This window comes from Nonomuraea sediminis (genome assembly GCF_018531495.1).
In the GTDB taxonomy this organism is placed as follows: Bacteria; Actinomycetota; Actinomycetes; order Streptosporangiales; family Streptosporangiaceae; genus Nonomuraea; species Nonomuraea sediminis.
In genome coordinates this window covers 400,507-456,358 of sequence record NZ_JAHDTI010000003.1, presented here as the reverse complement: position 1 = coordinate 456,358, position 55,852 = coordinate 400,507, and the positions used below count along the sequence as shown (strand labels likewise).

Below are 55,852 nucleotides of genomic sequence, written 5' to 3'. Positions count from 1 at the left end.
TCCGTTTCGCCTACTCGCCGCTGCGCGAGGCCGTCTACAGCTTCCGCGCGCTGCTGCGCCCGGCGGGGCGGGCGCTGCACCTGCCGTGGATGAGGACGGTGCGCGTGGCGGGCCTCGACCTGGGGCCGCTGGTGGACCTGCAGGCCGACCCGACCGGCTACATCCCCGACTTCCTGACGCCCTCACCGTCCACCCCGCTGCCGGACCTGGAGGTCGAGCTGGCCACCCTCAGGGCCACGCCGCCGGAGGTGGTGCGGGCCAACCTGGACGCCATGGCGGGCCCCCGGACCCCGGCGGTGCGGGAGCTGTATGCGGAGCCGGTCGAAGGGATGGCGCGGCTGACAGCGGGGATCGAGGCCTACTGGGACACGGCCATGGCCGAGCACTGGCCGCGGATGCGGGCCCTGCTCGAGGGCGACCTGGTCCACCGGAGCAGGCAACTGGCCGCGCGCGGCCCGCAGGGGCTGTTCGCCGGGATGCACGCGGCCGTGCGCTGGCAGGACATGCGGCTGCGCCTGGAGGAGCGGCCCGCCGCCTACTCCCGGGTGCTCGGCGGCGAGGGCCTGCTGCTGGTGCCGTCGATCTTCGTCTGGCCCAGGATCTCCTACCGCACGGAGGCCCCGGGCCAGCCGGTGATCGCCTACCCGGCCAGGGGAGTGGCCACGCTCTGGGAGCGCGGCACCGCCCCCGCGCCGGACGCGCTGTCCGCCGTGATCGGCAGGAGCCGCGCCCAGCTGCTGGCCGAGCTGGAGTCCCCGGCCTCCACCACGGAGCTGGCCCGCCGTACCGGCCTGTCACCGGGCAGCGTCTCCGAGCAGCTGGCGCTGCTCAAGGAGGCCGGGTTCGTCACCCCGCACCGGGTCGGGCGCTCGGTCCTTTACGCCCGCACCACCCGCGCGGACGCCCTGCTCAGGTGACGGGCGGCTTGAGCAGGGTGAGCGTGCCCGCCTCGGTGTCCAGGCGGGCGGGGACGCCGATCGGGAAGGTCTGGGTGGGGATGTTGTGCCCGATGTCGGCGCCTGCCAGCACGGGCACGCCCAGGTCGTGGAACCGGTCGGCCAGCAGCCGCTCGACGTCGCGCGGGTCGCCGCACTCGGTGAACGTGCCGAGCACGATCCCCGCCACCCCCTCGACGTAGACCGAGCGGCGCAGCTGGGTGAGGATGCGGTCCAGGCGGAACAGGAACTCGTCCACGTCCTCGAGGAACAGGATCGCGCCCCTGGCCGGGAGGCTGGTGTCGGTGCCCAGGCTCGCCGCGAGCAGCGAGGCGGTGCCGCCGAGCGTCACCCCTTCCGCGACGCCGGGCGTGATCGTGCGGGCGTCGGGGAAGGTCAGTTCGCTGATCGAACCCCTGAGCATGGCCATCAGCGTGTCGAAGGCGTAGTCGCCGCGCCCCAGGTGGAAGGAGTCGGTGGCCACCAGCGGTCCGAAGAACGACCCCCAGCCCAGCTTGACCGCGATCGCCTCGAGCAGCGCGGTCACGTCGGAGTAGCCGATCACCGCCTTCGGCCTGGCCGGGTCGACGCGCGACCAGTCGACCAGCTCCAGGGTGCGCTGCGCGCCGTAACCGCCGCACGCCATGAAGATCGCCGCGTAGGCGGGGTCGGCCAGCGCCGCGGTGAGGTCCCGCGCGCGCAGCACGTCGTCACCGGCCAGGTAGTCGTACTCGGTCCCGGTGGCCCGGGCCGAGTCGAACACGTCCACGGTGAAGCCTTCGGCCTCCAGCGCGCGGACGCCGCCGTCCAGCTTGGTCTGCCCCGGCGGGCTCGAGGCCGCGATCACCGCGACGCGGTCGCCGGGTCGCAGGGCACGAGGTTGCACAAAATCGGTCACGAAGTCTCCTCAGTCAGCAGATGGCAGGCAGCGCCAGAAATGTCGGCGGCGAGCGGCGGCAGGTCGCGGACGGCGCACGGCTCGAAGGCCTTCGCGCACCGGGGATGGAAGCGGCACCCTGCGGGGATCCGGGTGGGATCCGGCGGCTCCCCGGTCAGCAGCGTGGGCTGCCAGTCCTCGCCGGGCGCCACCGACAGCAGCGCCCGCGTGTAGGGGTGGCGGGGGTGCAGCAGCACCTCCTCGACCGTGCCGGACTCCACGATCCGCCCCAGATACATCACCGCCACCCGGTCGGCGATGTTCCAGGCCAGGCCCAGGTCGTGGCTGACGACCAGCGCCGACAGCCCGAGCTCGTCGCGCAGGTTCAGCAGCAGCTTGAGGATCTCGCCGCGCACCGAGGCGTCCAGCGAGGCGACCGGCTCGTCGGCCACGATCACCGACGGGTCGAGCGCCAGGGCTCCCGCGATGACGACCCGCTGCAACTGCCCGCCTGACAGCTGATGCGGAAACCTGCGGAAGAACTCGGACGGCGGCCGCAGCCCGGCACGCGCCAGCGCCGAGGTCACCCGCTCGGTGAGCCCGTCGGTCAGGCCGTGCAGCCGCGGCCCCTCGGCCACCGCGTCGAACACCGACTGGCGCGGGTTCAGCGCGCCGAACGGGTCCTGCAGCACCAGCTGCACCTGCCGCCGGTAGGCCTTCAACGCCTTGTAGTCCAGCGGCCTGCCCTGGTGGAGCACCTGCCCGCCGGTCGGTTCGACCAGCCCGACCAGCGCCCGCGCCAGCGTGCTCTTGCCGCAGCCCGACTCGCCGATCAGCGCCACGATCTCGCCCGGCTCGACGCGCAGGTTCACCCCGTCCACCGCCCGCGCCCGCCCGTAGGCGACCCGCAGGTCACGCGTCTCCAGCATCGACAGCCCCTTCCAGCACTCGCAGGCACGCCGCCTCGCGTCCCGCTCCCGCGGGCCACAGCTCCACGCTCTCCGTACGGCAGGCCGCCCCCACCTCCGGGCACCGGGGCGCGAACGAGCACCCCGCGGGCAGCGACCCCAGCGACGGCGGGTCCCCGGCCAGCCCGGACGGGTTGCGCCGGGAAGCGGGATCGCCGATCGTCGGGAACGCCCCGGCCAGCGCCCTGGTGTAGGGGTGGCGCGGCTCGGAGATCAGCTGCCTGGCGGGGCCCAACTCGACGATCCGCCCGCCGTACATGACCGCGAGCCGTTCGCACAGGTGGGCCAGCACCGACAGGTCGTGGCTGATCATGATGACCGCGATGCCCTGGTCACGGATCAGGCCCGACAGCAGCTCCAGGATCTGCGCCTGCACCATCACGTCCAGCGCGGTGGTCGGCTCGTCGGCGATGATCAGGTCGGGCCGGCAGGCGAGCGCCATCGCGATCATGATGCGCTGCCGCTGCCCGCCGGAGAACTCGTGCGGGTAGGAGCCCATCCGCCGCGCGGGGACGCCCACGCTGTCGAGCAGCTCCGCGGCCCGGGCCCTGGCGACCTTCGCCGAGACCTTGTCGTGGCGCAGGATCGGCTCCATCAGCTGGTCGGCGATCGTCCGGACCGGGTTGAGCGCGCTCATCGCGCCCTGGAAGACCACCGACGCGCCGGACCAGCGCACCGCCCGCAACCGCTCCCACCGGGCGGTCAGCAGGTCCTCGCCGTTGAACAGCACCTGGCCGCTCACCTTGGCGGTGGCAGGCAGCAGGCGCAGCAGGCTCAGCGCCATCGTGGACTTGCCGCAGCCGGACTCGCCCGCCACGCCCAGCGTCTGCCCGGGCTCCAGCGTGAAGCTGACGCCGCGGACGGCCGGCGCCGCGCCGTAGCTGACGCGCAGGTCGCGCACGTCAAGCATGGTTCACCATCCGGGGGTTGAGAATGTGCTCGACGGCGCGCCCAGTCAGTGTGAAACCGAGCACGACCAGCAGGATCGCCACGCCGGGCGGCATCAGGTACCACCAGGCGCCCGCGGTGACCGCGCCGCCGAAGAAGGCCGTCTGCAGCATCGAGCCCCAGGTGACGCTGGTCGGGTCGCCCAGGCCGAGGAAGGTCAGCGTGGCCTCCGACAGGATCGCCGAGGCGACGGTCAGCGTGCTGGAGACCAGGATGAGCGGCATCACGTTGGGCAGCACGTGCCGGATCATGATCTGCCGGTTGCCCGCGCCCAGCGCCCTGGCCCGTTCGATGAACGGCCGGGCCTCGACGGCCAGCGTCTGGGCGCGCACCAGGCGGGCGGTGGCCGTCCACGAGGTGATCGCGATGGCGATCGTGATGGATGCCGCGCCCTGGCCGAGCACGGCCGACAGCGAGATGGCCAGCGGCAGGCTGGGCAGCGCGATGAACCAGTCGGTGACGTGCATCAGCGCCCGGCCGATCCGGCCCTGGTAGTGCCCCGCGACCAGGCCGACCGCGGTGCCGAGCAGCACGGTCAGCAGCGTCGAGATCAGGCCGATGGCCAGCGACTCGCGCGCGCCCCAGATCGCCAGCAGCAGGATCGAACGGCCGGCCAGGTCGGTGCCCAGCGGGTAGCCGGCGCTCGGCGGCGCCAGCCGCGGCCCGTCCACCTTGACCACGTCGAGCTGGTCCGGCCCGATGAACAGCGGCGCGGCCAGCGCCAGCACGGCGAAGGCGAGCAGGACGCCCAGCCCGGCGAGCCCGGCGGGCCGTTTGGTGAAGGCACGGATCACTGGGCACGCACCCTCGGGTCGAGGAAGCGGTAGGCGATGTCCGCCAGCAGGTTCATGACGATCACGCTCGCGCTGAAGATGATGAAGGTGCCCTGCAGCAGCGGCAGGTCGGGGATCTTGAGTGCCTCGTAGGTGAGGTAGCCCAGGCCGGGCCAGGAGTAGACCGACTCGACGGTGATCGCGCCGGTCACCAGCGTGCCCAGGTGCATGAAGATCACCGTCACCGACGGCAGCAGCGCGTTGGGCACGGCGTGCCTGCGCCGGACCTCGGCGTCGGTCAGCCCCTTGGCCCTGGCGGTGAGCAGGTAGGGGCTGCCCAGCTCGTCGATGATGGACGACCGCATGATCGTCACGTACTGGGCGAAGACCACCAGCACCATCGTCAGGCAGGGCAGCACCAGGTGCCTGGCCACGTCCAGCGCGTGCTCCAGCCCGGTCGCGTTGAGCGCCGGGTCGGTCATGCCGCCCGCGGGGAACAGCCCCGGGATGGGGCCGACGCCGACGCTCAGCGTGATCAGCAGGATCATGCCCAGCCAGAACGTCGGCACCGACCACAGCGTCAGCGACACCCCGGACGACACCCGGTCGAACAGGCTGCCGTGCCGCCACCCGCTGCGCACGCCGAGCCACAGCCCGAGCGCCACCGAGATGACCGCCGAGGTGCCCATCAGCAGCAGCGTCGGCCACAGCCGCTCGCCCACCAGCGACGACACCGACTCCTGGAACTGCCAGGAGTAGCCGAGCCTGAAGTGCAGCGTGTCGTTGACGAACGACAGGAACCGCATCCAGACCGGCTCGTCCAGGCCGAGCTGCACCCGGATCTGGGCCAGCTGCGCCTCGCTGGTCGGGCGGCCGCGGGTCAGCGTCCGCACCGGGTCCGACGGCATCAGGTTGAAGATGACGAACCCGATGACCAGCGTGATGAAGAAGCTCACCAGCGCCGCCACCAGCTTGGAACCCAGATATCGCGCGAACCTACTCACGGTCGGCCTTGGCGGAGCGGCGGCGCAGCACCACGATCGCGGCGCCCAGCACGATCACCACGAGCGCGACACCACCCCACAGCAGCCCGCCACCGCCGCCGGACGTGCCGCCGGAGGCCGCGGCGGCGGTGGGCGGGGTGGCCTTGAGGTAGCTCCAGAACGCCGACTGCGCCGGGTAGAGGCCCTGCGCGTTCGGCTCGCCGAGCGTCAGGCCCGAGACAGTGTCGGTGCGGGCCACGTCCAGGCCGTTGGCGTAGTAGTAGATCTGGTTGACGTTGGCCTTGTAGAGGATGTCCTGCATCTGCCCGATGACCTTGGCCCGCTCGGCCTGGTCGAACGTGCCGAGCTGCTGCGTGAACAGCTTGTCGTAGTCGGCGTCGCAGAAGAAGGAGTCGGTGTTGCCGCCGGTGCCGTCGTCCTTGGGCAGCGTCGAGCAGCTCTGGATGCCCAGCAGGTAGGTCGGGTCGGGGCCGGTCGTCCAGGCGTCCATGAGCAGGTCCCAGTCGCCCTTGGCCAGGTCGCTGTTGAGCGCGCTCATCGACAGCGGCTCGATGGTGAGCTTGATGCCGATGGCCTTCATCCAGCCGAGCAGGTAGGTGGAGATCGCCGCGTCCGCGGAGTCGTCGGAGTGGATGCCCAGGCGGAAGCTCAGCGGCTTGCCGTCCTTGACGCGGATGCCGTCGGAGCCCTTGGCGTAACCGGCGTCGTCGAGGAGCTTGTTGGCCTGCGCCGGGTCGTAGGGGGTCACCTCGGCGGGCTGCCACGCCCACTGCGGCCAGGCGGGCGGCAGGTAGCCGGCGCCGATCTGGCCGACGCCGTCGATCACCTTGGTGACCAGCGTCTGCTTGTCGGTGGCCATGGCGATCGCCTTGCGCAGCACGGGGTCGCCGAGCCGGGGGTCGCCGGTGCCGATCTTCTTGCCCGAGCGGGTGCGGGCGTTGTGGTTGATCTCCAGGCCCATCCAGCCGTTGCCGACCGTCTGGATCGCCTTGATGTCCTTCTCGTTCTGCAGCGCCTTGAACTGGGTGGCGTTGACGCCCGACTTGTAGTCGATCTGCCCGCTGCGCAGCGCGGCCACGGCGGCGTCGGTCGACTTGAAGCTCTGCTCGACCAGGTGGTCGAACTTGGGCGCCCCGAGCAGGAAGCTCTTGTTGGCGTCGTACTTGGCGTACTGCTCCTGCTTGTAGTCCGTCATCACCCACGGCCCGTAGCCGACCACGGGCAGCGCGTCGTTCTTGTAGTCCTTGAGGTCCTTGGCGTGCGGCTCCCACACGTGCCGCGGCACGATCGGGATGCCGCGCATCGGGATGCTCACGTACGGCACGCTCGCCTGCGGCGCCTTGGTCTTGATGACCAGCGTGGTCGCGTCGGGCGCGGTCACCGAGTCGAAGTTGCTGACCAGCGAGCCGTTGGCGGTGCCCGCCACCGCGTCCGACATGATCAGGTTGAGAGTCCAGGCGGCGTCGTCGGAGGTCAGCGGCTTGCCGTCGCTCCACTTCAGCCCGTCGCGCAGCTTGAAGGTCCAGGTCAGCTTGTCGGCAGAGGGCGTCCACGACGTCGCCATGTACGGCCCGGGTGTCCCGTCGGGCTGCAGCGAGTTGAGCGCCGGGTAGACGTTGCCGAAGATCTCCAGCGCTCCGTCGAAGAACGCCAGGAACGGGTTGAGCGTGTCAACCCCCGAGCCGTCCATCGCGGCCCGCAGCGTGGTGCTGGGCGCGGCGGTCGCGGGCGGGGCGGCGCCGAGCGCCAGGGTCAGCGCGCAGGCGGCGACCGCGCCGGTCCATCTGGGCATGGGGGGCTCCTTCCGGTCAGGTGTGAACGAATGCTGACGAGAAGCCGCCACGACCCCAACAATCGTGCAGGCTTGTGATTCTGAGCATCGAAAATTTCCGCGCTCTCCCGACCGGCGGCGGGCGGGCCACCTGCGGCCATGAACTAGGGTCGGAGGCTGTGCCCAGCATTCCCCAGCCTCTCCTCCCGGACGACGACGGTTCGGCCGCGCCGGCCGTCGCCGCCGCGCTGCAGGCCTTCCACGCGGGTACGGCGGGCCCGGCCGACGTGCTCAACGTCCTGACCGGCGCCCGGCTGCTGGTGCCCGTGGTCGCCCTGCTGACCGAGTCCGAGGTCGGGGAGCACGGGCTGCGGCAGGAGAAGGAGAGCGAGATGGCGCTGCCCAAGCTCGTCGGCAAGGACGGGCGGGAGGCGGTGCTCGCGTTCACCGGCGCCGAGTCGCTGGCCAGGTGGCGGCCCGACGCCCGCCCCATCCAGGCCTCCGCCCTGCAGGTCTGCCAGGCCGCCGTGGGGGAGCGAGCGGCCGCCGTCGTGATCGACGTGGCGGGCCCGCACTCGTTCGTCATCGAGGGCGCCGCGCTGGAGGCCATGGCCGCCGTCGCCTCGGGCGGCGTCCCTGACTCCGGAGACGCCATCACGGTCACCCGCCTGGCGGAACCCGCCCCCAGGCGCCGCCGCTTCCCGTGGTCACGCCGCCGCTAACTCATCTGCGGCGGGCGACGCCGCCCCAGACCCAGGGATGGTTGTCGGGGATGCGGGGGATCTCGCCGTCGGGACGCCAGCGGGAGACCTGGACCACGCCGGGATCCAGCAGCTCCATCCCCTCGAAGAAGCGCGTCACCGCCGCGTGCGAGCGCAGCACCAGCGGCGCCGTCGCCCTGTCGTAGGCGTCCGCGCCGTGCGCCGCCACCTCGGGATCGAAGTCCTGCGTGACGTGCGAGATCACCAGGTGACTGCCCGGCGCGGTAGCCGCCATCAGCCTGGACACCACCCCGTAGGGATCCTCCGAGTCCTGCACGAACTGCAGCACCGCCACCAGCAGCACCCCGATGGGCCGGGCGAAGTCGAGGGTCTGGCGGGTGCGCGGGTCGTCCAGGATGGCGCCGGGGTCGCGCAGGTCCGCCTGGATGACCGTGGTCTTGCCCACCATCAGCGCGCGGGCGTGCTGCAGCACGATCGGGTCGTTGTCCACGTAGGCCACCCGCGCCCCCGGGGCGGCCTCGTGCGTGTTGGGCGAGGTCGGGATCCCGGTGCCGATGTCCAGGAACTGCGTGATCCCCGCCTCCGCCAGCGCCCGCACGGCTCTGACCAGGAACGCCCGGTTCTCCCTCGCGCCCAGACGCACCCCGCCGCGGGTCACCTGGATCATCTTCTCGGCCGCGACCCTGTCGGCCTCGAAGTTGTCCTTGCCGCCCAGGTAGTAGTCGTACATCCGCGCCGGATGCGCCACCGACGTGTTGATCTTCGGAGGTTCGCCCATAGTGGGGTTGATCTTAGGCATGGCGCCTTTTCCGGCGGGAGCCCCAAAAATGAGGGTCTTCCGCATTATGGTCACGGGGTGGTCATCATCGCCGCCGTCCTCGGGCTCGTCCTCGGCCGCTACCTCCGGACGTTCGTGCAGGAGTTCCAGGGGACGGATCCGGTCGACGGGGAGTTCCGCCGCGCCGTCCACGCCACCGTCCACCTCAGGCCCACCGTGATCCTGCCGCCCACCATGGAGGTGGCCACCGGGCTGGTGCTCGCGCTGGTCGCCTGGCGGGCGGGCCTGCCGTACCTGCTGTTCGCGGTGATCGGCCTCGTGCTGGCCGTCATCGACTGGCGCACCACGCGGCTGCCCGACGCCATCACGCTGCCCGCCTACCCGCTGGTCGCGCTCACCCTGCTGCCGACCGGCGAACTGGGCAGGGGGCTGCTCGGCGGCGCGGCGCTGGCCGCCGTCTACGGCTGCCTGTGGGTGCTGCGACCGCAGGCCATGGGGCTGGGCGACGCCAAGCTGGCCGGGCTCATCGGGCTGGCCTGCGCCACGCTGAGCTGGCAGGCGTGGCTGGCGGCCGCCTTCTGGGGTCAGCTGCTCGGCGCCCTGTACGCCGTCGGGCTGCTCGTCAGCAAGCGCGGCGACCGCAAGACCCAGTTCCCCTTCGGCCCGTTCATGCTGCTGGGGGCGCTGGCCGGGCTGTGTCTCGGTTGACGGACACCGGACATCTCACTGGGCCGCGCATGGAAGACTTGTACGCATGTTGCGCTGGTTGACCGCCGGAGAGTCCCACGGGCCCGAGCTCGTAGCCATCATGGAGGGCCTGCCGGCCGGGGTCGAGGTGACCACGGCCGACATCGACGAGGCGCTGCGCCGCCGCCGCCTCGGCTACGGCCGCGGCGCCCGGATGAAGTTCGAGCAGGACGAGGTCACCATCGTCGGCGGCGTACGGCACGGCCGCACGATGGGCAGCCCCGTGGCGATCCGCGTCGGCAACACCGAGTGGCCCAAGTGGGAAAAGGTCATGGCGGCCGACCCGGTCGACCCGGCCGAGCTGGAAGGCCTGGCGCGCAACGCCCCGCGCTCCCGACCCCGCCCGGGACACGCCGACCTGGCGGGCATGCAGAAGTACGGGCTCGACGACGCCCGCAACGTGCTCGACCGGGCCAGCGCCCGCGAGACGGCCGCCAGGGTGGCGCTCGGCGAGGTCGCCAGGCGCTTCCTGAAGCAGGCGCTCGGCGTCGACATCGTCAGCCACGTCACCGAGATCGGCGGCGCCCGCACCCCGGCCGACGCACTGCCCGGCGCCGGCGACCTGGCCCGCATCGACGAGGACCCGGTGCGCTGCTGGGACCCGCAGGGCAGCGCCGCGATGGTCGAGGTGATCGACCAGGCGCACAAGGACGGCGACACGCTCGGCGGCGTCGTCGAGGTCCTGGCCTACGGCCTGCCGCCCGGCCTGGGCAGCTACACCCACTGGGACCGCCGCCTCGACTCCCGCCTGGCCGGGGCGCTCATGGGCATCCAGGCCATCAAGGGCGTCGCCGTCGGCGACGGCTTCGAGACCGCGCGCAGGCCCGGCTCGCGCGCCCACGACGAGATCGAGTACACCTCCGCCGACGGCGTGCGCCGCATCACCAACCGGGCCGGCGGCGTCGAGGGCGGCATGACCAACGGCGAGATCCTGCGCGTCAGCGCCGCGATGAAGCCGATCTCCACCGTCCCGAGGGCGCTGGCCACGATCGACGTCAAGACCGGCGAGGCGGCCAAGGCCCACCACGAGCGCTCCGACGTCTGCGCCGTGCCGGCCGCGGGCATCGTCGCCGAGGCGATGGTGGCGCTGGTGCTGGCCGACGCCGCGCTCGAGAAGTTCGGCGGCGACTCCGTGGAGGAGGTCGCCCGCAACCTGTCCGGCTACCTTTCATCGATGGTGATCAAGTGACGACCGCAGTGCTGATCGGCCCGCCCGGCTCCGGCAAGACGACGCTCGGCAAGCTCCTGGCCGAGCGGCTGGGCGTCGGCTTCCGCGACACCGACACCGACGTGGAGGCCGTGGCGGGCAAGCCCGTCAGCGACATCTTCGTCGAGGACGGTGAGGAGCGCTTCCGCGAGCTCGAACACCAGGCGGTACGGCGGGCCCTGGCCGAACACGACGGGGTGCTGTCCCTCGGCGGCGGCGCCGTGCTCAACCCCGAGACCCAGGCGCTGCTCGACGGCCACACCGTGGTCTACCTGGAGGTCGGCCTGGCCGACGCCGTGCAGCGGGTCGGACTTGCCTCGGCGCGGCCGCTGCTCGTGCTCAACCCGCGCAGCCAGCTGAAGAAGCTCATGGAGGAGCGGCGCCCGATCTACGAGCGGCTGGCCGTACTGACCGTGAAGACCGACAAGCGCGAGCCGGAGGAACTGGCCGAGGAGATCCTCAAGGAGCTCGCCAAGTGAGCAGGATCACGGTCAGCGGCGACAGCCCCTACGACGTGGTGGTGGGCCAGGGCGTGCTGGGCGAGCTGCCCGGCCTCATCGGCTCCGGCGCCGCGACCGTCGCGGTGATCCGCCCCGAGGGCCTGACGGAGATCTCCGGAAACGTCCGGCAGGCGCTGTCCGGATACCAGGTCCTCGACCTCCCGGTGCCTGACGGGGAGGCGGCCAAGACCGTCGAGGTCGCCGCCGGGCTCTGGTCGGAGCTCGGCCGCAACGGCGTGACCAGGTCCGACGCCGTGGTCGGCGTCGGCGGGGGAGCCACCACCGACCTGGCAGGGTTCGTGGCCGGCACCTGGCTGCGCGGCGTCAAGGTCGTGCTGGTGCCCACCACGCTGCTGGCCATGGTCGACGCCGCGGTCGGCGGCAAGAACGGCATCGACACGCCCGAGGGCAAGAACCTGGTCGGCACGTTCCTGCCGCCCGCCGGCGTGCTGTGCGAGGTGGAGACGCTCAGGAGCGTGCCGCGCGCCGACTACGTGGCCGGGCTCGCTGAGATCATCAAGGGCGGCTTCATCGCCGACCCGCGGATCCTGGAGCTGATCGAGGAGGACCCGCAGGCCGCCACCACGCCCGACGGCAAGCACACCCTCGAGCTCATCGAGCGCAAGATCCGGGTCAAGGCCGACGTCGTCGGCGCCGACCTGCGCGAGTCCGGGCTGCGCGAGATCCTCAACTACGGCCACACCCTGGCCCACGCCGTCGAGCGGCACGAGAACTACCGCATGCGCCACGGCGAGGCCGTCGCCATCGGCATGGTGTACGCGGCCGTGCTGTCGCGCCTGTCCGGCCGGGCCGACCTGGTCGACAGGACCAGGGCCATCCTGACCTCGGTGGGCCTGCCGGTCTCCTACCGGGCCGACGCCTGGCCCGCCCTGCGCGAGCACATGCGCCTGGACAAGAAGAACCGCGGCGCCAAGCAGCGCTTCGTCGTCCTGGACGAGCTGGCCAGGCCCGCCCGCCTCGAAGGCCCCACCGAGGAGCTGCTCGAGGCCGCCTACGAGGAGGTCGCGCGATGATCCTGGTGCTGAACGGCCCCAACCTCAAGCGGCTCGGCACCCGCGAGCCCGACGTCTACGGCGCCGAGACGTTCGAGGACCTGGCCGAGCTGTGCGTGGCCACCGGCCGCGAGCTGGGCGAGCACGTCGAGGTGCGGCAGACCGACGACGAGGCCGAGCTGGTGAGCTGGCTGCACGAGGCCGCCGACGGCCGCATCCCCGTCGTGCTCAACCCGGCCGCCTTCACCCACTACTCCTACGCGCTGCGCGACGCCATCGCCCAGCGCACCGCGCCGCTGGTCGAGGTGCACATCTCCAACCCGGCCGCGCGCGAGGAGTTCCGCCACAACTCCGTCGTGGCCGGGGTGGCCACCGGCACGATCGCCGGTTTCGGCCTGCGCTCCTACGTGCTGGCCCTGCACGCCATCACGCAGCTGTCATGACGCGATACCGCTCCTTCGTCGCCCTCGGCGACAGCTTCACCGAAGGACTGAACGACCCGGGCGACGACGGCGCCTTCCGGGGGTGGGCCGACCGGGTCGCCGAACGGCTGGCCGCCGACGACCCCGACTTCCGCTACGCCAACCTGGCCGTGCGCGGCAAGCTCATCGACCAGATCGTCGCCGAGCAGGTCCCCCTCGCCGTCGAGCTGGCGCCCGACCTGGTCAGCCTCTGCGCCGGCGGCAACGACCTGCTCCGCCCCGGCGCCGATCCCGACCGGATGGCCAAGAAACTGGCGGGAGCCGTACGCGACCTGCGGGCCACCGGCGCCGAGGTGCTGCTGTTCACCGGCGTCGACCCGCGCGACACCCCGCTCATGCGCCGCCTGCGCGGCCGCTTCGCCGTCTTCTACCTGCACCTGCGCAGCATCGCCGACCTGTACGGCTGCCGCGTGGTCGATCAGTGGTCCATGCAGGGGCTGCGCGACTGGCAGGCCTGGAGCGAGGACCGCCTGCACATGAACGCCGACGGGCACCGCCTGGTGGCCGCCCGTGTGCTCGACGTGCTCGGCGTGCCGCACGAGGAGTCCTGGCACAAGGTGTGGCCGGCGCGAGTCGTCGACCCGCGCGTCAAGCGGCGCGAGGACAGCCAGTGGATCCGCGAGCACCTGGTGCCTTGGGTGACCAGGCGGCTGCGCGGCAGGTCCTCGGGCGACGGGCTGCCGCCCAAGCGACCCGAGCTCACACCGTGGAAGCGAGCCTAGCCCCCGGGACCGGTGCCCGGGGTATGTGGCGCCGTGGCGGCGGGCAACCCTCACCGACTCGCCGGAAGCGCCGGGCGCGGGTCGTCAGCGCGTGACGGCGGGCGGCCGGTAGGGCGGCTCGCCGTACAGGAGAGGGCTGGATCAGCCCGCGAGGCGGCGGAGGGCGGCGCGGGGGACCTCGGGGTCGGTGGTGCGCCAGAACGGGGGCAGGGAGCCGAGCAGGAAGCCGCTGTAGCGGGCCGTGGCCAGCCGCGGGTCGAGGACGGCGATGACGCCGCGGTCGTCCTGGGACCTGAGCAGGCGTCCGGTGCCCTGGGCGAGCAGCAGGGCGGCGTGGGTGGCGGCGACCGTCATGAAGCCGTTGCCGCCCTTGGCCGCGACGTGGCGCTGCCTGGCCGAGGTGAGCGGGTCGTCAGGGCGCGGGAACGGCACCCGGTCGATGATGACCAGCCGCAGCGAGGGCCCGGGCACGTCGACGCCCTGCCACAGCGACAGCGTGCCGAACAGGCAGGTGGGCTCGTCCTCGGAGAACTGCTTGACCAGCAGCATCGTCGAGTCGTCGCCCTGGCAGAGCAGCGGCACGTCGAGCCGGTCGCGCAGCGCCTCCGTGGCGGCCTTGGCGGCGCGCATCGAGGAGAACAGCCCGAGCGTGCGCCCGCCCGCCGCCTCGATCAGTTCGGTGATCTCGTCGAGGTAGGCCTGGGGGAGCCCGTCGCGGCCGGGCTGGGGCAGGTGCTTGGCCACGTAGAGGATGCCGGAGCGCGGGTGGTCGAAGGGCGAGCCGACGTCGATGCCCTGCCAGCCCTTGTCACCGAGCCCCCACTGCCGAGCCATGCCATCAAAGGTGCCGCCGAGCGCGAGCGTGGCCGAGGTGAGAACCACCGTGCGCTCGCCGAAGAGCCTGTCGCGCAGCATGCCGCCCACGTTCAGCGGCGCGACCCGCAGCACGGGCGGCCGCCGGTCGTTGCCCTCGTCGAGCCAGACCACCTCGGCGCGGTCGGCCTCGGTGGCGTGGCCGTAGGCCTCGAGCATCCGGACCGCGGTGTCGTGCACCTCGTCGAGGGCGGTGAAGGCGGCCTTGCGCTGCCCCGCCTTGTCCGGATCGTCCTTGTCGCCGCCGCGCGGCCCCATCGCCGTGACGCACCGCTGCGCGCTGTCACGCACGAGCGCCAGCGTCAGCCCCAGCACCTCGGGCAGCTCGTCGATGCGCCCTGCGGGGGCCGCCGCCAGCAGCGCCTTGAGGTCCTCGCCCGCCTCCATGAGCTGGTCGGCGGTCGGCTGGTCGATCAGCCGCCCCACCCTGCGTACGGCCAGCGACACCGAAGCCTCGGACAGCTCGGAGGTCACCACCGAGGTGACCCGGTCGACCAGCTCGTGCGCCTCGTCCACGACGACCACGTCGTGCTCGGGCAGCACCGGGATCTCGCCCATCGCGTCGATGGCCAGCAGCGCGTGGTTGGTCACCACCACGTCGGCCTCGCCGGCGCGGGCCCTGGCCAGCTCGGCGAAGCACTCGGCCCCGCTGGGGCAGCGCTGCGCGCCCAGGCACTCCTGCGCGCTCACCGAGAACTGCCGCCAGGCCTGCTCGTTGACGCCGGGGACGAGCTCGTCGCGGTCGCCCGTCTCGGTCTCTTCCGCCCAGTCCTGGATGCGCTGCACCATCCGCCCGGTCGCGCTCACCTCGCGCGGGTCGAACAGCTGGTCCTGCTCGTCCTCCTCGGGCCAGCCCGCGGTCGCCTTGTAGCGGCACAGGTAGTTGCGCCGGCCCTTGAGGATGGCGAACGTCGGCTCGTGCGGCAGCTCCTTGACCAGCGACTCGGCCAGCCGCGGCAGGTCGCGGTCGACGAGCTGGCGCTGCAGCGCGATCGTGGCCGTGGACACCACGACGGGCGAGTCGGACTCCATCGCGTGCCTGATCGAGGGCACCAGGTAGGCCAGCGACTTGCCGGTGCCGGTGCCGGCCTGGACCGCGAGGTGCTCCTCGTCGTCGATGGCCTGCTGCACGGCCTTGACCATGGTGATCTGGCCCTGCCGCTCGCTGCCTCCCAGGGCCTTCACGGCGGTGCTGAGCAGTTCGTCGACTGGGGGGAGGTGGGAGTCCGGCACGGCAGTAAACGCTACCCGCATTCTCGCGTGGGCGCGCCGAACGCGCAGTGATCGTACGGACGCATCCCGGCGTTCGAGGAACCGGGGCGCGAGGCCCATGGCACACTGGCCGTCGGAACTCCAACCCGGTCAAAGAAGATCTTCCTGCTGAGATCGGTGGGGTTCCAGATGGGCGTGGGAAGGCCGGTTAGGTAGGGTTTTCCGGGGTTGAGTGGACGGATAAAGGCTGGTTAAAGCAATATGTCTGCCATGTCGGAAGTTGTCCCGTTGCCGTCGTTCGGTGAAGTGTTCTTCGACGCCAGAGGTCAGGAACGGTGCCTACGGGTCACCTGGCACGAGGGCACCCTGGTGCTCAGCCTGTGGCGTGGGGAGATGTGCACCGCCAGCTTCCGCATGCCGATGGACGACGTGGGGCGCCTGCTCGACACGCTCGACGACGGCTTCGCGGAGGCCACGGGCGAGCAGCCGGCGATCCCCGCCGAGGTCGATCCGGGCACCGAGGTGATCCCCGGCACCGGGCAGTACCACCGCCCGGCCCAGCCGGTTCCACAGCCCGCCGCGCCGCCGCTCGACGAGCGGCCCACCGCCGCGCTCCCGCCCAACGACGTGCTGGTCGCCAGGGGCACGCCCGGCCACCAGGACAAGCTGGTCGCCTCCTACGCCGAGACCACCGTCCCCCGCGAGACCGCCATCCCGCAGTACGGCGAGCCGCAGCGGCAGCCGTATCCCGCCGAGCCGCAGCGCCAGCCCTTCACCGGCCCGCAGTACGTCGACCAGAACGACCCGCTCGCCCAGCCCCACGAGCCGTTCGCCGGCCCCCACTACACCGAGCAGCGCCCCCACTACCAGGACAACCCCGCCTTCACGGGCCCGCAGTACACCGACCAGGGCACCTCGTACTACACCGAACAGCCCCAGCCCGCGGAGCCCTTCTACCAGATGCCGGGCGAGCGTCCCCGGCAGCCCATGACCGACCCGCTCGGCTTCCCCTCGCAGGCGGCCCCCGCCCCGCAGCAGCAGGGCTACTACGACCAGCAGCCGCAGCAACCCCAGCGAAGCACGGGCGCCGCGGGCCTCGGCACGCCGATGCACGGCATCCCCGGCGCCGGCCGGCGCACCGACCCGCCGCAGCACGAGCCCAACCCTGTCGACCCGCTGCTGGCCCTCGGCACGCAGCAGCCGCAACATCCGCAGGAGCCCCTGTCGCGGCCGTACGTGGGCGACCCGATGTTCTCCACCGGGGAGCGGCTGCGCCCCGAGCAGCAGTACGACGAGCGGGGCGACCGCAGGGAGTGGTGATCGCCGAGGGGCGCGCGCTCGGCTAGTCTGCGGGCGTGCGCGCCGATCTTGTGCGATTAGCCCTTCTCGCCGCCGTCCTCGCTCCCGCGTGCCTCCCGCCGCCCACAGCCACCTCCATGCCGTCCCGGTCCCCGCTCGCCGCCCGCCTCGCTACGGTGCGCTTCTCGCCTGGTATCCCGGATATCTCGTGGTACGGCCGAGCCGCGCCGCACGCCGTGGCCACGCCGTACGCGGGCAAGAGCCATGAGGCGCGGAGCTTCACCGTGGCCGCGACGGGGGACGTGCTGCTGCACGGGCCGCTGATCGCCCAGGCACGGCGCGACGGCCACGGCAAGGGCCTGGACTTCTACCCGCTGCTGAAGGGCGTGCGGGACGTGATCGGCGCGGCCGACCTGGCCATCTGCCACCTGGAGACGCCGCTGGCCCCGCCCGGCGGGCCCTTCCACGGGTATCCGGTGTTCAGCGTGCCGCCGCAGGTGGTGCGGGCGATCAAGCGCGTCGGCTACGACACCTGCTCCACGGCCTCCAACCACACCATCGACCAGGGCGCGGCCGGCGTGCGCAGGACGCTGCGGGCGCTGGAGGCCGCCGGGCTGCGGCACGCGGGCTCGGCCAGGAGCGCCGCGGAGGCCGCCAGGGTGACGCTGCTCGAGGTGCGGGGGGTCCGCGTCGCCCACCTCTCCTACACCTACGGCACGAACGGCATGATGGAACCGCGCAACAAGCCCTGGCTGGTCAACGACGGTCTCGACCCTCGTGTGATCATCAAGGCGGCCCGCAGGGCCAGGGCCGAGGGAGCGGAGGTGGTGATCGTCAGCCTGCACTGGGGCACCGAGTACCAGCATGCGCCCGACGCCCGGCAGCGGCGGGTGGCCGGGCGACTGCTCGCCTCCCCGGCCATCGACCTGATCGTCGGGCACCACGCGCACGTGGTGCAGCCGTGGGACCGCATCCACGGCAAGTGGGTGGTCTACGGGCTGGGCAACCAGGTGGCCAACCCGTCGGCCGGGCCCGAGGGTACCCACCAGGGCGTCATCGCCTGGTTCCGCTTCCGGCGAACCAGGGAAGGCTGGAGCGTGCGTCCCGCGTTGCTGCCGACCAGGATCGGGGCGGGGCCGCCGATCCGGCTCGGGAAAGCGTCGGGGCTCCATGATGTCATCAGGATCGTCCGCGCTCTCGGCGAGCGCGTGCCCGTATTGAGATGAGGGAGCGCCGGTGGATCGGACGTTGATCCTTGATGTGCTGCTGATCGCGGCAGGCGCGATCGCGGTGGCCGCGGTGGCCCGCCGCATGGGCTGGCCGGCGCCGCTGCTGCTGGTGCTGGCCGGGCTGGCGGTGTCGCCGTTCGTGCCGAACGTGCCGCTCAATCCTGACCTGGTGCTGTTCGTGTTCCTGCCGCCGCTGCTGTACTCGGCGGCGCTCGACAGCTCCTACCTGAAGCTGCGCGACGTCAAGCAGGCCGTCGGCATGCTGTCGATCGGCCTGGTGATCTTCACGACCGTGGTGGTCGGGCTGGTCGTGCACCTGCTGCTGCCCGACCTGTCGCTGGCCGCGGCCTTCGCGCTCGGCGCCATCATCGCCCCGCCCGACGCGGTGGCCGCCGTGGCCGTGGGGCGCAGGCTCGGCCTGCCGCGCCGGTCGCTGACGATCCTGATCGGCGAGAGCCTGTTCAACGACGCGACCGCGCTGACGCTCTACCGGGTCGCGATCGGCGCCGCCATCGGCGGCACGGTCAGCCTGTTCCAGGGCGTGGGTCAGTTCCTGTACTCGGCCGCCGTGGGCGTGGTGATCGGACTGGCGCTGGCGTTCGTGTTCGGCTGGATCCTGCAGCGCGTCCGCGACTCGCTGGTCGAGAACACCGTGATGCTGCTGATCCCGTTCGGGGTCTACCTCGCGGCCGAGTCGGTGCACGCCTCCGGCGTCATCGCCGTGGTGATCGTCGGGCTGTACCTGGGCAACCGGATGTACCACACCGGGTTCGGCACCCGGCTGGTGTCCGACGCGGTGTGGAGGGTGACCGCCTTCTTTCTGGAGACCATCGTCTTCGCGCTGATCGGGCTGCAGCTGGTGCCGGTCATCAAGGGGATCGCGGGGCGCAGCGCGTGGCAGGTCGTGGGCGTGGCCGCGGCCGTGTTCCTGGTGACCGTGCTGGCCAGGTTCGTGTGGGTGTTCGTCGTCACCTACCTGCTGCGGATGCTCAGGCGCGACTTCAAGCCCGATCCCAAGGTCACGGTGATCCTCGGCTGGGCGGGCATGCGCGGCGTGGTCTCGCTGGCCGCCGCGTTCGCCATACCCGTGACCATGGCGGAACGCGACCGGGCGATGCTGCTGTTCCTGACCTTCACCACGGTCATCGGCACCCTGCTCGTGCAGGGCATGTCCTTCCCGTGGCTGATCAGGAGACTGCGCGTCTCCAGCGAGCAGGAGATCTACGAGGACCGCCTGGCCGAGGCCTCCGCCCAGCAGGCGGCGCTCACGGCCGGCCTGGAGAAGCTCGACGAGATGGTCGAGCGCGAGGGCGGCAAGCCCGACGAGATCCAGAAGCAGGTCATCGACCAGCTCAAGGAGAAGACCTGGCGGCGCTCGCTGACGGCCTGGGAGCGCCTGGGCGGCGGCACCGGGCAGGGCGGCTCGGAGACGCCCAGCGCCCTCTACCGCCGCCTGCGCAGAGAGATGATGCAGACCGAACGGGAGGTCTTCATCCGCCTGCGCGACGAGCGCAGGCTGGACGACGAGGTGTTGCGCGAGGTCATGGCCTCGCTCGACTTCGAAGAGGCGATTCTGGAGCGCTAGCCCATCACGTTGTCCGCGAAGCACCACCGCCAGCTCTCGCCGGGCTCGTAGGACTGCATGACCGGATGACCGACCTCGTGGAAGTGCCGGGACGCGTGCTTGCTGGGGGAGGAGTCGCAGCACCCGATATGACCGCATTCCAGACAGCGGCGGAGGTGGACCCAGCGGCCGCCGCTGGCCAGGCACTCCTCGCAACCCTCAGGAGTGCGCGCCGGCGGGTCCCCCGCCTTGGAAAGATGCTCGCAAGTTGCCATGGAAGAAATCCTAGAACGACAGCAGCAGGCGAATTTTCCCGGGAGCGCCCCGCGGGCGCCGGTTGGGTAGGGTCGCAGGCATGCGATTCAGGTATGCGCCCCTCATCCTTCTCGTCTCAGGCGTGTTCCTGGCCGGCTGCGGTCAGGTCAACGACACGATCGACAAGGCTCAGGCCTGCCTGGAGGCGCCGAAGATCCTCACCGACCTCGGCGCGAAGATCAGCAAGCTCAAGGACGATCCCAAGGCCATGGACAAGGCGCTCGACGACGCCGCCAACAAGCTGAACGACGTCGCCGACAAGGCCGCCAACACCACGCTCAAGCAGGCCACCGACGACCTGGCCAACACGCTCAGCAAGATCGACGTGAACAGCGTCAACGACGCCGTGGACGCGGTGCAGAAGGTCGGCAACGAGACGGCCGACTACCTGCAGAAGGTGGCCAAGTCCTGCGCCTCCTAATCCCGCTTCGTCTAGGGGAAATGGGCATAAATTAGCGTTTTCTGCATGGAACCGGACCCCCGTTTCACGCTCGCCAATGAGCGGACCTTCCTCACGTGGCTGAGCACCGCGCTCGCCCTCAGCGCGGGTGGGGTCGCCATGGCGGCCGTGCCCGAGGGCGTCTTCGTCCACTGGGTGCGCACCGCGCTGGCGATCGTGCTCGTGACGCTGGCCGCGCTCGCGGCCGGCATGGCCTACCCGCGCTGGCGCAACATCCAGCGCGCCCTGCGCGACCAGGCCCCGCTCCCGCCGCCCAAGCTCGCCGCGGTCTTCGGGTACGGCGTGGCCGCCGTGGCCGTCATCGCGCTCGTGCTGATCATCCTGTCCATCTGAGATGTCCGCCGAGATCTGGGACCCGGGCCTGCAGAGCGAGCGGACCCGGCTGGCCTGGGTGCGATCCGCCGTGGCGCTGTCCACGGCCGGCCTGGGTGGCGCGGGGCTGTCGATGCGCCACGGCCTGCCGCTGGCCCCCGTGCTGGTCTTCGCGCTGGCTGCGCTGTGCGGCGGGGTGCTCCTGGTACGAACCGGAGTCCGTTTCCACCGGGTCCAGGAGGCGCTGCACGGCGGAAAGCCCCTGGACAGCGGGGCGGACGCGCTGGTGGCATGGCTCGGCACGCTCTGCGTGGTGGCGGGGGCTGCCACCTTCGTCCTCTGCGTTGCGTGAGAGGCACCCCGAGACGCACACTCGGAGTAAGGGGGTGACCTCATGGAGGAAGAACGCAGGAACCTGCCTTTCGAGTGCCGCGGCTGCTGGCACGTCTGGGAAGAGGATTACCTGGTCAGGCACGTCGACGACGGCCACGGCAACGAGAGTCACATCTGGACGCGCGGGGGCGTGCAGGTCCCGCCGCCGTCAACGGGGGCCTTCTGCCCCAAGTGCGGCTCGCACCAGGTGACCACGTTCCCCGAGGGGTACCTCGGCCGCCATCCCGAGGCCAAGAAGGCAGGAGAGCCCGCGGAGCCCGACCCGACGCCGCTGGTCAGTCCGGCCAAGCGCCAGCACACCAGCATGGTCCATCGTTCCTGGATCGTTAACCCTGACAGTCGGTGAGCGTTTCCTAGCCAAGAGTGTCATGAGCCCTCCTTGCCGCGCCTCTGACGCGCGAGTGACACTCTCAGTGGATGTCGTACGGTCTGTGAGCCGGAGGTGGTCTCCGTGCGCGACGGGTTCGAGACCCGAGAGACGTGGCCCTTCGAGTGCCTGCGGTGCTGGCACGTGTGGGAGGAGGACTACATCGTCCGCCGTCTCACCGACAACTACGGCAACGAAGTCGTCGTCTGGTTACGCGGTACGGTCACCGTCCAGCCGCCCTGGTCGGGCACGTCCTGTCCCGGCTGCGGCGCCTACCACGTGACCATGTTCCCGCACGGGTACCTGCGCCGCCATCCCGAGCTGGTGCCCGTGCCGGAGCCGGAACCCGTGGGCGTGCCGCCCGCCGTACCCGTCGTGACCAGGCGGATTCCCGCCAGGACACCGCTGCCGGGACGGCTGCTCGCCGCGATCGGCGTGCCGGTCGCGCTGTTCGTGGCCTACGAGCTGTACGAGAACCTCGTGCGGGTCACGCACCCGCACATCCACAGCTGAGGGGACCCGGAGCCCGGCTGAGGCTTTCAGCCGGGCTCGGACAGCTAGCTGAGGCTTTCGAGCCAGGCCCGGTGCAGGCCCGCGAAGCGGCCCGAGGCGGCGATGAGGCGGTCGGGCGGCCCGTCCTCGACGATCTCGCCCTGGTCCATCACCAGCACCCGGTCGGCGATCTCCACGGTCGACAACCGGTGCGCGATGATCAGCGCCGTCCGCTCGGCCAGGATCGTGCGCAGCGCCCGCTGCACCAGCCGCTCGCTCGGCACGTCCAGCGACGAGGTGGCCTCGTCCAGGATCAGCACCGCGGGGTCGGCCAGGAACGCCCTGGCGAAGGCGACCAGCTGCCGCTGGCCCGCCGACATGCGCCCGCCTCGCTTGCCCACCTCGGTGTCGTAGCCGTCGGGCAGCGAGGAGATGAACTCGTGCGCGCCGATGGCCTTGGCCGCCTCCCTGATCTGCCGGTCCGTGGCCTCAGGGCGGCCGAACCTGATGTTGTCAGTGACAGTACCGCTGAACAGGAAGTTCTCCTGCGTCACCATGACCACGGCGCGGCGCAGCGTCGGCTCGTCCAGCGTGCGCAGGTCGACCCCGTCGAGCAGCACCCGGCCCGCGGTCGGGTCGTAGAAGCGGGAGATCAGCTTGGCCAGCGTCGTCTTGCCCGCCCCGGTGGCCCCGACGAGCGCGACGCTCTGCCCGGCCGGGATCGTCAGGTCGAGCTCGGGCAGGATCGGCCGGTCCTCGACGTAGGCGAAGCGGACGTTCTCGAAGCGCACCTTGCCGCGGGCGTTCTCCAGCGCCGCGGGCTCGCGCGGCTCCGGCACCGACGGCTCCTCCTCCAGCACGCCCGACAGCTTCTCCAGCGCCGCCGAGGCCGACTGCAGCGTGTTGTAGAACTGGCTGATCTCCTGCATCGGCTCGTAGAACTGGCGCAGGTAGAGCAGGAACGCGGCCAGCACGCCGATCGTGACCTCGTGGTGCAGCGCCAGCCAGCCGCCGTAGAGCAGCACGCCGGCCACGGTCATGTTGCCGATCAGCTTGATGCCCGGCATGAAGATCGCAATGAGCTGCATGCTCCTGGCGTTGGCCTCGCGGTAGTCGTCGTTGAGCTGGGTGAAGATCTCCTGGTTGCGCGGCTCGCGGCGGAAGGCCTGCACCGCGCGGATACCGGTCATCGACTCCACGAAGTGGACGATGACCAGCGCGACGGTCTCCCTGGTGCGCCGGTAGACGATCGCCGACTGCTTGCGGAACCACTTGGTGAACAGCAGCAGCACCGGCAGCGGGATCAGCGCGACCAGCCCCAGGTGGACGTCGAGCACGAGCAGCAGCGCCGCCGTGCCGAACATCGTCAGCACCGCGGTGACCAGCCCGTCGAACCCGGAGGCCAGCAACTCGGCGATGGCCTCGATGTCGGAGGTCAGCCGGGAGATGACCCGGCCCGAGGTGTACTTCTCGTGGAAGGACAGCGACAGCCGCTGGAAATGCTCGAACACGCGGCGCCGCAGCTCCAGCAGGATGTCCTGCCCGATCCGGCCCGACAGCTGCAGGAACGCCTGCCGGGTGAAGGCCTGCGTGGCGGCCGCCGCCAGGATCACCCCCACCACGGTCAGCAGCGTGCCAGGGCCCGTGCCCTTCAGCATCGGCGGGATGCCCGCGTCGATACCCACCTTGACCAGGTAGGGGATGGCCAGTCCCGCCAGGTTGGACACGATGATGATCGCGGTCAGCGCCGCGATCGCCTTGCGGTGCGGGCTCAGCAGGTCGCCGAGCAGCCTGCGGGAGCGCTCCCGCAGGAGCACCGAGACCTTGTCGGACAGCTCGTCCTGGTCCTCGGAGGCCACGCCCCGCCAGGTCGTGGCCGCGGGGGCCGTCATCGCAGCGCTCCTTCCGACGGGTCGAGGTCGGCGTCCTGCGCCAGCAGCTCGCGGTATTCAGGCACCTCGGCGAGCAACTGCTCGTGCCGGCCCACGTGCGTGATCGTGCCGCCGCGCAGCAGCGCCACCTTGTCGGCCAGCAGCACCGTCGAGGCGCGGTGCGCGACCACGATCCCGGTGGCCTCGCGCAGCACGTGCCTGAGCGCCTCCTCCACCAGCGCCTCGGTCTCCACGTCCAGCGCGGACAGGGTGTCGTCGAGGACGAGGATCTTGGGCTTGCTCAGTACAGCTCGCGCCAGCGCCAGCCGCTGCCGCTGCCCGCCCGACAGGGACATACCCTGCTCGCCGATGCGGGTCTCGAGCCCCCACGGCAGGTCGTAGACGAACATGGCCTGGGCGGTCCTGATCGCCTCGTCCAGCTCCTCCTCGGCGGCGTCGTGCCGGCCGAGCGTGAGGTTCTCCCTGACGCTCATGGAGAACAGCGTCGGCTCCTCGAAGGCGGTGGCCACCACCTTGCGCAGCATGGGCAGCGACAGGTCGCGCACGTCGTGGCCGTCGATCGTGACCCGGCCCTGCGTGGGGTCGAGCAGGCGCGGCACCATGGCGGTCAGCGTGGTCTTGCCCGAGCCGGTGGCCCCGACCACGGCAACCGTTTCGCCCGGCCGTACATCGAGCCAGACGTCGTGCAGGACGGGCTGCTCGGAGTCGTCGAAGCGGAACCCGACGCCCTCGAAGCGCAGGTGGCCGCGCGGCTGCTCGATCGTGCCGGAGCCGCCCTCGATGGCGGGGACGGTGTCCATGACCTCCATCACCCGGTCGGCGGAGGTCATCGCCTCCTGCGCCATGGCCAGGATGTAGCCGAGGCTGGCGATCGGCCAGACCAGCTGCAGCATCATCGTGGTGAAGGCGACGAGCGTGCCTAGCGACAGCGAGGCCTGACCCACCGCGAGCGCGCCGAGCAGCAGCACCAGGGCCAGCGTGAAGTTCGGGATCACCTCGAGGAAGGTGAAGAACCTGGCCGAGAGCCGCACCTTGTCCATCGACGTCCGGTACACCTTGAGCGCCGCGTCGTCGAAGTTGTCGTAGACGTAGTGGCGGCGGCCGAACGCCTTGATGGTCCTGATCCCGATCGCCGACTCCTCGACGAGCGTGGCGAGGTCGCCCTGCTCGTCCTGGACCTGGCGGGAGATCTTGATGTAGCGCTTCTCGAAGCGCAGCGACACCCAGACGATGGGGACGGCCGAGGCCGCCACCAGCAGCCCCAGAGGCCAGTACATGTTCATCAGCAGCACGGTCACCGTGGTCAGCTGCAGGATGTTCATGACCAGGAAGAGCATGCCGAAGCCGAGGAAGCGGCGGATCGTCGACAGGTCGGTCGTGGCCCGCGACAGTAACTGGCCCGACTGCCAGTCGCCGTGGAAGCTCATCGGCAGGCGCTGCAGATGCTCGTACAGGTCGTCGCGGATCTCGGTCTCGAGTCCGAGGACGGGCTTGACCTGGATCCAGCGCCGCATGAAGATCAATAAGGCTTCGATCGCTCCAAGGGCGAGCGCGAGCAGCGCGAGCCAGAGCAGCGCTCCTGAGTCGCCGCGGGCGACCGGCCCGTCGATGACTTCCTTGCTGACCAGCGGCAGCGAGATGGTGGTGGCGATTCCGAGCATCGCCGTGAGCCAGATGACGACCAGTCTGGTCACGTGGGGGCGGAGGTAGGACTTCATCCGCCACAGTGAGTTGGATTTGAGCAGGGGACGGCGAGGTGAACGCGTATCGGGAGGCATCCCTTCCAGGCTAACCCTCCGATCAACCGATTTTCTTGACCCTCCGGCCGCGCGTGCGGCAAGCTCTTTCGGTTGCACTCACGGCAAGCTTTTGGTCGCGCGCCCGGCACGCTGTCGGTCGTACATTCGGCTGCGCGTACGGCATGCCCTGCGGGCGCGGTGTGGCGTGATTAGGGTGGACCGGTGTGCACTTACGCGATGGTCGCCTACAAGGTCCACTACGTGTGCGTGCGGTGCAGGCTGAGCCGCAAGCACGTCTGGGACGGCGCCGAGCACCTGTGCACCTCCTGCCGCAGGCTCATGCTGTTCGCCGGGCACGACTTCGCCGCGCCGCGCAGGCACGACGACCGGCGCTGGGCGGCGGTCGCCGCGGTCCTCGAGGCCGGGCTGACCTACGAGGGATTCGAGCCCTGCGGATGCGGCCGCGAGCCCAAATACCGCCCCCGCACCGCGGCCCAGGTACGATCCCGCCGCCAAGTCGCGGCCCGTCGCGGGTTGACCGAGGCCGAGGCACTCGCCCTGCGCGACCTGTGAGACACCTGGCAGTGGAACGCCGCCGCTGAGCAATGCTCTACCTGCCCCGGTGAGGATCCGCGCCTGCCCTCACCGGGGCAGGGGTATCAGAGGCGGCCGCCTTCGCGCAGGACCCGGCGTGCCTGGGCGAAGAGCATGCCGACGTTGACCGTGTTGCGGCACACCACGACGGCGACCACCTCGTCGTCGCTGTCGAAGCGCAGGAACAGGTGGGCGAGGTTCTCGCTGTTGACGAGGATCTCCTGGAAGTAGTGCTTGTCGGTCTTGATGCCGCGCCGTTCCTTGAAGATGTTCTCGATCATGACGACGTTGCGGCCCTGGAACAGGTCCAGGGTGGCGGCCGCGAGCATGTCGAGGACCTCCGGCGGGTGGGAGTCGACCGTCTCGACCGACAGCAGCATGCCGGTCGACATGTCGATGGCGCCCGCCGCCAGGCAGTCGGGTACGTCGGCACGCAGGCTCTTGACCAGGACGGCGATCCGGTCGGACAGGCTCTGCGCGTCGCGGGAGGATCCGGAGACGCTCATGGTGCTCCTTTCTGTTGGTTAACTGGCGATCGCCTGGTCGGGCGAGGTGAGCAGGCGGCTGATGCGATCCGCGACGATCTGGGATTCCACGTACAGGCGGACGACGTCGAGCCCGGCGTCTCCCAGGACGCCCATGAGCGCGAGGTCTCCCACGGGCTGCACCACCAGGTAGCCGCCGCTGAATCGGGAGACGGTCTGCAGGAGCAGGCCGCGTCCCAGGGCGTCGCCCGAGCCGCGTGCCAGGCCCAGCGCGGCGGCCGCCGCCGCGGCCAGCCGATCGGTGTCGACGGACTCGTCGTGGTCGGCGGCGATCAGGAGCCCGTCGGAGGTGGCGACCGCGAGGTCGGTGATACCCACCACCTGATCCTTGAGAAGGCGGAGCTCGGACATTAATTGTTCATTATCAATCACAGCAAATCACCGTTTCTGCAGGCATGCCGAAATAGCGGCCTAATATGCCGCCATATGTCGTTCATGGACTTAGGGGGGTTTCTCCTTTGACTCCTGATCTTCGCCGTCGGTCGTCCGCGCTTTCAATCTGAACGGCGTGCGCAGGCGGGCCGCGGGTTTGGCGGCGCGTACGTCGGTGATTCCGCTGGCACCCTTGTGCCGGCGGGGGAGGGGCTCCTGCTCGGGCTCCTGAGGCGGCGGCTCCTCGCGCGGTACCAGCTCCACGGAGCCCGCCGCGAGCAACCGCGAGACCTCCACCGTGACCGCGTACAGGCCGCGCCCCAGCAGGAAGGCCAGGTCGCGGCAGCTCCTGCGGCCGTTCACCAGCTCCAGGACGCGCGCGTCCCCCGGCCCCGCGACCCTGGCCACCCGGTCCCTGTACGGCGAGAGCGGCACGCGAGCCGCGCCAAGCGCCCTGATCCGGCGTTCGGTCTCGCCCATCAGCATGTCGGGCTCGATCCCGCCGCCGACCGGCAGCACGGCAGGGGCGTGCGCGCCGTCGATCACGCAGCCGTCGATGCGGCCCGCGGCCACGGCGAAGGCCGCGTCCAGCGCCGCCATCAGGCACATCACGTGCAACTGGGCAGGGGCGGCCAGCCCGCGCGCCACCAGCTCCGCGCCCAGGTCGCCGCCGGCCATGCCTGTCCGGAAGACGGCCTCCCAGTCGCGCTCGGCCACCCGGCCCGAGCGCAGCAGCAGCGTCACCACGTCAGGGGCGCCGGGGGACTCCACGGCGATGACGGAGCCGCGGTCCAGGCGGATCACCCCGCCCGGATTGCCCTGCACGCGGAGCACGCCGGTCAGCCGCTCCGCCGGAGCGCGGGCCAGCGTGTGGAGCAACTGCGCCGTCGCGGCCGAGCGCGAAAGCACGGGTAAAGCCGTCACGTGATCAGTACCATTTCCCGTTTGCGAATAAGTTTCACTAATCGAAAATTCTCAGATATTGCTGGAGATATACAACCGGCACTTCGGTCACAGGTCAAGGCTGAGCATGATGTCGTATTTCTGTCGCATTTACATGAAAAAGAGCCCGGCCTCCCCGAAAAGGGGAGGCCGGGCTCGAATGAGCGGGAAAAGCTACTCCATGCCCTGCGCGATGGTTTCGGCCACCTCGGCGTGGCGTTCGGTTTCCTCCTGGGCGAAGCGCTCCTCGTCGAGCTTGTCGGCGATGTCCTCGTCCTGCTTCATCAGGGCGTCGAGCGACTGGCCGGCCATGTCGAGCACGCCCATGTCCGCGTAGGCCTGCTGCAGTCTCGGGCTCCACAGGCCGATGTCCTTCACGCACGGCACGATGCGGCTGAAGAGCAGCGAGCGGAACAGCCGCAGGTACTCCGAGTGCTCGGTGGCCTCCTCCGCCTCCTCGACCTCCGCCGCGGTCAGGCCGAGGTTCTCCCAGGTCTCGCGGCCGCGCAGGCGGTCGCGCATGAGGTAGCAGCCCTCGATGACGAAGTCCTCGCGTTCCCGCAGCTCCGTCTCCGACAGGTCGCGGTAGTAGTCGCGCAGCGCCATGCGGCCGAAGGCGACGTGGCGGGCCTCGTCCTGCATCACGTAGGCCAGGATCTGCTTGGGCAGCGGCTTGGTGGTGATGTCGCGCATGACGCCGAAGGCGGCCAGCGCCAGGCCTTCGATGAGCACCTGCATGCCGAGGTAGGGCATGTCCCAGCGCGAGTCTGTCAGGGTCGAGTCCAGCAGCGCCTTGAGGTGCTCGTTGATCGGGTAGGCCAGGCCCACCTTCTCCTGCAGGAAGCGGGCGTAGGTCTCGGCGTGGCGGGCCTCGTCCATGGTCTGCGTGGCGGCGTAGAACTTGGAGTCCAGGTCGGGCACCGACTCCACGATCTTGGCCGAGCAGATCATCGCTCCCTGTTCGCCGTGCAGGAACTGGGAGAACTGCCACGCCGCGCCGTGCAACCGCACCTCATTGCGCGTCTCGGGCGACATCCGGTTCCACAGCGGCGTGTCATAGATGGCGATGGTCTGGTCGGGGATGCCCAGCACGTTGTAGGGGTCGACCTCGAGGTCCCAGTCGATGCGCTTGGCCGAGTCCCACTGCTTGTCCTTGCCCTTCTGGTACAGGGCCAGCATGCGGTCCCTGCCGTCGTCGTACTCCCAGGTGAACCTGCTGGAACCGGCCATCTCCACGTCCCACGTGGAGAGCTCGGCGGGGATCGTGTACAGCTCGTGCGTCGACATGGGGGCCCCTCCGCAGTGGGTACGTACACTGTACGTAGGCTTGCACGTACGGTGTACGTACGTCAATAGAATGAGCTATGACCTCCGAGCCGCTCTCCCGGGCGCGCATTGTCGCCGCGGCGATCGACCTCATCGAGCGCGAGGGCGCCGACGCCGTGTCCATGCGCCGGATCGCGGCCGAGCTGGGCGTCGGCGTGATGTCGCTCTACAACCACGTGCCCAACAAGGACGCGCTGCTCAACGGCGTGGCCGAGAGCGTGCTGAGCGAGATCGAGTTCACCGACGACCCGGACGCCGACTGGAAGGACCGGGTGCGCATGCAGGCGCGGGCCTTCCGCCAGATCGCCCACCACTACCCGCGCTGCACGATGCTGGTCGTCAGCCGCCAGCTGCACTCCGACGCCGGGCTGCTGCCGGTGGAGCGGGCGCTGGCCACGCTGCGCAGCGCCGGGTTCGACGGCGAGGACGCGGTACGGATCCTGCGGCTGTTCATCGCGTTCATCGTGGGCTCGCTGCTGCGCGAGGTCGGGGTGACGCCCACGTTCGCGCCCACGCACGGGCCGATCGTCGACCCCGCGATCGACGTGTCCATGTTCCCGCAGGTCAGTGAGCTGGCTTCGCTGCTGAAGAGCTGCGACCACGAGGCCGAGTTCGAGTTCGGCGTCGAGCTGCTCGTCCAGGCGATAGCCGTACTGCCGAAGAAGGGTGGGAGCCCCCTGTGACGGGAGCTCCCACCCGGGAAGCAGCCGTTCCTTCCCCGTGATCGGCTGCTAGTACCAGTTGTGTGACATGAAGTGGCCCCAAGCGCCGCACGGCCTGCCGTACCTGCCCTTGATGTACTTCAGGCCCCACCGGATCTGTGTGGCCGGGTTCTCCCGCCAGTCCCTGCCGGCTCCCTGCATCTTTCCTCCAGGCAGCGCCTGCGGGATGCCGTAGGCGCCGGATGAGCTGTTGTATGCCCGGTGGTTCCAGCCGCTCTCTCTGGTCCAGAGGCTGTCCAGGCATCGGAACTCGTGGTAGGACCAGGCCCGCTGGACGACCAGTCCGAGGGCGATGTCCTTGTTCCTGCTCTCTGACTTGACGACGCGCTCCCTGGGGACGGCGGCGGTTTTCCAGACCCGCTGCTTGACCTCGGGAGCCTGCCAGAGGCTCTGGTGGACACTGACACTGTCGTTCTGATCCGCCGAAGCGGCGGACGCTGTCCCGCCGGTGAACGCAGTGAACGTGATCACCATGGCGAGGGCGCGTTTGCTGTCCAAATCGATCCTTGCTATCAGGTCGCGTGCGGACGAGCGCTGTGCGGGACGTGAGTCCCGTGGCGCCGTGCCGGTCCGCGTCCGTGGCTCGGACGTGGAGAGTCCGCGCGGCCGCTCCGGGATCCTTTCCCGCCCGATCGTGCTGGGCGGCCCGCAGGGCCCGCGACGTGTCCTCAAGGCGGTTTCTAGTACGCGCCCGCCGCGTGGACCGCCGCATTCCCGCGCCGCGTGAAGAGGTATTTACCGGCTCGCGGGACCTGCCTGACCTGCCTCGGAGCGGGGATGACCGCCGCTTGGGCGTCTCGATCATCACCGGTGGTGCCGGCCGGCGGTGGCTGCCTTTCAGGGGTTTTGTACGGAACGCGCCACTTTTCTGCGGGCAGGTAGGGTCGGCTCATGAGTCTTCGCGACATCCCGCTCCGCACCCTCGCGGACACCCCGACCACCCTGGCCGAGCTCGCCGGCGACAAGGCCGTGCTGCTCGTCAACGTCGCCTCCAAGTGCGGCCTGACCCCCCAGTACACCGGCCTGGTCAAGCTCCAGCAGCAGTACGGCGAGCGCGGCTTCACCGTGGTCGGCGTGCCGTGCAACCAGTTCATGGGCCAGGAGCCGGGCTCGGCGGAGGAGATCCAGGAGTTCTGCTCCACGACCTACGGCGTCGACTTCCCGCTCCTGGAGAAGGCCGACGTCAACGGCACCGACAGGCACCCGCTCTACCAGGAGCTCGCCGACACCCCCGACGCCGACGGTCAGGGCGGCGACGTTCAGTGGAACTTCGAGAAGTTCCTCCTCGACCGCGACGGCGCCGTGGTGGCCCGCTTCCGCCCGCGCACCGAGCCGGAGGACCCGGCCGTCACCTCCGCGATCGAGAAGCTCCTCTGATCCCGGACACGCCGGTCAGCGGCGGGGGCCGCAGCTGCCGCGGACGATGAGCTCGGTGGGGAGCACGACGCCGCGCGGGCGGCGGCCACCGCGCAGGAGGAGCTCGGCGGCGCGGTAGCCCATGTCCCTGCCGGGCTGCGCCACGACCGTCAGCGGCGGCGAGCAGAGCTCGGCCCAGGGCACGTCGTCGTACATGACCAGTGACACGTCGCGCGGCACGCGCAGATCGAGCTCGCGCGCCGCCAGCACGGCCGCCTCGCCCAGCACGTTGCCGCCGGCCACCACCGCGGTCAGGTCGGGACGGCTCTGGAACAGTCCCGAGGCCGCCGCGTAGGCCGAGTCGCGGCTGCCGGTGGCGAAGACGACCAGTTCCTCGTCCACGGGCGCGCCCACGGCCTCGCGGAAGGCCGCCACGCGGCGCAGGTGCCCAGGACCGCCGAGGAAGGCGATGCGCTTGTGACCCAGGCCCCGCAGGTAACGCACCGCCGTACGGATGCCCGCCCTGTCGTCGGCCAGGACGGACGGGACGTCGATCCGCAGCGGCGGCGGGGGAGGGGGGATCACGCCGTCCAGGAGCATGAGGTCCGTGATCGGGTCGGGTTCCACGGGCTCGGCCGCGGGCAGGCGGTCCGCGAAGATCACGTTCATGCCGGCGCGCATCGCCGGCCCCCAGGTCTCCGCGTCGCCGGACGGGACGGCGATCACCCGGTCGACGCTCTGCTCGAGCAGCATGCCGACCAGTTCGGCCTCCTGCTCGGGGTCGTCGCCGGTGGAGCCGGTCACCACGGGCTCGCCCGCCGAGCGCGCGCACGCCAGCACGCCCTCGGCGAGCTGGCCGTAGAAGGTGTCGGTCAGGTCGGGGACGAGCAGCCCGATGCCGCCGGTGCGGCGCTGGCGCAGGTTGCGGCCCAGCGCGCTCGGCCGGTAGTCGAGCTGGGCGGCGACGGCCAGCACCCGTTCGCGGGTCGCCGGGCTGGCCGAACCGCCCGACAGCACCCGGGACACGGTCGCGACGCCCACGCCCGCCGCCTCGGCCACATCCTTGATCGTCGCCCGTTCCATGGAAACGATTCCATCATGCTTTCCGCTTTCCTGGAACACTTGAGGCCAATTAGCGGCTAGTTCTTGACAGTCGTGTCCGTTTCGGGTGGGATGCATGAAAACGTATCCAAGAGATCTACCCCCGGGGCGGTCATGGCTTCCATCGTTCTTAACAGTGTCGACAAGATCTACGCCGGTGGCGTCAAGGCCGTGAACGGTCTCAACCTCGAGATCAAAGACGGGGAGTTCATGGTCCTGGTCGGCCCCTCCGGCTGCGGTAAGTCGACCGCGCTCCGGATGATCGCCGGTCTCGAGGACATCAGCGGCGGCGAGATCTCCATCGGCGACAAGGTGGTCAACCACCTTCCGCCCAAGGACCGCGACATCGCCATGGTCTTCCAGAACTACGCCCTCTACCCCCACATGACGGTCGAGGAGAACCTCGCCTTCGGCCTCAAGCTCCGCAAGATGCCCAAGGCGGAGATCCAGAGCCGCGTCCAGGAAGCCGCCAAGATGCTGGGCCTGGAGACCTACCTCAAGCGCAAGCCGGCCGCCCTGTCCGGTGGTCAGCGCCAGCGTGTGGCGATGGGCCGCGCCATCGTCCGTGAGCCGCAGGCCTTCCTCATGGACGAGCCGCTGTCGAACCTGGACGCCAAGCTCCGCGTCTCCATGCGCGCCTCGCTCAACACGCTGCACGAGCGCCTCGGCGTCACCACCGTCTACGTCACGCACGACCAGGTCGAGGCCATGACCCTCGGCGACCGCGTCTGCGTCCTGCGCGACGGCCTCCTGCAGCAGGTCGACACCCCGCAGAACCTCTTCGACAAGCCGGTCAACCTGTTCGTCGCCGGCTTCATGGGCTCGCCGTCGATGAACTTCGTCACCGCCGAGCTGGTCCGCGACGACGGCGCCGCCGTGAGCTTCGCCGGTCTCAAGCTGGGGATCCCCGAGACGACCTTCTCCGACAAGCCCGGCCTCGACCAGTACATCGGCAAGAAGATCATCCTCGGCATCCGCCCGTCGGACTTCGAGGACGCCTCCTCCGCGGGCAACCACGCCAACGGCTGGGCTTCGCTGTCGGTCAAGGCGGAGGTCACCGAGGAGCTGGGCTCCGAGATCAACGTCCTGTTCCTGATCGACGCCCCGCCCGTCGAGCACGCCGACACCACGGCCGCGCAGGACAACGACGACGACGAGGCGGCGCTGCCGCTGGTGGGCGACAAGTCCCTGTGGACCGCCCGCGTCAACGCCCGCAGCCACGCGCGCCCCGGCCAGACCATCGACCTGGTCGTCGACACGCACAACCTGCACTTCTTCGACCCGACCTCCGGCCTGTCCATCGGCCACGAGGCCAACGTCGGCCGCTGATCATCTCGATCGGCTAGCTGACTGCTGGACCCGGGCCCACGCCGCGACCCCCTCCCGCGCCGTGGGCCCGACGCAATTCCTGCTCCGGTACGGCTTCTTCTCCTGTACGGCGAAGCCACGGCCACCGGCCGCCGGCCGTACTTCGGCTGAGGGCCCGCGACCGGCGCGTCCGGCGAGTCGGTGACGGTGGCCCGCCGTCACGGCGCACGGGATCGTGGCCGGGCCGCCACGCACGGGCAACCGTCGAGGTGGTTTTGGGTAAGGCTGTGCCAAGTCATGGCTGCACGCCCTGAACGTGGGAAAGACCCCCAACATCGACAAACGCGTTGTTTGGGGGGATCGTGAGGATTTGTGCGCGTCTGCACCAGCTCCCGCCGCGGCTGGCGGCCGGGGCGATCATCCTGAACTCGGGCCTGTCCAAGGCGGAGAACAGGGACGACGAGGCCACCGCCGCCGGCGTTCACGGCCTGGCCGCGGGCACCTACCCGTTCCTCCGGGGCCAGGACCCGAAGGCGTTCCTGCGGATGGTGTCCGTGGGCGAGATCGCGCTCGGCACCGCGCTGATACTTCCGGTGGTGCCGTCGCTGCTCGCCGGGGCGGGGCTGGTCGCGTTCGCGGGCGGCCTGCTCGGCATCTACTACAAGACGCCCGGCATGCGGGAGGAGGGCAGCCTGCGGCCCACCGAGCAGGGCATCACCCTGGTCAAGGACCTCTTGATGCTGGGCATCGGCCTCGGCCTGGTGGTGGAGGAACTGGGCGGCTAGCGGCCGATCCTGGCCGACACCCTGCCCGCGAAGCCGCGCGGGATGAGCTTCCCGATCGCCACCACGGCCTTGTAGCGCAGGTCGGGGATGCAGACCGTCTTGCCGAGCGCCAGGTCGCGCATGGCCTCGCCGACCACGTCGTCGGCCTTCAGCCAGAGGAACCCGGGGATGCCCGAGACGTCCATCTCGGCCCGCTCGTGGAACTCGGTCCGCACGAACCCGGGACACAACGCCATGATCCGGACCCGCGGATGGCCGACCTCGGCGGCGGCCGACTCGCTGAAGTTCACCACCCAGGCCTTGGAGGCGCTGTAGGTGCCGCGGGTGAAGAACGCCGCCACCGACGCCACGTTGATCACCCCGCCGCGCCCGCGGGACTTCATGCCCGGCAGCGCGGCCAGCGTCAGGCGCAGCACCGCCTCGCAGTGGACCTTGAGCATCCGCAGCTCGTCCTCGACCGGCGTCTGCAGGAACGCCCCCGGATGCCCGAACCCGGCGTTGTTGACCAGCAGGTCCACCCCGTCGCGGATGCGCGCCTCGACCGTGGCGAGTCCCTCGTCGGTCGCCAGGTCGGCGGCCAGGGTCTCGGTGGTCGCGCCGTACCTGAGCCTGAGCTGTTCGGCGACCTCGGCCAGGCGCTTGTCGTCGCGCGCGACCAGCACCAGCGTGAACCCGTCGGCGGCCAGGCGGCGCGCGAAGGCGGCGCCGATGCCCGCGGTGGCGCCCGTGATCAATGCGGTTGGCATGCCAGCACCCTAACCGGTTCTGGATCTGCGGTAGTCGCCGGGCGTCATGCCGTACCACTGGCGGAAGGCCAGGTGGAAGCCGACCGTCGAGTGGTAGCCGACGGCCTGCGAGATGCGGCTGTGCGGCATCGAGGTCTCGGTCAGCAACCGCGTCGCCTCCTGCATCCGGCGCGCGGTCAGGTGCCGCATCGGCGCCTCCCCGACCAGCTCGCGGAACGTGGCCGCGAACGCCGACCGCGACAGCCCCGCCTCGGCCGCCAGCGACTCGACCGTCCACGGCTCGGCGAACCTGGACTGTACGGCCAGCAGCGCGGGCCCGATCGCCGGGTGCCGCAGCGCCCGCAGCACCCCGGCGGACACGTTGCCGAGCGCCTCCCGCAGGGCCAGCACGAAGACCAGCTCGAACCCGCGCAGCGCCACCAGCCCGTTGGCCTCACGGCTGTCCCACTCCTCGCCCAGCCCTGACAGCGTCGAGGCGAGCAGCCGCCGCCGCTCCACGGTCTCCCGGTCCAGCACCAGCACCGGAGGCAGCGCCCGGTACAGCGGCGACACCGCCGCGTCGGCGTAGTGCAGCCCGCCGCAGAGCATCGTGGTGCGCGCGCCGGGACCGTCGATGGTGACCGTGCGCACCTCGCCCGCGGGCCGCTCCGGCAGCAGGCTCGCCAGCGGCACCGCCGCCCGGCCCGGCGCGTCGGCCAGCCGGTGGGCGCTGCCGTGCGGGAACACGGCGAGATCGCCCGCCGCCAGCCGTACGGGCTCGAGGCCGGGCAGCTCGGCCGTGCACTCGCCCTCCTGGACGTAGTGCAGGATCGCGCAGCTCTCCCGCTCGCCGGCCACCGCCCAGGGCGCCCGCGCCGACCAGCGGCTGTGGAAGACGCCGCGCAGCCGCAGCGGCGCCAGCAGCTCGCTCAGCAGGTCGGACGATTCATTAATGACAGCAGACTGCACTTTATGGATCGTATCGCGTGGGCGGGCAAGACTTGCCGTCATGACATTTCTGGTGATGGGCGCGTCAGGCGCCCAAGGTTCCGCGATCACTCAGGCGCTCACGGCCGCGGGCCACGAGGCCAGGGGATTCTCCCGTACGGCGGGCTTCCGCGGCGACCTGGGTGACGCCGAACGCGTGAAGGAGGCGTTCGCCGGGGTGACGCACGCCTCGCTGCTGCTGCCCATGGTGTACTCCCCGCTCACGGTGGAGACCTACGTCCGCAACGTGATCGACGCCGCCTCGGCGGCGGGGGTGCGGCGGCTGGTGTTCAACACGGGCAACCGGATCCCGCCTGGCCCGACGGGCGTGGCGGCCTTCGAGACGCGCAGGGCGGCGGCCACGGCGCTGCTCGAGTCCGGATTGCCGGTGGTGGTGCTGCGCCCGCCGATCTACCTGGACAACGTGCTCGCCCCCTGGGTGGCGGGGCCGCTGGCCGCCGGGGTGCTGCGGTATCCGGTTCCCGCGCACGTCCCCGTGTCGTGGCTGACCCACGCCGACCTTGGGGCGGCCACGGTCGCGGCGCTGACCCGCCCCGGGATCGAGGGCAGGCAGCTCGACCTCGGACCCGCGCCCCTGACCGGGCCGTCGCTGGCGGCCCTGTTCGGCCCGGACGTGCGCTACGAGGCACAGGACGTGGCCGAGTTCGAGGGCGCCCTGGCGGCGGCGCTCGGCGCCGAGACGGCCGCGGGCGTGGCGGGAACCTACCACTGGGTCGCCGAACACGGCCGCGACCTCTACGTCGCCGACCCGACCGTCGAGGACCTGCTCGGCCTGCACTTCCAGCCCCCCGCCGAGTGGATCGCCTCCCGCTGAACCCCCACCCACCAAGCCCACCCACACGCCCCTGAGCTCCCTCCCTACCGCGACGCGGAACATCGCCCCGCCGCGACGAGGGGACGCCGTGACGAGGGGACATCGCCCGGCCGCGACGCGGAACATCGCCCGGCTCACAGGCAAGAGCCCCTGCCGCGCGCCGGGTCGGCGGGGTGTTGTACGGCGGTCGTCGGCGCGCTTGTACGGCCAGCAGGCGAGTTGCGCTACGCCGCCCACCCTCCGCGCCGGGGCGGTGGGATGTTGTACGGCGAATCCGGCGCGCATCTATGGCGAGCAAGTCGAGCCACCCCCGCGCGCCGGGTCGGTGAGACCGCCTGGGTAGTGGGAACCGCGAACCCGGTCCCCCGGGAGACCGTGAGGAGGTCTGCCGGGGGACCGGGTGGGTTCTCTGGGGAGAGATCTATATGGCGCCCTTCGGCGCGTTGCCCAGGGGGCGGATGTCGGAGCACCAGGGGAGGCCGGGGATCGGCTGGTAGTCGCCGGTCGAGGAGGAGACGCGGTTGGCGGGGAACTTGCCCCACGCGTTCTGCGTGCCCTCGGTGGCGCGGTCGCCCTGGGTGTAGAGCCAGATGTCGTTCTTGTAGCCCTGGGCCACGGGCGGATTCTCGTTGTTGCGGTCCTGGCAGACGAACCAGTTGTCGCCCGCGTTGAGATAGCCCACCTTCTGGGTGTACTGGCCGTACTGCGACTTGTAGACGTCACCGCCGGTGAAGTTGTGGCAGTACTTCGCGCGCCACTTGTACCCGTGCGGGTTGGGCCCGACGACCCCCGCGTCGCCCCAGCAGCCGCCGTACGAGCGCGCCGAGGCGGTGGCGGCCGGTGCGAGGCCGAGAGCCGCGACGACGGTGAGCAGCAGCAATCCTGAACGCATGCACAATGTGATCTCCCCCTTGGTGGATCCCGAGGCTCCTTTGTAGGCCCGGCTCCGCGCGCGGCGGCACCCCGCACCCTCCAGGTGGCGCTGCGCGCGGCCTCGTGGTAACGGATCTCTTGACAGCTCCAGGGATAGCGTCTTTGCTAGCGGGAAATCGATTACCGAGAAATCGATTGCTCGGAGGCGCGGATGTTCCGGCTCGTCGTATTGAGCGGGTTCCTGGGGGCTGGGAAGACGACCATGATGGTGGGCGCCGCGCGGGCGCTCGGGCGGCGGGGCAGGCGGGTTGCCGTCATCACCAACGACCAGGCGGGCGATCTCGTCGATACGGCGGTGGCGACGCACGGGCTGCCGGAGGGCGCGGTCGCGGAGATCACCGGCGGCTGCTTCTGCTGCCGCTTCGAGGACCTGGAGCGGACCATCCGCGAGGTCGTCGACCGCACCGGGGCGGACACCGTGATCGCCGAGGCGGTCGGCAGCTGCACCGACCTCCAGGCGACCGTGCTCCGCCCGTTACGCCGCTTCTACGGCGACTCGATCCGGGTCGCACCCCTGACAACTCTGGTCGAGCCCGTCCGCATGGCCGCCCTGGGCTTCCCCACCCCGACCCCCGGCTCACCCCGCCCACCAGGACCACCCTTTGCAAACGACCCTGAACACCGGACGACCGGGCAAGGGGCCGTGGACGATCCGGACCGACGACCGGTTGGACAAGGGATCGAAGGTAGCCCAGAGCGTCGGTGGGGTGCTGAGGGGGATCTGGAGTATCTGTTTGAGCGGCAGTTGGCTGAGGCGGATGTGATCGCTCTGACCAAGTTGGATGCTCAGCGGGGTCCGGGGCTGGTGGGGGAGTTGGCGCGGCGGTATCCGTATGCGCTGGTCGTGCCGTGCTCGGCGGTTACCGGGCTGGGGATGGAGGGGGTGCTCGAGGCGTGGGAGGCGCCCGAGCCCGCAGGGCGTGACCTGGAGGTCGACTATGACCGGTACGCGGCGGCCGAGGCGCGGCTCGGGTGGCTCAACGCCCGCTACCTGGTCGACGGTGCCGTGCCGGGGGAGTGGGTGCTGGCCGTACTGGAAGAGCTCTCGCGAGTATGCGCGCGCGCCGGATACCTGGTCGGGCACGCCAAGATCACCGCGTCGGACGTGGGAGGGCTGGCCAAGGCGAGTCTGGTGGCCGCCGGGGCGGCTCCGGTGCTCGACATCGCGGGGCCCGAGGCGGCGGGGGTCTCGCGGGCGGTGGTGAACGTGCGGGTGGGGTGCTCGCCGTACGAGCTGGAAGGGCTGGTCGCGAACGCGATCAGGGCGGCCGACGAGGCGACGGGCGCACGGTCCATGGCCGAGTCGACGAACGCCTTCAGCCCGTCCTACCCCAGACCCGTTCACCGGTTCCCGGCAGCCTGACGCAGAAGCAGCCCGAGCCAGTAGCAGCCCGACTCAGAAGCGGCCCGGCCCAGAAGCAGCCTGACTCAGAGCAGCGTGACGAGAAGCAGTCTGACGCAGAAGCAGCCCGAGCCACAGCAGCCCGGCCCAGAAGCAGCCCGACGCAGAAGCAGCCTGACGCAGAGAAGCCTGAGCCGGAAGCAGCACGGCCCAGAAGCAGGCCGACTCAGAAGTAGCCCAGCAGTCTGACCCTGGAGCGAAGATGTGTAGGAACGATGGATCGTGCTGTGCGCCCGCGGGCGTGTCGCGGCGGGGGTTCCTGGCCGCGGCGGCCGGGGGAGTGGCGGCGGCCATGGTGCCGTGGCGGGCCGAGGCCGCGGCGGCGCTCGGGTTACGCGAGGAGGACGTGATCCTCGTCCCCGAGGACAAGGCGCTGTCGGCCGAGTGGATCAGGGCGCTCTACCGGCGCGCCGAGCCCACCCGCTACGACAGCCCCGCCTACGTGGGCATGCCGGTGGGCGGCGGCTGCGCGGGGCAGCTCTACCTGGGCGGAGACGGCAGGCTGTGGCACTGGGACATCTTCAACACCCCGGCCAGGCCCACCAACGACACCACCTACGCCAACCCGCCCAGGCCGAGCTCGCCCTTCGGCCACGGGTTCGCGCTGCGGACCGGGAGCAGGTACCGGTCGCTGGACGCGGAAGGGTTCCCCGACCACAGCTTCGTCGGGCAGTACCCGATCGGGACCGTGACGTACAGGGCCGACGACGTGACCGTGACGCTGGAGGCGTTCTCCCCGTTCATCCCGCTGAACGCCGACGACTCGACGATCCCGGCCACCGTACTCACCTACAGGATCAGGAACACCGGCAGCAGCAGACTGGACGGCGAGCTGCTCGGCTGGCTGGAGAACCCGGTGTGCCTCGACAGCCGTACCCAGCAGCCGATCCTGCTCACCGCGGCGGCCACCGGAAGCGGGCTGCGGTTCGGGGCCCGCGACGGGCAGTCGGGGCAGCCGCGCGAGGACATCCCGTTCGAGGACTTCGAGCAGGACACCTACCAGGGCTGGACGGCCACGGGCACCGCGTTCGGCACGGGGCCGGTCGAGAAGGCCAAGGTGCCCGACTACATGAAGCGCTTCGGCGACCTGGGCGGGACGGGCGCCAGGTTCGTCACCTCGCACCAGTTCAGGAACGGCGAGGACGTCTGGCAGGCCGACGCGCACACCGGCCGGCTCACCAGCAGGGCGTTCACCGTCGAGCGCCGCTACGTGAACCTGGCGGTGGGCGGCGGCGGGCACGCGGGCCAGACCTGCGTGAACGTCGTGGTCGACGGCAAGGTCGTGGCCACCGCGACGGGCCACGAGGCCGAGCCCATGGCCCCCAGATCCCTGGATGTCGCCAAATATGAGGGCAAATCGGCCAGCATCGAGATCGTCGACGTGCACACCGGCGGGTGGGGCCACATCAACGTCGACTCGATCGTCTTCAGCGACAGGCCCGCCGCCCCCAGGCCCTTCGACCAGCTCCCCGACGCGGGCACACTCGCCCTCACCGCGCTGAGCCCCGCCGCGGGAGTCCGCCCGTCGATCGCCGCGTGGGACACCCTGGAGGCGGTCTTCACCTCGGCCGACGGCCCGGCCGAGGTGGACGCGGGCAAGGCCGCGATGGCGGGTGCGGTGTCGGTGCCCGTACGGCTAGCGCCCGGCGAATCCCGAAATTTCCGGTTCGTTCTGGCGTGGTACTTCCCGATCCCCGACCGGCAGTCGCTCGCCTTCCTCAGAGGCTCCGACAAGCTACGCCACCACTACGCCAAGCGCTGGGGCTCGGCGACCGACGTCACCAGCTATGTCGTGAAGAATCTGGACAGGCTCGAGGGGCTGACCCGCCGCTGGGTCGACACGTTCTACACCGACTCCACGCTGCCGCACTGGTTCCTGGAACGGACCTTCGCCACCGCCTCCACCCTGGCCACCGCCACCTGCTACCGCTTCGACGACGGCCGCTTCTACGGCTGGGAGGGCGTCTACTGCTGCGCGGGCACCTGCGAGCACGTCTGGAACTACGCCCAGGCCCTCGGCCGCCTCTTCCCCGACCTGGAGCGGGACGCCCGCGAGCGCGTCGACCTGGGGATCGGCTTCCACGAGGACACCGGCGAGATGGGCTTCCGCGCCGAGGCCTGGATGGGCTGGGCCGCCGACGGCCAGTGCGGCACCATCCTGCGCATCTACCGCGAGCACACGATGTCGCCCGACGCCGGATTCCTCCGCAGGAACTGGCCGAGGATCCGTAAGTCCATCGAATGGGTCATCGCTCAGGACGGCGACGCCGACGGCACCCTTGAAGGCCGCCAGCCCAACACGCTCGACACCGACTGGTACGGCGAGATCTCCTGGATGACCTCCATGTACGTGGCCGCGCTCAAGGCGGGCGCGATCATGGCCACCGAGGCCGGCGACACCGCGTTCGCCGCCACCTGCACCGAACTGGCCGCCAAGGGCGAGGCGTTCATCGACGCCACCCTGTGGACCGGCGAGTACTACATCCAGCGCGTCGACCCTGCGCACGCCGACGTCATCAACCACAACAGGGGCTGCCACATCGACCAGATGTTCGGCCAGAGCCTCGCCTCGCAGTACGGCCTGCCCAGGGTCATGCCGGCCGACAAGTGCAGGACCGCGCTGGAGAAGCTCTACCGCTACAACTTCGCCCCCGACCCCGCCGACTACCGCTCGAAGTTCCACACCATCGAGGGCGGCCGCTGGTTCGCCATGGCACGCGAGCACGGCATGCTCATGACCACCTGGCCGCACGGCGGCGACGCGCAGGCCCCGGGCAACCCGGCCAGCTGGGCCGCCATCTACTTCAACGAGTGCTGGACCGGCCAGGAGTACCAGGTCGCCCACCACATGATGGACGAGGGCCTGGTCGAGAAGGGCCTCACGCTCACCAGGGCGATCCACGACCGCTACCACCCCGCCAAGCGCAACCCCTACAACGAGATCGAGTGCGGCGACCACTACGCCCGCGCCATGGCCTCCTACGGCGTCTACGTCTCGGCCTGCGGGTTCACCTATCACGGGCCCGAGGGCAGGATCGGCTTCGCGCCGCGCCTCACCCCCGACGACTTCCGCGCCGCCTTCACCGCCGCCGAGGGCTGGGGCCTGTTCCGCCAGCGGCGCACGGGCCCCGTGCTGCACGCGGCCATCGAGCTGCGGTACGGCAGGCTGCGCGTGTCGAGGGTGACGCTCGCCGTACCGGCCAAGCCCAAGATCGTGCAGGTACGGCCGGCCGGGCAGGTCCGCTTCACCCACGCGAACGGAACTCTGGAGATCACCCTCGACCGGCCCGTGGAGCTGGCGGCCGGGCAGGCGCTGGAGGTGATCGTGCGCTAGAAGTAGCCCTTCGCGCCGTCGAGCAGCTCGCGCATCACGTCGGCGTGGCCCGCGTGGCGGGCCGTCTCCTCGATCATGTGGATGAGCATCCAGCGCAGGTTCCCCTGAGCCGAGCGGAAGTCAGGATGCTTGCCGACAGCCTCCAGCGGGTGGGCGGCGACGATCTCGTCGGAGATCGCGCACTGCTTGGTGTACTCCTCGAGCAGCTGCGCGAGAGGGACGCCGTCCACCTTGAGGTCGGCGTCCTCCTCGTCGGAGAACTGCGGGCCCTCGGCGGGGCGGCCGAGGAAGAGCACCTCGAACCAGGTGTACTCGACCCAGCGCATGTGGGAGACCAGGCCCGCCATCGTCATCAGCGGGGAGGTCGGCAGAACGGACCGGTGCGCGTCCTCCTCGGACAGGCCCTCGCACTTCCAGTGGATGATGGCGCGCTGCATCTCGAGCCAGCCGAGCAGCTGCTCGCGCTCGGGGGCCTCGAAGTCGGGACGGATCCTTGGTGGGGTCATGGCCGGGACGGTACTTCAGCGGCCCCGCACTCGCATCATTTTTTCGCCGCCCGCGTACGGTGACCGGCTCGCCATACGCCGAGGATGTCCAGGGTGTGGTCGATGTCCGTGGTGGGGTCGCCGTCGACCAGGACGAGGTCAGCCCGCAGGCCCGGCGCGACGCGGCCGCCCTCATGATCATCGCCGCCGTCAACGGCGTCGCGACCACCTGGCTCGCCGCGCCCGGCCTCTTCTCGCCCGCCGCGGAAGCGCGCCCCCTGGCCGACGCCATCGTCGGCGGCCTCAGGTAAGGGGCGTCACACACCGCCGGTACGGCAGGATGGCTCCTCCTACTCCTCGGGCAGGATGCCGAGCCCCAGGGAAACGAACCAACGGCGGATATGAAACCCGCCCCACCTGGTGAATCTTGGGAGCACCGCACGACGAGACATCCCTGGAGGGGAACGTGAGAACACGGCTGCTCGCCCTGGTGGCCGCGGTGACGCTGCCGATCGTGTCGGGGTGCGCCGGGGACCCGCCCGCCGTCCTCACGCTGCCCGCGCCCACCGGCCCGCACCCGATCGGCACGCTGGACCTGCACCTGGTGGACTCCTCCCGCCCCGACCCCTACGAGCCGGGGCGCAGGCGGGAGCTCATGGTCAGCCTCTGGTACCCCGCCCGCGACGGCAAGCAGCCGTTCGCCCCGTACCTGGCGCCGAAGGCGGCCGCGCGCTTCATCAAGGCCAACGGCCTGACGGAGGGTTCCGTGCGGCTGCCGGTGACCCACGCCCGCACCGGCTCCCCGGTGCTCGGCGGGAAGCTGCCGGTCGTGCTGTTCTCGCCCGGCAACGGGGCCAACAGGTCCGACAGCACGGTCGTGGTGGAGGAACTGGCCAGCCGCGGCTACCTGGTCGTCACCGTGGACCACACCCACGACGCCGAGGAGGTCGAGTTCCCTGACGGGCGGCTGGCCACCCACACCATGCCGGCGGAGACGCCCGGCGAGGCGCAGGTCGCGGTGCGTTCGGCCGACGTGCGGTTCGTCCTGGACCGGCTGGCCGACCTCGACGGCGGCGGCAATCCCGACGTCGAGCGGCGGGCGCTGCCCGAGGGGGTGAAGGGTGCCTTCGACCTGGGCCGGGTGGGCATGTTCGGCCACTCCATGGGCGGGGCGGCCACGGCCACCACGATGCTGGAGGACCCCCGGATCAAGGCCGGGCTGAGCCTGGACGGGCCCGTGTTCGGTGAGGTGGCGCGGAAGGGAGTGGCCGTGCCGTACCTGTTGATGAGCGCGAAGGCGCAGAGGGCGCTCGTGCCCGAGCTGGCGGCGTTCCGGGGACGGCTGCGCGGCTGGAAGCTCAACGTCAAGGCCGAGGGCGCGGCGCACGTGTCATTCAGCGACGCCGAGGTGCTCTACCCGCAGGCCGCCAAACTACTCGGGTGGGGCGCCCCCGAGCTGCGGAAACAGATCGGCACGCTGGATCCGGCGCGCGGCCTGGCGATCCAGCGGGCCTACCCGGTGGCGTTCTTCGACCGCTTCCTCAAGTCCCGGCCTTCGCCCCTGCTCGACGGTCCCTCCAAGAGCTTCCCCGAGATCACCTTCATCCCCTGACGACGCCCTGGAGGACGACGTGGCTGGGGGGAAATCGTTCCCCCGCGACGCGGCGCAGGAGGAGCTCGGCCGCGTGCCGCCCGATGTCGTACGTGGGCTGCGCGATGAGGGTCATCTCCTCCGCCAGCCCCAGCGCCCAGCTCATGTCGTCGAAGGCCGCCACCGCGATGTCCCCGGGGTAGCGGAGGCCGCGCTCCCTGATCGCCGCGACAGCGCCGAGCGTCATCAGGTTGTTGGAGATGAACAGCGCGTCGGGCTCCAGTGACAGCAGCGTCTGCGCCGCCGCCCGCCCGCCCTCGATCCGGTAGTCGCCCCGCGCCACCAGGCGCTTGTCGTACGGCAGGCCGGCCGCCTTGAGCCCGTGCTTGTAACCCGCGAGGCGGTCGGCGGCGGTCGTGACGTCGGCGGGTCCCGCGATGAAGCCGATGCGGCCGCACCCGCGCGCCACCAGGCGCAGCACCGCCTCCTGGGCGGCCTTGACGTTGTTCACGCCCACCCGGTCCACGTCGGCCGTGCGCAGGCGGCGGTCGATCGTGACCACCGGGATCCCGCGCTCCCGCATGAGGTCGATCGAGGTGCGGGTGGTCGAGGCGGGGGAGAGGATCACCCCCGCCATGCTCTCGGCCGCCGCCACCTCCAGGTAGCGCTGCTCCTTGTCCAGGTCCTCGTCGGTGTTGGCCAGCACGACCGAGTACCCGGCCCGGGAGGCGGCGTCCTCCGCGCCGCGCACCATCGAGGTGAAGAACGGGTTGGTGATGTCGGAGATGATCACGCCGAGGACCGTCGTGGCGCGGGTGCGCAGGGACCTGGCCTGGCTGTTGGGGCGGTAGCCCAGCTCGCGGGCGGCGGCCTGCACCCGGTCGCGCAGGGCGGAGGCGACCGTGGGGCCGCCGTTCAGCGCGCGGGAGACGGTCGAGGGGGAGACGCCGGCCGCGAGGGCCACGTCCTTGATCGTGATCTGCGTCACCGGCACCCCCGTTGCGATTCTGTGATCCGAGGGTCCATTGACACCCCTCGAGGCCGGATCTAGCTTAGCGGGAAATCGATTTCTAGCAAACGATTTCTCGCGGAGGTGCCGGGTGGCACGCATCGGACTGCTGAGCATGTCGGACGGGCGCGACTACGTCGCGCGCGATCTCGTCGACCACATCAACACCGCGACGAACGGCCTGGCGGAGGCGTTGCGCAAGGAGGGCCACGACGTGATCGTGGCCCCGGAGATCGTCTGGACCAACGAGCTGGCCACCGGCCAGGCCCGCTGGCTGGCCGACCAGCGCCCCGACCTGACGATCTTCAACTACGCGGTCTGGGCGTTCCCGCACTTCACGATGCTGGCCGCCGAGGCGACCAGCGGTCCGCTGCTGCTCATGGCCAACATCGACCCGGTGCAGCCCGGCATGGTCGGCATGCTCGCGGGCGGTGGCGGCCTCGACCAGATCGGCCGCACCCACGCCAGGGCCTGGGGCGACATCTCCGACCCCGTGGTCAGGGAGCGCGTGCTCACCCACGTCAGGGCGGCGCACGCGGTGAGCGGGCTGCGCGGCTCGACGTTCGGCCGGATCGGCGGCCGCCCGATGGGCATGTACACCGCCGTCGCCAACACCGACCAGTGGATGCGCACCTTCGGCGTGGACGTCGAGGAGATCGACCAGTGGGAGGTCGTACGGCGCAGCGAGAACGCCGCGCAATCCCGGGTCGCCGAGGCGAGGCAGTGGCTGGAGCGCCACGGCAACGTGCACTACGACGGCAAGCAGCTCACCCCCGACCTGCTGGAACGCCAGATCCGTACCTACTACGCGATGCGCGAGCTCATCGAGGAGTGGAACCTCGACTTCTCCGGCATCAAGGGGCAGCCGGAACTGACCACCCACTTCTGCACGATGGACATCGCCGAGGCCTTCCTCAACGACCCCTACGACTGGGAAGGCCCGAAGCCGACCCACGTCTGCGCCACCGAGGCCGACATGGACGGCGCGCTGAGCATGCAGATCCTCAAGCTGATCAGCGGCGACCCGGTGCTGTTCGCCGACGTGCGGCACTACCACGCCGACAAGGACGTGTGGGACCTGTGCAACTCCGGCCAGCACGCCACCTGGTACGCGGCCCGCTCCGACGACCCGCTGGAGAACCTGGCCAGGACCCACTTCTACCCCGAGGTCTTCTTCTTCCCCGCCGGCGGCGCCAGCGTCCACCACCTGGCCGCGCCGGGATCGGCCACGTTCGCCCGGCTCACGCGCAGGGACGGCCGCTACCGCATGCACGTGATGCGCGGCGAGTTCGAGCTGTACGACGACGAGACGAACGAGCGCATGGCCCGCCAGTCCACCTTCGAGTGGCCGCACGCCTTCACCCGGCTGCACGTGCCCGCCACGGAGTTCCTCGAGCGGTTCGGCTCCAACCACATCCACGCGGTGCCGGGCGACTACGTGGCCGAGCTGGCCGCCGTGTGCAAGCAGCTTGACGTCGATTTCGAGGGGTTCGGGGATGCTGCCTAGTCTCGCGGCGGTCGTCCTGCTGGCCGGGACGCTCGCCGTACCCTCACCGGACCTGTCACTGCCCGCCCAGGACAAGGGGTCGGTCGGCTGGGACGTCTACCGGCACCTGGAGCGGCTGCCCGAGATCCCGGTCAACGTGGAGACCAAGCAGTACTCCAGCTTCGACCGCACGGGCGAGAACAACGACGGCTTCAACGGCACCTACTCCTGCCTGCGCACCGACCAGACCGGATGCGTCATCGCCGAGCACGCGGGCCCCGGCGAGGTCGACGCGATCTGGTTCACCAGGGACGAGGGCGACGTCCGCCGCACCGGCAAGATCACGATCGAGCTGGACGGCAGGAAGGTCGTCGACGCCCCGCTCCAGGACCTCGTGGACGGCAAGCTCGGCGCGCCGTTCGCGGCGCCCCTGGTGGGCAACGCCGACCAGAGCTCCGGCGGCGTCTACGTCGAGGTGCCGATGCCGTTCACCCGCTCGATGCGGATCACCACGCAGAACAACCCGCTCTTCTACCACGTCACCTACCGCACGTTCGCCGACGCGCAGGGCGTCACCACGTTCGACCCGGCCGACAAGGCGCAGGACGTGCTCGACCGCCTCGAGAACCCCGGCCCCGTCGTGGCCGGCGGCCGCACGCAGCAGACCGCGCTACGCGTCGACCCTGGCCAGACGGTACGGCTGGCCCGCACCACGGGATCCGGCCTGATCTCCGCCCTCAAGGTACGGCTGCCGCAGGCCGAGCACGTCCAGGCCCGGACCGACACCGACGACGGGCGCGCGTTCGGCCGGGACGGCTCCAGCCAGTTCACCGTCAAGGTGGACCCGGCCAACGACGGCGTCCGCCTGACCCGCCGCCTCGACCCCGCCATCGGCAACCAGGTGGCCAAGGTGCTGGTCGACGGCCAGGAGGCCGGGCAGTGGGGGCCGAGCAGGAAGCTGCCCTACGGGCTGTGGGCCGAGGAGTCGGTGGACCTGCCCGCCGCGCTGACCAAGGGCAAGTCGCAGCTCACGATCAAGAACGTGTTCGTCAGCTCCGACTACGACTACAACGAGTTCACCTACTGGGCCGACAGCGCGGGCAGGCGCACGGACACCGTGAACGTGGGCGACGCCGCCGACGAGGCCGCGCACGCCTACGCCATCGCGGGCCAGACCTGGCAGGGCACCCGGACGTTCAGCTACCCGCTCGACGACGCGCGGACCGCCAAGATCAAGGCTGCCCAGGCGCTGCTTCAGGGCCTGCGGCTGCGCGTCACCTTCGACGGGCAGCGCACGGTCGACTCGCCGCTGGGCGAGTTCTTCGGCTCGGGCCACGCGATGAACACCGTCAAGTCCCTCATGTCCACCATCGACGCCGACACCAGCACGATGACCGCCTGGTGGCCCATGCCGTACCGGGCGGGCGCGACCGTGGAGCTCTACAACGGCTCCGGCACGGCGATCACGACCGGTACGGCATGGGTGACGTCGGCGTCGCGCCCGGTTGTCGCAGGCACCAACCTCGGATATTTCCGGACCCAGTCCCGCAGCGGTCCGACCACCCCCGCCAAGAGCTGGCCGTTCCTGCAGGTCACCGGCACAGGCAAGTTCGTCGGCGTCAGCCACACCATGCGCGGACCCACGAACCGCAACTTCCTGGAGGGCGACGAGCGCGTCCGCGTCGACGGCTCCCGCACCCCGCAGATCCACGGCACCGGCACCGAGGACTTCTACCAGGCGGGCTGGTACTTCAACCGCGAGACCTTCGCCACCCCCTGGCACGGCAACCCGGCGCACCTCACCCCGTTCACCGGCTGCGCCACCGACAACGACTGCACCGGCGCCTACCGCCTGATGCTCGCCGACGCCGTCCCCTTCGCCCGCTCGCTCGACTTCACCATCGAGCACGGCTGGATCGACAACATCGACTCCGTCTACTCCTCCACGGCCTTCTGGTACGGCACGCCCACCCCGTCGGGGCGCCCGACCGACACCCTCCTCGTCGGCGACCAGGCCAGCGAGCAGGCACACCACTACACGGGCGGAGGAGAGGTCACCACGCTCGACTCGTCCTTCGAGGGCGAGTGGAAGAACCCTCCGGCGCTCCAGGCATCCCAGCGCACCACGGACCAGCCGATCTCCTTCACGCTCAAGGTCGACCCCGCCAACCGGGGCGTGCGGCTGCGCCGTACGTCCGACCAGAACCAGGGCTGGCAGCAGGCCCAGGTGACGGTCAACGGCCACCGCCTCACGGACTGGGTCCAGCCACTGTCGAACACCACCCGGCGATGGCTCGATGACGTCTATCAGATCCCGTCGTCCGTCACCCACGGCACGCCGTCCATCACCGTGACCCTGACTCCCGCGACCCCCTGGTCAGCCGCCGCCTACACGGCCTGGAGCCTCCAGTGACCCCCACCCCTGTGCTGAGGATGCGGGGGATCGGGAAGTCGTTCCCCGGCGTCCGGGCGCTCGACGGGGTCTCGCTCTCCGTGGGGGAGGGCGAGGTCGTGGCCCTGCTCGGGGAGAACGGGGCGGGGAAGTCCACGTTGATGAACATCCTGGCGGGGGTGTTCAAGGACTACGAGGGCGAGATCGAGGTCGGCGGCGAGGTCGTCAGCATCCACTCGCCCAGGGACGCCCAGCGGCACGGGATCGCGATGATCCACCAGGAGCTGAACCTGGTGCCCGAGCTGTCCATCGCCGACAACATCTTCCTCGGCCAGGAAAGGCTCCTCCTCGACCGCCGCACGGCCGACAGGACGGCCGCCGAGCTGCTGCGCGGCCTCGGGCTCGACCTGGCGCCGCGCAGGCTGATCAAGCAGTGCAAGATCGCCGAACGGCAGCTCATCGAGGTGGCCAAGGCCCTGTCGCTCAACGTCCGGGTGCTGGTCATGGACGAGCCCACCTCGGCGCTCGCCGACGCCGAGGTGCATCGGCTGCACCAGGTGATCCGCGACCTCACCGGCCGCGGCGTCGCGGTGGTCTACATCTCCCACCGGCTGGAGGAGCTGGAGGAGATCGCCGACCGCGTCGTGGTCCTGCGCGACGGCGCCTACATCGGCGAGCGCGTCATGCGGGACGCCACCCGCGACGTACTGATCCAGATGATGGTCGGCCGCCCGCTCGGCGAGATGTTCCCGCGCGCCGGCGGCGGCTCGTCGGGCGAGGTGCTGCTCGAGGTCGACGGCCTGTCCGTCCCCGGCGACGCGGCCACCGGCCGCACGGCGCTGCGCGACATCTCGCTCACGGTACGGCGGGGCGAGATCGTCGGCGTGGCGGGGCTGATGGGTGCCGGGCGGAGCGAACTGCTCGAGACGCTGTTCGGCGTCCACCGCCCCGCGGCGGGCACGGTCTCGCTGGGCGGCGTGCCGTACAGGCCGAGGAGCCCGCAGCGGGCGATCAGGCGCGGCGTGGCGCTGGTCGCGGAGGACAGGAAGGCGCAGAGCCTGGTGCTCGGCAACACCGTGGCCTTCAACGCCAGCCTGTCCTCGCTCGGGCGCTTCCTGCGGCTGGGGACCGTCGACCGCGGGCGCGAGAACGCCGCCGTGGCCGAGCAGGTCGAGGAGCTGCGGGTGAAGACGCCGGGGCTGCGCTTCACGGTCGGGAACCTGTCGGGCGGCAACCAGCAGAAGGTCGTGCTGGCCAAGTGGCTGCTGACCTCGCCGGACCTGATCCTCATGGACGAGCCCACCCGCGGCATCGACGTCGGCGCGAAGGCGGAGATCCACGCGCTCATGTCGTCGCTCGCGGCCTCGGGCAAGGGCGTGCTGGTGGCCTCGTCGGAACTGCCCGAGCTGCTGGCCATGTGCGACAGGATCCTGGTCCTCTGCGAGGGCCGCATCACCGCCGCCTTCGCCCGCGGCAGCGCCTCCCAGGAGGCCATCCTCGAGGCCGCCATGGCCCGGCAGCAAGTGATCGCAACGGAGTCCGGAACATGACAGTGAGGACCGCGCCGCCGCCCGCGAAGGCGCCGTCGGAGAGCAGGATGCGGCGGACGCTGTCCGCGCTCGGCGCCGCCCAGGCCTACATCGGGCTGGTGCTCGTGCTGGCCGTGGGCGTCGCCACCAAGGGCGAGATGTTCCTCAACGAGACGAACCTCACCAACGCCGTCGGCGCGTTCGCCTCCCGCGGCATCCTGGCGGTGGGCGTCACGCTGGTGATCCTCACCGGCGGCATCGACCTGTCGGTCGGTTCGCTGCTCGGCATCGCGTCGATGACCTCGGCCATGCTGCTGGCGAAGTTCGCGCTCGAGCCGTGGCAGATCGTGCCGCTCTGCATGCTGGTGGGTGCCTTCTTCGGCTTCCTGAACGGGGCCGGCACTGCCTGGCTGCGCATCCAGTCGTTCGTGATGACGCTGGCGATGCTGTCGGTGGTGCGCGGGCTCGACCGGCAGATCAGCGACAACGTCAGCGTCGGCACCCAGATCGCCGGGCCCGACGGCAGGCTCACCCCGCAGGCCGAGGCGTTCCAGCTGTTCGGCACGCCGGGGCACAACCTGTTCGACCGGATCTACTACCCGGTGCTCGCCTTCATCGTCGTCTGCGTCGTCTTCCACCTGATCCTTTCGAAGACACGCTTCGGCCGGCACGTCTACGCCGTGGGCGGCAACCCCACCGCGGCCAGGCTGTCCGGCGTCAACGTCACCGCGGTCACCATCGCGGTCTTCACACTCAGCGGCATGCTGGCCGGGTTCGCCGGTCCCATCGACGCCGCCTACAGCGCCTCCGCCGACCCGCTCGCCGGGCAGTCGTTCGAGCTGGACGCCATCGCGGCGGCCGTCATCGGCGGCGCGTCGCTGGCGGGCGGGCGCGGCGCGATCGCCGGCACGTTCGTCGGCGCCCTCATCCTGACCCTGCTCGACAACGTGCTCGGGCTCAACGCGGTCAGCGACAACTGGCAGCTCGTCATCAAGGGGCTGATCGTCGTCGTGGCGGTCGTTCTGCAGCGCCCCGATCTGTTCAGGTTCCTCCGAGGAGGGAAGCAATCATGAAAGCTCTCGCAGTCGCGATACTCGCCGTGGCGCTGGCAGCCGGGTGCGCGTCCAAGGCGCCCACGGCCACCTCCGGGCCGAGCGGGGCCAAGACGAAGTTCGTGGTCGGGTACTCGCAGTCCAACAACGCCGAGCCGTACCGTGCGCAGCTGAACCTGCAGCTGCAGCACTTCCTCAAGAAATATCCGGACATCGAGCTGCTGCCGATCGCCGACGCCAAGCAGAGCAGCGCCACCCAGGTCTCGCAGGTGCAGAACTTCATCACCCAGAAGGTCGACGCGCTCATCGTCTCGCCCACCGAGCCGGCGCCGCTGACCGCCGCCGTGCAGCAGGCCTGCGACGCCAAGATCCCCGTGATCATCCTGGACCGCACGGTCAACACCGAGTGCTACACCTCCTTCATCGGCGGCGACAACGTGCTGATCGGCAGGAAGGCCGGCGAGGAGGCGGTCAGGCTGCTGCCCAACGGCGGCAACGTGGTCGAGCTGCGCGGGATCCTGTCCAACCAGCCGCAGATCGACCGCGACAAGGGCTTCCGCGAGGCCATCGCGGCCAACCCCAAGATCAAGATCGTCGCTGATCGCGAGGCGAAGTGGCTCAAGGAGGCGGCCACGCCGATCATGCAGCAGTGGCTGGCCCAGAACCAGCAGATCGACCTGGTCTACGGGCACAACGACCCGATGGCGCTCGGCGCCTACCTGGCCGCCCAGGCCGCCGGGCGGGCCGACAAGATCAAGTTCATCGGCATCGACGGCCTGGCCATCCCCGACGGCGGCATCCGGGCCGTCCAGCTCGGACAGCTCGCCGCCACGTTCATCTATCCGACCGGCGCGCAGGAGGCGGCCGATACGGTGAACAAGATCCTGCACGGGCAGCAGGTCGAGAAGAAGCAGGTCCTCGGCACCACCCAGGTGTCGAAGGACAACGCCGCCCAGCTCTACAAGCAGTACGACCTCTCGGGGGCCAACTAGATGTATCTCGGCGTCGACATCGGGACCTCCAGCTCCAAGGGCGTCCTGGTCAGCCCGGACGGGCGGGTCGTGGCCACCGCGGTGCGCGAGCACCGCACGGCCACGCCCCGTCCCGGCTGGTTCGAGCACGACGCTCGCGCGGTGTGGCTGGAGGACTTCTCGGCCATCTGCCGCGAGCTCTCACGTCCTGAGATCTCCGGCATCGGGCTCAGCGGGATCGGGCCGTGCGTCCTCCCGGCCACGCAGGACGGCACGCCGCTGCGGCCCGCGATCCTGTACGGCGTGGACACCCGCGCCACCGCGGAGATCGCCGCCCAGACCTCCCGGTACGGCGCGGCCGAGATCCTGGAGCGCTGCGGGTCGCCCCTGACCTCGCAGGCCGTGGGCCCGAAGCTGGAGTGGCTGCGCGCCCACGAGCCCGAGGTGTGGAGCGCCACCAGGCGCCTGTTCATGGCGCACTCGTGGCTGGCCAACCGGCTGACCGGCGCCTACGTCCTCGACCACCACTCCGCCAGCCAGTGCGCGCCGCTCTACGACACGCGCACCTTCTCGTGGATCCCCGAGTGGGCCGAGGAGATCGCGCCCGGGCTCCGGCTTCCCGAGCTCGCCTGGAGCGGCGAGGTCGTGGGCACGGTCACGGCCGCGGCGGCCGCGGAGTTCGGCCTGCCCGAGGGCGTGCCGGTGATCGCCGGGACGATCGACGCCTGGGCGGAGGCGGCCAGCGTCGGCGTGCGCGAGCCAGGCGACGTCATGCTCATGTACGGCACCACCATGTTCATCGTCGAGATCCTGGCCTCGCGTGTCACCTCACCGTCGTTCTGGGGCACGGCGGGCATCACGCCCGGCTCACACAACCTGGCCGCCGGCATGGCCACCTCGGGCGCCATCACGGCGTGGCTGCGCGACCTGACCGGCGCCTCCTACGAGCGGCTCACCCAGGAGGCGGCGCAGGCGGGCATCGGCGCCGAGGGCCTGCTCATGCTCCCGTACTTCGCCGGCGAGCGGACCCCGGTCTTCGACCCCGACGCCCGCGGCACGGTCATCGGCCTCACCCTGCGCCACGGCCGCGGCCACCTCTACCGCGCGGCCCTGGAGGCCACCGCGTTCGGAGTCCGCCACAACCTGGAGGAGATGCGCGCGGCGGGCGCCACGGCCAAGCGGCTGGTCGCCGTCGGCGGCGGGACGGCGGGCTCGCTCTGGCCCCAGATCGTCTCCGACGTCCTGGACGCACCGCAGGTGCTCCCGACCCACACCCTCGGGGCGGCGTACGGCGACGCCATGCTCGTGGCCGGCGCCGACAGCGCCGCGTGGAACCCCCCGGCCGCCACCATCACCCCGAACCCCGAGGCCAGGGCATCCTACGACCACCTCTACACCCTCTACCGCGACCTCTACCCCGCCACCCTGCCCATCGCCCACGCCCTGTCCCGCTTGCCATAGCTCTCTGGCGGCACCCCGCCGTGGAAACCCGTCCAGGTGCTTCACATGCGCCGTGACGGCGGGCAAGCGGCACCGACTCGCAGGAAGCGCCGGGCGCGGGTCGTCAGCACACGACGGCGGGCGGCCGGTGGGGTGGCCTGCCGTACAGAATCGTCTGTATAGCGTGGACGCGTGAATCGGTTGCTGATCGTTCATCACACCGCGTCGCCGACCACGCATGAGTTGTTCGAGCGGGTCCGCAGCGGCGCCCAGTGTGACGAGATCGAGGGCGTCGAGGTCGTCACCAGGGCGGCGCTCGGCGCCACCGTGCCCGACGTGCTGGCCGCCGACGGGCTGATCCTCGGGACCCCGGCCAACATCGGCTACATGTCGGGCGCGCTCAAGCACTTCTTCGACACCGTCTACTACCCGTGCCTGGAGGAGACCCGGCGCCTGCCGTACGGGCTCTACGTGCACGGCAACAACGACGTCGGGGGAGCGGTGCGGGCGGTGGAGTCGATCGCGGGCGGGCTCGGCTGGGAACGCGTGAGCGCGCCCGTCATGATCGTGGGCGCGCCCACCAAGGCCGATCTGGAGGCGTGCTGGGAGCTGGGCGCCACGCTGGCGGCGACGATCAGTCCTGGTTGAGGCGTTCGATCAGGTCCTCGACCTGGGAGCCGAGGTGGGACCCCCGTGCCCACCCGGCGTAGTGGGTCAGGAAGGCGACGACCTCGCGTAATTCGTCGGCGCTCAGCTCGCCCGCGCGCAACGCGGCGTCGAGCTGGACCTCCACCTGCTGGTCCAGGCCGCCGAGGCCGACCAGGAGCGCGATCAGGAGCAGGCGGCGATCCCTCACGGACAGGATGTCGCGCGCCCACACCTCGGCGAAGAGTCGTTCCGCCTTCATGCCGAAGGAGTCGTCCCAGCTGTTCATGATCTCCATTGCGGGTTTCGTCATCGGGCGCTCCCAGTACAAGCGGGCATCCCCCATATCCTTCGCTACTTCTCGAGCTGAACCAATGGGGGGTTGCACGAA

Annotated in this window: 56 protein-coding genes (1 of these 56 cut by a window edge); 33 read left to right on the top strand and 23 right to left on the bottom strand. The window is 70.7% G+C overall.

What is annotated here, in order from left to right; all coding sequences use genetic code 11:
* Positions 1-917, top strand: partial view of a DUF5937 family protein gene (locus tag KIK09_RS16230; protein WP_214320042.1) — the 3' portion only. Its footprint begins 43 nt before the window's first position; 917 of the gene's 960 nt are visible here — the last part of the coding sequence; its start codon lies off the left edge, out of view; the stop codon is at positions 915-917.
* Here KIK09_RS16230 and KIK09_RS16225 read toward each other — a convergent pair.
* The 6 genes from KIK09_RS16225 to KIK09_RS16200 are packed head-to-tail and all read right to left on the bottom strand — an operon-like array spanning position 910 to position 7,297.
* A complete protein-coding gene (locus KIK09_RS16225; protein WP_214320041.1) occupies positions 910-1,833 on the bottom strand; it encodes a S66 peptidase family protein in 924 nt (307 codons plus the stop codon). The two genes, KIK09_RS16230 and KIK09_RS16225, sit on opposite strands and share 8 nt — an antisense overlap.
* Positions 1,830-2,741 (bottom strand): ABC transporter ATP-binding protein, encoded by a 912-nt coding sequence (locus KIK09_RS16220; RefSeq protein ID WP_214320040.1) that lies wholly within the window; start codon positions 2,739-2,741, stop codon positions 1,830-1,832. Before KIK09_RS16220 ends, KIK09_RS16225 begins: the two co-directional genes overlap by 4 nt.
* Positions 2,725-3,690 (bottom strand): ABC transporter ATP-binding protein, encoded by a 966-nt coding sequence (locus KIK09_RS16215; protein ID WP_214320039.1) that lies wholly within the window; start codon positions 3,688-3,690, stop codon positions 2,725-2,727. The genes KIK09_RS16220 and KIK09_RS16215 overlap by 17 nt, the downstream gene beginning before the upstream one ends.
* Positions 3,683-4,522 (bottom strand): ABC transporter permease, encoded by an 840-nt coding sequence (locus KIK09_RS16210; RefSeq protein ID WP_214320038.1) that lies wholly within the window; start codon positions 4,520-4,522, stop codon positions 3,683-3,685. Before KIK09_RS16210 ends, KIK09_RS16215 begins: the two co-directional genes overlap by 8 nt.
* A complete protein-coding gene (locus KIK09_RS16205; RefSeq protein WP_214320037.1) occupies positions 4,519-5,505 on the bottom strand; it encodes an ABC transporter permease in 987 nt (328 codons plus the stop codon). Before KIK09_RS16205 ends, KIK09_RS16210 begins: the two co-directional genes overlap by 4 nt.
* A complete protein-coding gene (locus KIK09_RS16200; RefSeq protein ID WP_214320036.1) occupies positions 5,498-7,297 on the bottom strand; it encodes an ABC transporter substrate-binding protein in 1,800 nt (599 codons plus the stop codon). Before KIK09_RS16200 ends, KIK09_RS16205 begins: the two co-directional genes overlap by 8 nt.
* Before the next feature lie 158 nt (positions 7,298-7,455).
* On the opposite strand from KIK09_RS16200, the gene KIK09_RS16195 reads away from it, so the two are divergent.
* Complete coding sequence (locus KIK09_RS16195; RefSeq protein ID WP_214320035.1) at positions 7,456-7,998, top strand: SseB family protein; 543 nt, start codon at positions 7,456-7,458, stop codon at positions 7,996-7,998.
* Between the two features lies 1 nt (position 7,999).
* Here KIK09_RS16195 and KIK09_RS16190 read toward each other — a convergent pair whose 3' ends face one another.
* A complete protein-coding gene (locus tag KIK09_RS16190) occupies positions 8,000-8,776 on the bottom strand; it encodes an SAM-dependent methyltransferase (protein WP_214320034.1) in 777 nt (258 codons plus the stop codon).
* 78 nt (positions 8,777-8,854) lie between these two features.
* Here KIK09_RS16190 and KIK09_RS16185 point away from each other — a divergent pair, with 78 nt between their 5' ends.
* The 6 genes from KIK09_RS16185 to KIK09_RS16160 are packed head-to-tail and all read left to right on the top strand — an operon-like array spanning position 8,855 to position 13,447.
* Positions 8,855-9,484: a prepilin peptidase gene (locus KIK09_RS16185; protein WP_214320033.1), complete on the top strand. Its 630-nt coding sequence runs from the start codon at positions 8,855-8,857 to the stop codon at positions 9,482-9,484.
* Positions 9,485-9,530: 46 nt separating this feature from the next.
* The gene (gene aroC / locus KIK09_RS16180) at positions 9,531-10,712 is read left to right on the top strand and encodes a chorismate synthase (RefSeq protein ID WP_214320032.1); all 1,182 of its coding nucleotides are present in this window, start codon (positions 9,531-9,533) and stop codon (positions 10,710-10,712) included.
* Positions 10,709-11,209, top strand: a complete 501-nt coding sequence (locus tag KIK09_RS16175; protein ID WP_214320031.1) for a shikimate kinase — start codon at positions 10,709-10,711, stop codon at positions 11,207-11,209. Before aroC ends, KIK09_RS16175 begins: the two co-directional genes overlap by 4 nt.
* Positions 11,206-12,264, top strand: coding sequence for a 3-dehydroquinate synthase (gene aroB / locus KIK09_RS16170; RefSeq protein ID WP_214320030.1), 1,059 nt, complete (start codon positions 11,206-11,208; stop codon positions 12,262-12,264). Before KIK09_RS16175 ends, aroB begins: the two co-directional genes overlap by 4 nt.
* On the top strand, positions 12,261-12,686 hold the full coding sequence (gene aroQ, locus KIK09_RS16165) for a type II 3-dehydroquinate dehydratase (RefSeq protein WP_214320029.1): 426 nt from the start codon (positions 12,261-12,263) through the stop codon (positions 12,684-12,686). Before aroB ends, aroQ begins: the two co-directional genes overlap by 4 nt.
* A complete protein-coding gene (locus KIK09_RS16160) occupies positions 12,683-13,447 on the top strand; it encodes an SGNH/GDSL hydrolase family protein (protein WP_214320028.1) in 765 nt (254 codons plus the stop codon). The genes aroQ and KIK09_RS16160 overlap by 4 nt, the downstream gene beginning before the upstream one ends.
* A gap of 141 nt (positions 13,448-13,588) precedes the next feature.
* Here KIK09_RS16160 and KIK09_RS16155 read toward each other — a convergent pair whose 3' ends face one another.
* Positions 13,589-15,574: an ATP-dependent DNA helicase gene (locus tag KIK09_RS16155; RefSeq protein WP_214320027.1), complete on the bottom strand. Its 1,986-nt coding sequence runs from the start codon at positions 15,572-15,574 to the stop codon at positions 13,589-13,591.
* Between the two features lie 228 nt (positions 15,575-15,802).
* Here KIK09_RS16155 and KIK09_RS16150 point away from each other — a divergent pair, with 228 nt between their 5' ends.
* The 3 genes from KIK09_RS16150 (at position 15,803) to KIK09_RS16140 (ending at position 19,645) form a co-directional block, all read left to right on the top strand.
* Positions 15,803-16,852, top strand: coding sequence for a hypothetical protein (locus tag KIK09_RS16150; RefSeq protein WP_214320026.1), 1,050 nt, complete (start codon positions 15,803-15,805; stop codon positions 16,850-16,852).
* A gap of 116 nt (positions 16,853-16,968) precedes the next feature.
* Positions 16,969-18,057: a CapA family protein gene (locus tag KIK09_RS16145; RefSeq protein ID WP_214320025.1), complete on the top strand. Its 1,089-nt coding sequence runs from the start codon at positions 16,969-16,971 to the stop codon at positions 18,055-18,057.
* Between the two features lie 10 nt (positions 18,058-18,067).
* On the top strand, positions 18,068-19,645 hold the full coding sequence (locus tag KIK09_RS16140) for a Na+/H+ antiporter (protein WP_214320024.1): 1,578 nt from the start codon (positions 18,068-18,070) through the stop codon (positions 19,643-19,645).
* Here the strand turns inward: KIK09_RS16140 and KIK09_RS16135 are convergent.
* Complete coding sequence (locus KIK09_RS16135) at positions 19,642-19,899, bottom strand: ubiquitin carboxyl-terminal hydrolase 14 (protein ID WP_214320023.1); 258 nt, start codon at positions 19,897-19,899, stop codon at positions 19,642-19,644. The genes KIK09_RS16140 and KIK09_RS16135 overlap by 4 nt on opposite strands.
* 80 nt (positions 19,900-19,979) lie before the next feature.
* Here KIK09_RS16135 and KIK09_RS16130 point away from each other — a divergent pair, with 80 nt between their 5' ends.
* The 5 genes from KIK09_RS16130 (at position 19,980) to KIK09_RS16110 (ending at position 21,984) form a co-directional block, all read left to right on the top strand.
* Positions 19,980-20,360 (top strand): DUF8711 family protein, encoded by a 381-nt coding sequence (locus tag KIK09_RS16130; protein ID WP_214320022.1) that lies wholly within the window; start codon positions 19,980-19,982, stop codon positions 20,358-20,360.
* Between the two features lie 45 nt (positions 20,361-20,405).
* A complete protein-coding gene (locus KIK09_RS16125; protein WP_214320021.1) occupies positions 20,406-20,732 on the top strand; it encodes a YidH family protein in 327 nt (108 codons plus the stop codon).
* A gap of 1 nt (position 20,733) precedes the next feature.
* Positions 20,734-21,063 carry a DUF202 domain-containing protein gene (locus KIK09_RS16120; RefSeq protein ID WP_214320020.1) on the top strand — a complete coding sequence of 110 codons (330 nt, stop codon included), beginning with the start codon at positions 20,734-20,736 and terminating at the stop codon, positions 21,061-21,063.
* A 42-nt stretch (positions 21,064-21,105) separates the two neighbouring features.
* Positions 21,106-21,450 (top strand): hypothetical protein, encoded by a 345-nt coding sequence (locus KIK09_RS16115; RefSeq protein ID WP_214320019.1) that lies wholly within the window; start codon positions 21,106-21,108, stop codon positions 21,448-21,450.
* A 105-nt stretch (positions 21,451-21,555) separates the two neighbouring features.
* Entirely contained in the window at positions 21,556-21,984 is a 429-nt protein-coding gene (locus tag KIK09_RS16110; RefSeq protein ID WP_214320018.1) for a hypothetical protein, read from the top strand.
* 44 nt (positions 21,985-22,028) lie between these two features.
* Here KIK09_RS16110 and KIK09_RS16105 read toward each other — a convergent pair whose 3' ends face one another.
* Together KIK09_RS16105 and KIK09_RS16100 are read right to left on the bottom strand one after the other, a co-directional pair.
* Complete coding sequence (locus tag KIK09_RS16105; RefSeq protein WP_214320017.1) at positions 22,029-23,855, bottom strand: ABC transporter ATP-binding protein; 1,827 nt, start codon at positions 23,853-23,855, stop codon at positions 22,029-22,031.
* Positions 23,852-25,573 carry an ABC transporter ATP-binding protein gene (locus KIK09_RS16100; protein ID WP_214320016.1) on the bottom strand — a complete coding sequence of 574 codons (1,722 nt, stop codon included), beginning with the start codon at positions 25,571-25,573 and terminating at the stop codon, positions 23,852-23,854. The genes KIK09_RS16105 and KIK09_RS16100 overlap by 4 nt, the downstream gene beginning before the upstream one ends.
* 243 nt (positions 25,574-25,816) lie before the next feature.
* Between KIK09_RS16100 and KIK09_RS16095 the strand changes: the two genes are divergently transcribed.
* The gene (locus KIK09_RS16095) at positions 25,817-26,167 is read left to right on the top strand and encodes a hypothetical protein (RefSeq protein WP_214320015.1); all 351 of its coding nucleotides are present in this window, start codon (positions 25,817-25,819) and stop codon (positions 26,165-26,167) included.
* Between the two features lie 86 nt (positions 26,168-26,253).
* Here KIK09_RS16095 and KIK09_RS16090 read toward each other — a convergent pair whose 3' ends face one another.
* The 4 genes from KIK09_RS16090 to KIK09_RS16075 all read right to left on the bottom strand — a co-directional run bounded on the left by KIK09_RS16090 (position 26,254) and on the right by KIK09_RS16075 (position 29,334).
* Complete coding sequence (locus tag KIK09_RS16090; RefSeq protein ID WP_214320014.1) at positions 26,254-26,694, bottom strand: hypothetical protein; 441 nt, start codon at positions 26,692-26,694, stop codon at positions 26,254-26,256.
* Positions 26,695-26,712: 18 nt separating this feature from the next.
* Entirely contained in the window at positions 26,713-27,084 is a 372-nt protein-coding gene (locus KIK09_RS16085; protein WP_214320013.1) for a roadblock/LC7 domain-containing protein, read from the bottom strand.
* A gap of 90 nt (positions 27,085-27,174) precedes the next feature.
* Positions 27,175-28,029: a hypothetical protein gene (locus KIK09_RS16080; RefSeq protein WP_214320012.1), complete on the bottom strand. Its 855-nt coding sequence runs from the start codon at positions 28,027-28,029 to the stop codon at positions 27,175-27,177.
* 192 nt (positions 28,030-28,221) lie between these two features.
* Complete coding sequence (locus KIK09_RS16075) at positions 28,222-29,334, bottom strand: ferritin-like domain-containing protein (RefSeq protein WP_214320011.1); 1,113 nt, start codon at positions 29,332-29,334, stop codon at positions 28,222-28,224.
* Positions 29,335-29,411: 77 nt separating this feature from the next.
* Between KIK09_RS16075 and KIK09_RS16070 the strand changes: the two genes are divergently transcribed.
* Entirely contained in the window at positions 29,412-30,056 is a 645-nt protein-coding gene (locus KIK09_RS16070) for a TetR/AcrR family transcriptional regulator (RefSeq protein ID WP_214320010.1), read from the top strand.
* Between the two features lie 48 nt (positions 30,057-30,104).
* Here the strand turns inward: KIK09_RS16070 and KIK09_RS60020 are convergent, their stop codons facing one another.
* On the bottom strand, positions 30,105-30,593 hold the full coding sequence (locus KIK09_RS60020; RefSeq protein ID WP_308164126.1) for an aggregation-promoting factor C-terminal-like domain-containing protein: 489 nt from the start codon (positions 30,591-30,593) through the stop codon (positions 30,105-30,107).
* Between the two features lie 393 nt (positions 30,594-30,986).
* On the opposite strand from KIK09_RS60020, the gene KIK09_RS16060 reads away from it, so the two are divergent.
* Positions 30,987-31,472, top strand: a complete 486-nt coding sequence (locus KIK09_RS16060) for a glutathione peroxidase (RefSeq protein WP_214320009.1) — start codon at positions 30,987-30,989, stop codon at positions 31,470-31,472.
* A 15-nt stretch (positions 31,473-31,487) separates the two neighbouring features.
* On the opposite strand, the gene KIK09_RS16055 is transcribed toward KIK09_RS16060, so the two are convergent.
* Positions 31,488-32,534, bottom strand: coding sequence for a LacI family DNA-binding transcriptional regulator (locus KIK09_RS16055; protein ID WP_214320008.1), 1,047 nt, complete (start codon positions 32,532-32,534; stop codon positions 31,488-31,490).
* Between the two features lie 132 nt (positions 32,535-32,666).
* On the opposite strand from KIK09_RS16055, the gene KIK09_RS16050 reads away from it, so the two are divergent.
* A complete protein-coding gene (locus KIK09_RS16050) occupies positions 32,667-33,881 on the top strand; it encodes an ABC transporter ATP-binding protein (RefSeq protein WP_214320007.1) in 1,215 nt (404 codons plus the stop codon).
* A 341-nt stretch (positions 33,882-34,222) separates the two neighbouring features.
* Complete coding sequence (locus KIK09_RS16045) at positions 34,223-34,645, top strand: hypothetical protein (protein ID WP_214320006.1); 423 nt, start codon at positions 34,223-34,225, stop codon at positions 34,643-34,645.
* Here the strand turns inward: KIK09_RS16045 and KIK09_RS16040 are convergent.
* Both KIK09_RS16040 and KIK09_RS16035 read right to left on the bottom strand, forming a co-directional pair.
* Positions 34,642-35,391 (bottom strand): SDR family NAD(P)-dependent oxidoreductase, encoded by a 750-nt coding sequence (locus KIK09_RS16040; protein WP_214320005.1) that lies wholly within the window; start codon positions 35,389-35,391, stop codon positions 34,642-34,644. The two genes, KIK09_RS16045 and KIK09_RS16040, sit on opposite strands and share 4 nt — an antisense overlap.
* Positions 35,392-35,400: 9 nt before the next feature.
* Positions 35,401-36,339, bottom strand: a complete 939-nt coding sequence (locus KIK09_RS16035; RefSeq protein WP_308164124.1) for an AraC family transcriptional regulator — start codon at positions 36,337-36,339, stop codon at positions 35,401-35,403.
* 40 nt (positions 36,340-36,379) lie between these two features.
* Here KIK09_RS16035 and KIK09_RS16030 point away from each other — a divergent pair, with 40 nt between their 5' ends.
* A complete protein-coding gene (locus KIK09_RS16030) occupies positions 36,380-37,192 on the top strand; it encodes an SDR family oxidoreductase (protein ID WP_214320003.1) in 813 nt (270 codons plus the stop codon).
* A gap of 421 nt (positions 37,193-37,613) precedes the next feature.
* Here the strand turns inward: KIK09_RS16030 and KIK09_RS16025 are convergent, their stop codons facing one another.
* Positions 37,614-38,084, bottom strand: a complete 471-nt coding sequence (locus tag KIK09_RS16025) for a hypothetical protein (protein ID WP_214320002.1) — start codon at positions 38,082-38,084, stop codon at positions 37,614-37,616.
* A 192-nt stretch (positions 38,085-38,276) separates the two neighbouring features.
* Here KIK09_RS16025 and KIK09_RS16020 point away from each other — a divergent pair, with 192 nt between their 5' ends.
* Both KIK09_RS16020 and KIK09_RS16015 read left to right on the top strand, forming a co-directional pair.
* Complete coding sequence (locus tag KIK09_RS16020; protein WP_214320001.1) at positions 38,277-39,488, top strand: GTP-binding protein; 1,212 nt, start codon at positions 38,277-38,279, stop codon at positions 39,486-39,488.
* A 241-nt stretch (positions 39,489-39,729) separates the two neighbouring features.
* Positions 39,730-42,861: a GH116 family glycosyl hydrolase gene (locus KIK09_RS16015; protein ID WP_214320000.1), complete on the top strand. Its 3,132-nt coding sequence runs from the start codon at positions 39,730-39,732 to the stop codon at positions 42,859-42,861.
* Here the strand turns inward: KIK09_RS16015 and KIK09_RS16010 are convergent.
* The gene (locus KIK09_RS16010) at positions 42,858-43,367 is read right to left on the bottom strand and encodes a DinB family protein (RefSeq protein ID WP_214319999.1); all 510 of its coding nucleotides are present in this window, start codon (positions 43,365-43,367) and stop codon (positions 42,858-42,860) included. The genes KIK09_RS16015 and KIK09_RS16010 overlap by 4 nt on opposite strands.
* 95 nt (positions 43,368-43,462) lie before the next feature.
* On the opposite strand from KIK09_RS16010, the gene KIK09_RS16005 reads away from it, so the two are divergent.
* Both KIK09_RS16005 and KIK09_RS16000 read left to right on the top strand, forming a co-directional pair.
* Positions 43,463-43,657: a hypothetical protein gene (locus KIK09_RS16005; protein ID WP_214319998.1), complete on the top strand. Its 195-nt coding sequence runs from the start codon at positions 43,463-43,465 to the stop codon at positions 43,655-43,657.
* Positions 43,658-43,812: 155 nt separating this feature from the next.
* Complete coding sequence (locus tag KIK09_RS16000) at positions 43,813-44,958, top strand: alpha/beta hydrolase family protein (RefSeq protein WP_214319997.1); 1,146 nt, start codon at positions 43,813-43,815, stop codon at positions 44,956-44,958.
* Here the strand turns inward: KIK09_RS16000 and KIK09_RS15995 are convergent.
* Positions 44,948-45,925, bottom strand: a complete 978-nt coding sequence (locus KIK09_RS15995; RefSeq protein WP_214319996.1) for a LacI family DNA-binding transcriptional regulator — start codon at positions 45,923-45,925, stop codon at positions 44,948-44,950. The genes KIK09_RS16000 and KIK09_RS15995 overlap by 11 nt on opposite strands.
* Positions 45,926-46,037: 112 nt before the next feature.
* Between KIK09_RS15995 and KIK09_RS15990 the strand changes: the two genes are divergently transcribed.
* The 7 genes from KIK09_RS15990 (at position 46,038) to KIK09_RS15960 (ending at position 55,464) form a co-directional block, all read left to right on the top strand.
* Positions 46,038-47,453 (top strand): L-fucose/L-arabinose isomerase family protein, encoded by a 1,416-nt coding sequence (locus tag KIK09_RS15990; protein WP_214319995.1) that lies wholly within the window; start codon positions 46,038-46,040, stop codon positions 47,451-47,453.
* Positions 47,443-49,845 carry a glycoside hydrolase family 172 protein gene (locus KIK09_RS15985; protein WP_214319994.1) on the top strand — a complete coding sequence of 801 codons (2,403 nt, stop codon included), beginning with the start codon at positions 47,443-47,445 and terminating at the stop codon, positions 49,843-49,845. Before KIK09_RS15990 ends, KIK09_RS15985 begins: the two co-directional genes overlap by 11 nt.
* Entirely contained in the window at positions 49,842-51,374 is a 1,533-nt protein-coding gene (locus KIK09_RS15980) for a sugar ABC transporter ATP-binding protein (RefSeq protein ID WP_214319993.1), read from the top strand. Before KIK09_RS15985 ends, KIK09_RS15980 begins: the two co-directional genes overlap by 4 nt.
* Positions 51,371-52,426 (top strand): ABC transporter permease, encoded by a 1,056-nt coding sequence (locus KIK09_RS15975; protein WP_214319992.1) that lies wholly within the window; start codon positions 51,371-51,373, stop codon positions 52,424-52,426. The genes KIK09_RS15980 and KIK09_RS15975 overlap by 4 nt, the downstream gene beginning before the upstream one ends.
* Positions 52,423-53,397 (top strand): substrate-binding domain-containing protein, encoded by a 975-nt coding sequence (locus tag KIK09_RS15970; RefSeq protein ID WP_214319991.1) that lies wholly within the window; start codon positions 52,423-52,425, stop codon positions 53,395-53,397. The genes KIK09_RS15975 and KIK09_RS15970 overlap by 4 nt, the downstream gene beginning before the upstream one ends.
* Positions 53,398-54,837 (top strand): FGGY-family carbohydrate kinase, encoded by a 1,440-nt coding sequence (locus KIK09_RS15965; RefSeq protein ID WP_214319990.1) that lies wholly within the window; start codon positions 53,398-53,400, stop codon positions 54,835-54,837.
* Between the two features lie 171 nt (positions 54,838-55,008).
* Positions 55,009-55,464, top strand: coding sequence for a flavodoxin family protein (locus KIK09_RS15960; protein WP_214319989.1), 456 nt, complete (start codon positions 55,009-55,011; stop codon positions 55,462-55,464).
* On the opposite strand, the gene KIK09_RS15955 is transcribed toward KIK09_RS15960, so the two are convergent.
* A complete protein-coding gene (locus KIK09_RS15955; protein WP_250573202.1) occupies positions 55,451-55,774 on the bottom strand; it encodes a carboxymuconolactone decarboxylase family protein in 324 nt (107 codons plus the stop codon). The genes KIK09_RS15960 and KIK09_RS15955 overlap by 14 nt on opposite strands.
* Positions 55,775-55,852 lie beyond the last annotated feature (78 nt).

Excerpts from the sequence above, each read along its gene's own strand:
- KIK09_RS16220 (WP_214320040.1), bottom strand. The coding sequence starts at position 2,741 with ATGCTGGAGACGCGTGACCTGCGGGTCGCCTACGGGCGGGCGCGGGCG.
- KIK09_RS16150 (WP_214320026.1), top strand. The coding sequence starts at position 15,803 with ATGTCGGAAGTTGTCCCGTTGCCGTCGTTCGGTGAAGTGTTCTTCGAC.
- KIK09_RS16215 (WP_214320039.1), bottom strand. The coding sequence starts at position 3,690 with ATGCTTGACGTGCGCGACCTGCGCGTCAGCTACGGCGCGGCGCCGGCC.
- KIK09_RS15985 (WP_214319994.1), top strand. The coding sequence starts at position 47,443 with ATGCTGCCTAGTCTCGCGGCGGTCGTCCTGCTGGCCGGGACGCTCGCC.
- aroQ (WP_214320029.1), top strand. The coding sequence starts at position 12,261 with ATGATCCTGGTGCTGAACGGCCCCAACCTCAAGCGGCTCGGCACCCGC.
- KIK09_RS16100 (WP_214320016.1), bottom strand. The coding sequence starts at position 25,573 with ATGAAGTCCTACCTCCGCCCCCACGTGACCAGACTGGTCGTCATCTGG.
- KIK09_RS16085 (WP_214320013.1), bottom strand. The coding sequence starts at position 27,084 with ATGTCCGAGCTCCGCCTTCTCAAGGATCAGGTGGTGGGTATCACCGAC.
- KIK09_RS16010 (WP_214319999.1), bottom strand. The coding sequence starts at position 43,367 with ATGACCCCACCAAGGATCCGTCCCGACTTCGAGGCCCCCGAGCGCGAG.
- KIK09_RS16075 (WP_214320011.1), bottom strand. The coding sequence starts at position 29,334 with ATGTCGACGCACGAGCTGTACACGATCCCCGCCGAGCTCTCCACGTGG.
- KIK09_RS16130 (WP_214320022.1), top strand. The coding sequence starts at position 19,980 with ATGCGATTCAGGTATGCGCCCCTCATCCTTCTCGTCTCAGGCGTGTTC.
- KIK09_RS16145 (WP_214320025.1), top strand. The coding sequence starts at position 16,969 with ATGCCGTCCCGGTCCCCGCTCGCCGCCCGCCTCGCTACGGTGCGCTTC.
- KIK09_RS16070 (WP_214320010.1), top strand. The coding sequence starts at position 29,412 with ATGACCTCCGAGCCGCTCTCCCGGGCGCGCATTGTCGCCGCGGCGATC.
- KIK09_RS16160 (WP_214320028.1), top strand. The coding sequence starts at position 12,683 with ATGACGCGATACCGCTCCTTCGTCGCCCTCGGCGACAGCTTCACCGAA.
- KIK09_RS16200 (WP_214320036.1), bottom strand. The coding sequence starts at position 7,297 with ATGCCCAGATGGACCGGCGCGGTCGCCGCCTGCGCGCTGACCCTGGCG.
- KIK09_RS16060 (WP_214320009.1), top strand. The coding sequence starts at position 30,987 with ATGAGTCTTCGCGACATCCCGCTCCGCACCCTCGCGGACACCCCGACC.
- aroC (WP_214320032.1), top strand. The coding sequence starts at position 9,531 with ATGTTGCGCTGGTTGACCGCCGGAGAGTCCCACGGGCCCGAGCTCGTA.
- KIK09_RS16040 (WP_214320005.1), bottom strand. The coding sequence starts at position 35,391 with ATGCCAACCGCATTGATCACGGGCGCCACCGCGGGCATCGGCGCCGCC.
- KIK09_RS16125 (WP_214320021.1), top strand. The coding sequence starts at position 20,406 with ATGGAACCGGACCCCCGTTTCACGCTCGCCAATGAGCGGACCTTCCTC.
- KIK09_RS15975 (WP_214319992.1), top strand. The coding sequence starts at position 51,371 with ATGACAGTGAGGACCGCGCCGCCGCCCGCGAAGGCGCCGTCGGAGAGC.
- KIK09_RS16020 (WP_214320001.1), top strand. The coding sequence starts at position 38,277 with ATGTTCCGGCTCGTCGTATTGAGCGGGTTCCTGGGGGCTGGGAAGACG.
- KIK09_RS16090 (WP_214320014.1), bottom strand. The coding sequence starts at position 26,694 with ATGAGCGTCTCCGGATCCTCCCGCGACGCGCAGAGCCTGTCCGACCGG.
- KIK09_RS16135 (WP_214320023.1), bottom strand. The coding sequence starts at position 19,899 with ATGGCAACTTGCGAGCATCTTTCCAAGGCGGGGGACCCGCCGGCGCGC.
- KIK09_RS16190 (WP_214320034.1), bottom strand. The coding sequence starts at position 8,776 with ATGGGCGAACCTCCGAAGATCAACACGTCGGTGGCGCATCCGGCGCGG.
- KIK09_RS16155 (WP_214320027.1), bottom strand. The coding sequence starts at position 15,574 with ATGCGGGTAGCGTTTACTGCCGTGCCGGACTCCCACCTCCCCCCAGTC.
- KIK09_RS16105 (WP_214320017.1), bottom strand. The coding sequence starts at position 23,855 with ATGACGGCCCCCGCGGCCACGACCTGGCGGGGCGTGGCCTCCGAGGAC.
- KIK09_RS15955 (WP_250573202.1), bottom strand. The coding sequence starts at position 55,774 with ATGACGAAACCCGCAATGGAGATCATGAACAGCTGGGACGACTCCTTC.
- KIK09_RS15965 (WP_214319990.1), top strand. The coding sequence starts at position 53,398 with ATGTATCTCGGCGTCGACATCGGGACCTCCAGCTCCAAGGGCGTCCTG.
- KIK09_RS16120 (WP_214320020.1), top strand. The coding sequence starts at position 20,734 with ATGTCCGCCGAGATCTGGGACCCGGGCCTGCAGAGCGAGCGGACCCGG.
- KIK09_RS16015 (WP_214320000.1), top strand. The coding sequence starts at position 39,730 with ATGTGTAGGAACGATGGATCGTGCTGTGCGCCCGCGGGCGTGTCGCGG.
- KIK09_RS16050 (WP_214320007.1), top strand. The coding sequence starts at position 32,667 with ATGGCTTCCATCGTTCTTAACAGTGTCGACAAGATCTACGCCGGTGGC.
- KIK09_RS16025 (WP_214320002.1), bottom strand. The coding sequence starts at position 38,084 with ATGCGTTCAGGATTGCTGCTGCTCACCGTCGTCGCGGCTCTCGGCCTC.
- KIK09_RS15970 (WP_214319991.1), top strand. The coding sequence starts at position 52,423 with ATGAAAGCTCTCGCAGTCGCGATACTCGCCGTGGCGCTGGCAGCCGGG.
- KIK09_RS16115 (WP_214320019.1), top strand. The coding sequence starts at position 21,106 with ATGGAGGAAGAACGCAGGAACCTGCCTTTCGAGTGCCGCGGCTGCTGG.
- KIK09_RS16055 (WP_214320008.1), bottom strand. The coding sequence starts at position 32,534 with ATGGAACGGGCGACGATCAAGGATGTGGCCGAGGCGGCGGGCGTGGGC.
- KIK09_RS16030 (WP_214320003.1), top strand. The coding sequence starts at position 36,380 with ATGACATTTCTGGTGATGGGCGCGTCAGGCGCCCAAGGTTCCGCGATC.